The sequence below is a fragment of the Comamonas sp. genome, assembly GCF_036643215.1.
Classification (GTDB): Bacteria; Pseudomonadota; Gammaproteobacteria; order Burkholderiales; family Burkholderiaceae_C; genus Comamonas.
In genome coordinates this window covers 1-57010 of record NZ_JAVXSJ010000006.1, presented here as the reverse complement: position 1 = coordinate 57010, position 57010 = coordinate 1, and the positions used below count along the sequence as shown (strand labels likewise).

Here is a 57010-nt window from a genome sequence, read left to right as displayed (position 1 = left end):
AGTTGCTGCAATCCTTTGTGGAGTTGAAGCTCACTCACCAGGAGGAAAAAGTAGCCATCGCCATGGATGCGCGCAGCGCCCAGGGCTTGCCGCAATTGCCTGAGCAACTGGCACGGCTTGAAAAACAGGGCCTAATCCCTCGCATGATTTTTCTGGATGCCGGCAACAGCACGCTGGTGCGCCGCTTCTCTGAAACACGCAGACGCCACCCCCTATCCCCAGGCTCAGCCGCCACTGAGCGGCAGGCGCTGGAGCAGGACATTGAAAAAGAGCGCGAGCTCTTAGGAACACTGCGCGACCGATCTGTCGTCGTCGATACCAGCGATCTCAAATCATCCCAGCTGCAAAGCTATATCAAGCAAGTCATTGAAGCGCCAGAAGGCCAGATGACGCTGATGTTCCAGTCCTTTGGCTTCAAGCACAACATGCCCGCAGACTCGGACTATGTGTTTGATGTGCGCATGCTACCTAACCCGCACTACGAAAAAGATCTGCGCCCGCTCACAGGGCTTGATCAACCTGTGGCGGACTATCTGCGCGACCTTCCCGAGGTGCAGCAGATGCAGCTGGACATTCAACAATTTCTGGAGCGCTGGCTGCCTCTACTGGCCAAAGATCACCGAAGCTACGTCACCGTGGGCATTGGCTGCACGGGCGGCCAGCATCGCTCGGTCTTTCTGGTGGAGGCACTCGCCAAGCATTTCGAGAAAACCTGGCCTACCGTGCGCCGCCACCGTTCACTGGATTTCCGTGGAAATTTCCTGCAAGTTTCTCAGCAGTTTCTGACCACCGACACACCGCCTGCCTCGCACTGATCAAACCACCCATGTTCAGCACTCAGACTTCGGCCCCACGCGTGCTGCTCCTGGAAGATGACCCCGCCATCGCTCGCACCATCTGCTATGCGCTGGAACGCGAAGGCATTGCCGTCACTCATAGCCTGCTGATTGCCGATGCGCGCCAGCAATGGGCATCTATCGCATTTGATGCCCTGCTCATGGATGTGGGGCTACCCGACGGCAATGGTCTGGACTGGTGCCGAGAGCTGCGCTCTGCAGGTTCTATCGCTCCCGTGCTGGTTCTCAGTGCCAGAGGCGAAGAGATGGACAAAGTGCTGGGGCTTGAGCTGGGGGCCGATGACTATCTGACCAAGCCCTTCAGCCCCCGCGAGCTGCTGGCCCGCACCCGTGCCCTGCTACGGCGCTCAAGGCAATTTCAGCCAGCAGCGCACGCCCCGCCTGCGCTAGCACTTCAAATAGATGAGCAAGGCCAGCGCATTCTGCTTCATTCGCAAACCATGGATTTGACGCGCCGCGAGTATCAACTGCTGCAAAGCCTGATCCAGAGTGCGGGCCGCATCCTCAGCCGCGATGCGCTGCTGGAGCAAATCTGGGGTCTGGGCAGCGAGAGCACAGACCGCACGGTGGACACCCACATCAAGACCCTGCGCGCCAAGCTGCGCGAGCGCTTGCCGGGTCACGAGGTCATCATCACCCACCGCGGGCTGGGCTACAGCCTGAACCAACCCGGATAAGCCCCATGCGCCTGGGCCTGCGTCTGTTCTTTGCCTTCTTCCTCATCAACGGACTGGCCGCATTTTTTGTGCTGCGCGTCTTTATGGTGGAGGTCAAGCCCAGCGTTCGCAAGGTGACTGAAGACACGCTGGTCGAAACCGCCTATGCGCTGGCAGCACTTGCCAGTGCGGACTTGGCCAAAAACCTGTTTCAGCCGGGCCAAAGTGGCCCCTTCGCGACCCAGCTATCGAACTACACACAAAAGCCCATTCAGGCCTGGATCTGGGATACCCGAAAAACCACGCTGGACATGCGCATCACCGTGACCGATGCACAAGGCATTGTGCTGTTTGACTCGCAAGGCAAAGATCAGGGCTCCGACTACTCGCGCTGGCGCGATGTCTATCTGACGCTGCGCGGCGAATACGGTGCGCGCACCACAAGAGCGGTCAAGGAAGACGAGTCCAGCAGCGTGATGTATGTCTCCGCCCCCATCATGGTGAACGGCCAGATTGGCGGCGTGCTTACAGCCTCAAAACCCTCAAGCTCAGTGCAAAAAATCGTGGATAGCGCAGAACAAAAAATTCTGCGCGGCGGACTGCTGTTTGTACTGCTGTCTGCTGGCGTAGGCTGCGCCGTGACCTGGTGGTTTGTGTTGCATGTGCGCCGTCTGCGCAACTATGCGCAGCAGGTTCAGGCACCCACCCTTAATGAATCGACCCACCACCCTGCGCAAATGCCCAAGCCTGTGGCCGTCCCCAATATGCCCGGCGAGCTGGGCGAGCTGGCTCAGGCTATGGACACCATGCGAAAACGCCTTGAGGGCCGCGACTACATTGAAGGCTATGTGCGCGCCCTGACCCATGAGCTGAAAAGCCCGGTCGCAGCTATCCGCGGCGCGGGCGAGCTGCTGCAAGACGACCTGCCCACCCCAGACCGAATCATGTTTGCCAAGCAAGTCGTTGACCAGAGCCTGCGCCTGCAAAACCTGATTGACCAGCTACTGCAACTGAGTCGACTGGAGCAGCGCCAGCAGCTAGATAAAACCCATAGCTGCAGCCTGATGGGATGCGCGCAACAGGCCATGAATGCCCTGCACAGCACCGCCCAGCAGTACGGCATTGCGCTGCAGCTAAAAGGCGCAGACAGCCACGGCCCGTGGGAGGCTGGCCTTGTCACCCTCGCCATCAGCAACCTGTTGCAAAACGCGCTGGATTTTTCGCCTGAAGATCGCGTCATCACGCTTGAGTTGAGCCCGCATCGCATCACCATCAGCGATCAAGGCCCGGGTGTGCCAGATGCCATGCTGACCCGCTTGGGCGAGCGCTTCTTCACCACACCCAGGCCTAATGGCGAGCGCAGTGGCACTGGTCTTGGCCTGTCCATCGTCACCCGCATCATGCATCTGCACGGCGGCAGCATGGCGATACGCAATCTGCACCCGGGGCTTGCTGTGACACTAGACTTCGCTACTGAAAATCAAGCCATTAAGAGCGGCTAACGCAACCCAGCAAACCGCAGGTTTACGGTTGAGACGAGGCGCAAAGCCGTAGGCAGAACAAAAATACGACAAGGCGAAGCAAGGACGCATCAAGGGTTGCGTCAGGGGCTCTAAGGAATGAAGCGCGACTTCACACTCGCTTCACAGACTTCATTTCATCCACACAGTCGCTGAAGACACTGCCTCCTGAAACCTCATATTTCAGGAGCACGCATGAAAAACCGACTGCTATTCAAAACAGTCTCACTGCTGATCGTTCTGGCAATGCTCATGCTGGGCTTGTCCATGATTCAGGACGTGGTCAAGGACCGCATCCGTAACCGTGACTACGCCGTGCAAAGCGTGGTGTCCAGCCTGGCCGGATCACAGACTCTGATCGGCCCGGCGCTGGTGCAGAACTGCACGGAAACCACCAGCACCCCCAACGGCAAAAAAATCGAATACACCACGCGTGAATTTCAGCGTCAGTTGCTGCCCGATAGCGTGAGTCACAACGCCAACGCAGCCATGGAAGAGCGCTCACGCGGCCTGCACCTGATCAACGCCTATGTGCTGCACGACCAGATTCAGGCCAGTTTCACCAACGCCGATCAGTTTGCCCAGCCACCCAGCGCAACCAGTGCCGCCAAAGCCTCCGTCAGCTGCGGCAAGCTCTATCTGAGCTTTGCCCTCAGCGACCCGCGCGGTATTCGCAGCGCGACTGTTGAAGCCAATAACAAGGAGCTGAACGTGGAGTCCGGCACCTCGCTGGAGCACTACAGCAAAGGCATTCAGTCCGAAATCAATCCCGCCACACTCAAAAAAGGCGAGCCACTGAGCATCAGCCTCAAACTACAGTTGCTGGGCACCGAACGTCTCGCCTTCACGCCCATAGGCGCTGAAAACAAGGTGACCCTGACTGCCGACTGGCCACACCCATCGTTTGGCGGCAGCTTTCTTCCCGCACGCCGTGAGGTAACGGACAACGGCTTTACCGCGAACTGGGAAATTTCCTCACTCGCCACCTCGGCCAGCACCGCTTTTACCCGCCAGCAAGGGCTTTGCAGTTCCGGGTATGGCGACAGCGAGCCGGACTACACCGTAACCAGTGCCGCGCGTGCAGCCGCATCGGGCAACGGCCCCTGCCTTGAGACCATGAACACGGAGTTCGTCAACCCCGTCAACGTCTATTCGCTGAGCGACCGCTCTACAAAATACGGCGTGCTGTTTGTGATTCTGACTTTTGTGGCCGTCGGCCTGTTTGAGGTCATGAAAAAGCTGCGCGTTCACCCTGTGCAATACCTGCTGGTGGGCTCTGCGCTGTGCAGTTTCTTCCTGCTGCTGATCAGCCTGTCCGAGCATCTGGGTTTTGCCACGGCCTATGTCATTGCCGCAAGCTCCTGCGTCGCACTGCTGGCCTTCTACGCCAGCCATATTCTGGGCAGCATCAAGCGTGGCCTGCCGTTTGCCGCCGCCATCTCGGCGCTGTATGGCCTGCTCTATGTGCTGCTGCAACTGGAGCAGACCGCTCTGGTCGTCGGCTCCATTGCGCTGTTTGCCGTGCTGGCTCTGGTCATGATCTGCACCCGCCATGTCGACTGGTACGCCTTTGGCCACAGCGATAGCGATGCACCATCCAAGGCAGTGGCAGACAAGGAGCTGGCATGAACACGGCCCTGCATTCGCGTGAGGTTCAAGCCCTGCTGGCCATCTCGTCGCAGCACCTTCTCAATGAAGGCAGCGTGCAGCAATATCAGCAGCTCTGGCTGGCTGCACAAAGCAGTGGCGACCGTGCAGCACAGCAGACTGTTCGCCAGCATGTGGCGGACGCCGGGCGACTGTTGCAAGCGCAGCGCGCCAACCCACAAGCCCGAGCGCTGTGGCTGGCCTTGATGAGCCTGCGTTGCTCCATGCTGATGCCGCGCCTGCGATTCTGAAACTCTCTACCCCCCAATAAAAAAGGTGACATACGTCACCTTTTTTATTGGGGCAGGGCCAAGACTCAGACCAGCTCAGAGTCCAGCAGCTTGCGTATCGGCGCAGGCAAGCCCAGCTCAGCCCATCCTGCGGCATTGACCCAGCAGGATTCATCTGCTTCAGAAACCATAGCTGCATGCGCTTGATCCATATTGACCAGCACCGGGTGAAGGTGCAAATCCTTATGCGTCAGCACATGCAGGAAACCGGGCAGGTCTTGCCAACTGTGCGCAGCACTGTCAAGCCAGGTAGTGCTTGCAAAGCGCTGCAAGGCCTCATAGCTGTCAAAGACTGGCGGGCTGTAAAGCCCCGCCCAGATGCCGACTTGCGGGCGCTTTTGTAGCCATACGCGGCGCTGACTATCCACAGCAACCAACAGCCACCACGCTTCAGATGTTCGTTTGACCTTGCGCGTGCGCACCGGGTAGGCCTCAGGGTTGCCAGCGCGTCCGGCGCGGCATTCATCGTGCAGCGGGCAGAACAGGCAGCTAGGCTTGCGCGGCGTGCAAATGCTGGCGCCCAAGTCCATCATGCCCTGCGTGTAGCGCGGCATGGCTTCGTGCAGGTTCTCTGTGGGGCACAGCTGCTGCGCATGCACCCACAGCTGCTTTTCATTTTTGGACTGTGCCAGATCGCCATCAAAGCCCAATACGCGCGTGAGCACGCGGCGCACATTGGCATCCAGAATCGGCACGCGCTCCGAAAAGCAGAACGAAGAAATTGCGCCAGCGGTCGAGCGGCCAATGCCGGGCAGCGTCGCCAGCTCTTCTGCAGTCTGCGGAAAAGCCCCGCCCCATTGCTCCATGACGGTCTGCGCGCATTTGTGCAAATTGCGGGCGCGGCTGTAATAGCCCAGACCGCTCCACAGCGCCAGCACAGCATCTTGCGGTGCAGCAGCCAGACTGGCTACGTCAGGGAATGCATCCAAAAAACGCTGGTAGTAGCCCAGCACGGTGCTGACCTGAGTCTGCTGCAGCATGACTTCAGACAGCCAGACGCGGTAAGGATCACGGGTTTGCTGCCAGGGCAAATGATTGCGGCCATGGCTGGCCTGCCACTGCACGACAGCAGTGGCAATCGAAGGGAAAATCAAGATTTCAAGCTACCAGGTTGATGTCCAGCGGCGCGGAAGCGGTCTGGGCGCGCTCAGACCATAGAGGCACCAGCAACTGGGCTGATGCGCTGATCAACTGCCTCTGCAACGAGCCCAGATGAGCCTGCGCATTTTCCATGTCGGCAATGCGCTCTTCCAGGTCCGTGGCTGCGCCGCTGATGCGATCGACCGCTTCCAGGCGGCGCGTGTAACTGCGTTTACGTTCGCGCAATTGTGCATCGACAGGCGCAGTCAGTGATTTGCTCCACATTTCCACGTCGTTCGATGCCGCTTCAAACACGGTGCGCAGACGCAGCGCCAGCGCCTTGATCAATCGCTGCGAAAAATCTGCACTCGTGAGCTTGAAGGCACTGCTCAAGCCTAGGTACTGGGTGTAGCTGCCTTCGATGCTGCGCAAATCTTCAGTGAAGTCGGACAGCATCAGCGCTGGCGGCACCTGCAGAGAAAAGCTGAATTCAGCATTGAGCTCTCTGAACGAAGTACTCATCATGATCTGAATTTCTTCGGCCTGCGTCAGCACCTTGACGGCCACAGCATGCAGTCGCTCAAACGTCTGCTCATAGATCTTGCGCACGCCCAGCTTGAGGCCGCGCTGATCCAGTGCCTCTTTGAGTTCGGCCAGTTCTTCTTTCAAAGCCACCGAGCTGAGCAGCTGAAAAATATCCTTGAGCATGCGCATGTGCACCGTGCGCATGGCCTGAATCCTGGTCGAGCTCTGGTCAAACTCTTTGTTCTCACCTTCAATACGCGAGCGCATGCCAGTAATCACACTGGCGTTCTTGCCTCGCAAGCCGCACAGCTCAGCCAGCTGGTCGTCCAGCTCTCTGCGGCGCATATTAATAACTCGGTCCACCTGCCCCTGCAGTTGCTGCACATTGGCATGTACTGCTGCCTGCAGCACCTTCTGGCGCTGACCCATGATGCCGTTGGCCAGCAAGTCCTCAAACGCGGGCAGGCCGCTGGCTTGCAGCAATACATCGTTGCGACTCACCTTCGCAACCAGACCCTTCTGGGCAGAAACAGGTAACACCTTATCGACCGAGACACCGAGCAGATTCGCCGAGTCTTGCTGCTGCCTGCGCAACTGCGCCTGCACCTGCGCGCCAGAGCTGAGGCTGTCCCACAGCGTATCGACCTTATTGAGCACCACCAGACGCGATGCTGCCAGCGCATCGTCGCCACCAGCCTTACCGGCACCAGCGGGCAACACATGGTCACGCCAGATGGCAAGGTCGGACTTGGTGACGCCCGTATCAGCCCCCAGCACAAAGACCACGGCATGGGCCTGGGGGATGAGGTTGACCGTCAGCTCAGGCTCCGCACCCACGGCATTCAAGCCGGGGGTATCCAGAATCACCAGCCCCTGCTTGAGAAGCGGGTGCGGCATGTTGATGAGCGCATGGCGCCACATGGGCACTTCTACCCAGCCATCGGCATCCACCATGGGGTTATCGGCTTCATCGTCGTCATGCCAGAAGCCCAGCGTTCTAGCCTGATCGACGGAGACCTTGCGCACCTCGGCCACCTTGAGCAGCGTGTCTGCAATCTGCTGCGCATTGCCAATATCCAGCGGGTGCTGCACCCATGCATCGCTGCGCACACGCCACTGACCAAGACTCTCGGGCGACTCACGCGTGTCAATGGGCAGAAGGCGCAAGCTGGGCATCAGCTCAGCCTCCCAGCCCAGCTCTGCCGGGCACATGGTGGTGCGGCCTGCGCTCGCAGGCATGAGGCGGCGGCCGTAGTGGGCAAAGAAAATGGCGTTGATCAGCTCTGATTTTCCGCGCGAGAACTCGGCCACAAAAGCGACCATGACCTTGTCGCCGCGCATCTGATCTTCAAGGCGCTGCAAGCGCTCCTGCACGGCGGAGTCCAGTAAATCCTGCGCCATCAGCCATTCGCGCAGTTCCTGCAGCTGCGAGGCGAAACCTCGTCGCCACGCACCATGTTGGCCAAACTGCTCATTGAATGAAGCTGTCACGTCTACCTCTCTTTTTTGTGCAAGTCGCCCAGTCAGCGAACACTGCCAGCCTGATCAAAATATAGCATTGGCCATTTTCAGGGCTGCCATGCACTGCGGCACACCGAGTATCGGCGCAAGTCTGCTAACTCTGTATCAAATACGCGCGCATCTGGCGCCGCGCTGTGTCATATCAGACAATAGTGCTGAATTTTTAGTCAAAATAGCCTCAAGCGCCCATAAGACAAGCGCTAGCAGCTATCAAATTCAAAGAGATTTGGCCTCTTTCTGGCAGCGGGCGCAGTAAAAGGTGCTGCGCTGCCCCTGCTTCATCAGCTTGATGGGCGCGCCGCAATGCGTGCAAGGCAGGCCCTCCCGGCCATAGACCTTGGCCTGCAGCTGAAAGTGCCCTTCCATGCCATTGGCCGCAGAAAAGTCTCGCAGCGTGGTGCCGCCCTTCTCCACCGCCAAGGCCAGCACAGAACGAATCGCCTCATACAAAGTTTTGACCTTGCGTGGCCTCACATCGCGCGCCGGTGTGGCTGGGTGAATACGTGAAAGAAACAACACCTCAGAGGCATAGATATTGCCCACCCCCACCACCACGTTGCCGCTCAGCAGCAATTGCTTGATGGGTGTCCGGCTGGCGGCCAGCCCAGCCTTGAAGGCATCGAACGTGAAACGGCTACTCAGCGGCTCCATACCTAAGTGGTCAAGCAACTTGCGCGCCAGTACATCACCCTCATCAGGCACATAAATCACGGCACCAAAGCGACGCGGGTCATGCAGGCGCAAAAGGCCCTGAGACGTTTTCAGGTCAAAGTGGTCGTGCGGCCCCGCGCTGCCCAGCGGCGCCTCGTCAAGCCCCACAAAGCGCAGACTGCCCGACATACCCAAGTGAATGAGCAGCAGCCCCTCATTCAAATCCACTAGCAAATATTTACCGCGGCGACGCACGCCCAGCACCTCGCGCCCGACTAGCGCCTGCGGCAATAGTCCCAGCGGCCAGCGCAAGGGTTTGCCCAAGGCTGCAGCATCAATGCGCGCACCCGCAATGCGGTCTGCAAAAGAGCGGCGCGTAACCTCGACTTCGGGCAACTCAGGCATGCAATCTCTTCTTCACCAAGTGTTCAACAAGCTTGGATTATTATGGGCCGATGGTTCATCCTCTACGTATTCAGGGACTCGCCGTGGCCACCGCTCTGGCCATGGGATCGGCAATCGCATCCGCCCAACCTGCCGACCCGCCACCCAAAGTGGACAGGACCGAGCAAGCGACTGAGCTTGAGCAAAGCATGGAGCGCGAAGGCAATCAGGCCGCCCTCTCTGCCGAGCTGTTCTATGAAATCCTGGTGGGCGAACTCGCCGCCCAGGAAGGCGCCCTGAACGACGCACAAGCCCTGATGATGGAAGCGGCGCGCAGCAGCAACAACGAAAAGCTCTACCGCCGCGCTACAGAGCTGGCGGTTCAGTCCCGCTCTGGCGATCGCGCTTTGCGCAACGCCCGCGCCTGGCTGGAGGCCTATCCGGAATCACGCGATGCCAACCGCGCCGTGCTGCGCATTCTGGTGGCCATGAATCGCATCGCCGACTCGGCCAGTTACCTGCGCCGCGAGGTAGAGCTGACGCCAGCAACCAACCGCAGCGCCACCTTTTTAGCGATCACCCAGCTCTACAACAATGCCTCAGACAAGTCTCTGGCCGCTGATGTGGTGGAGCAGGCACTGGAAATCGATTTCAAAGACCCCAAGAACGGCCCCATGGCCTTGGCTGCAGTCGGCCACATGCGTCTTGTGGCCGATCAAAAACAGGCTGCACTGCAAGCGCTGCAAAACGGCGCCAAGCTAAGCCCTGATTCGGGCGCTATCGCCCTGCTGGCAATGGAGCTGCTGGAGTCAGGCTCTGCCGAAGTCGAGCCACTGGTTAAACGCTATCTTGAAAAAAATGCATCGCCCCAGCTGCGCCTGACCTATGCCCGCGTGTTGCTGGGCCAAAAGCGCAATGCAGATGCAAAGGCTCAGCTGCAACTCATCACCCGAGAGAGCCCGGAATTCCCAGAAGCCTGGGTCATTCTGGCCAATCTGCAGCTGCAAGATAACGAGCTGGATGCCGCAGATACTTCGCTGGCCCAGTTTGGCGCGCTGCTGCCCAAGCTGCCCGATGGTGTGGGCCGCAATGCCGGCGCAGCCCAGCTCTATCTGCTCAAGGCTGAGCTGGCCGAAAAGCGCAAGCGCTATGACGAGGCCGACGATTATCTGCAGCGTATTCCTGACGCCGCCAATCTGCTGAGCGTACAAGCGCGCCGCGCCGATATGCTGGCTCGTCAAGGTAAGGTACAAGAAGGCCGTGCGCTCATTCAGGCCACACCCGCCACCGGCCCCAATCAAAAGCGCCTCAAGCAAATCGCAGAAGTGCAGTTGCTGCGCGACGCAGGCCTGAATCAGGAAGCCTACACACTGCAGGCCGCTCTGCAGAGCCAGTCCCCCAACGATGTGGAGCTGGCCTATGACACCGCCCTGCTGGCTGAAAAAGCCGGTAAGTTTGATGAGATGGAGCGCCTGCTGCGCGACATCATCAAACGCAAGCCCGACTTCAAGCATGCGTATAACGCTCTGGGCTACTCCTACGCAGACCGCAATATCAAGCTGGAAGAAGCGCAAGCCCTGATCCAGAAGGCGCTGGACATGCAACCCGGCGACCCCTTCATCACCGACAGCCTAGCGTGGGTGCATTTCCGCCGCGGCAATCTGCCTGAAGCAGAAAAGCTGCTGGAGCAAGCCTATGCCACGCGCCAAGATGCAGAAATTGCCGCCCACCTGGGCGAAGTTCTGTGGACGCAAGGCAAGCAAGACCGCGCACTGCTCGTCTGGCGTCAAGGCCTGAAGGAAGACAACAGCAACGACACGCTGCTTGAAACCCTCAAGCGCCTGAACGCCAAGCCATGAAGCCCATTACCCAACTGCGCAAGACCTGGCTGACCCTGCTGATCTGCGGTGCGATTAGCAGCACTTTACTGACAGGCTGCGCCCTGCCAGAGCGCCAGCTGACGCCCGATGCGACCGCGACCAGCCAACACTGGTCAGGCCGCATGGCCTTGCAGGTTCAGGACTCACAGCAGCAATCCTTCAGCGCCGGTTTTGAACTGCAAGGCAGGCCCGAAAGCGGCACGCTGCTGGTTTTCAACCCGCTGGGCTCCATCATTGCCCGACTGCAATGGACGCCTGTCGGTGCCACGCTGCAGCAAGGCGAGCAGATCACAACATCCGACTCTCTGCCCGAACTCATCACCCGCCTGACCGGCAACGACATTCCCGTGGCTGCCCTGTTTGACTGGCTGCAAGGCAAAGACACAGCAGTCACCGGCTGGAAAACCGATCTGTCGCGCATCAGCGAAGGCCGCCTGCGCGCTGACCGCAGCAGCCCGCCACCCGAGGCATCTCTGCGCATCGTGCTCGACCAGGAATCACGCTGATCCGCGACTTCTCGCCTGTTCTGGTGCTATCGTTGCGCCGTTTTTCTCCCACATATATTCGCCATGCACTCGCTTTATGACGTGCCGGCTCCGGCCAAGCTCAATCTGTTTTTGCACATTACAGGCCGCAGGCCGGACGGCTACCACCTGCTGGAATCCGTCTTCATGTTGATTGACTGGCACGATGTACTGCACTTTGAACGCAGCCCCAGCAGCCAGATCAGCCGTGAAGACCTGAACGGCGTGGCCCTCCCCCCAGACGATTTGATTACCCGTGCAGCCCGCGCGCTGCAGCAAGCAACAGGCTGCACCCAAGGCGTGCACATCGGCATTCAGAAAAATTTACCGGCGCAAGCCGGCATGGGCGGCGGCTCATCAGATGCAGCCAGTACGCTGCTTGCGCTCAACCGTCTGTGGAACTTGAAGCTCTCACGCCAGGAACTGCAAAAAATCGGTTTGACGCTGGGTGCCGATGTGCCCTTTTTCCTCTGCGGTCACTCCGCCTGGGTCAGCGGAATTGGCGAAATCATTGAGCCACTGCATGGCAAAAATGCCTTACCAGAGCAGCAGTTCATCGTGATCAAGCCTGAGCAAGGACTGGAAACCGGGCAAATTTTCACCAGCGATCTCCTGAAACGCGACTCAAAGCCTGCTATAGTTGCGGACTTCGCTGCAGAGCACTACGGTTTCGGCCGAAACGACTTGCAGCCAGTCGCTGAAGGCTTGCAGCCTGAAGTGATGAAAGTCAGAAACTGGCTCGAATCATTCAAACTGCATGCTAGAATGACCGGCTCAGGAAGTGCAGTCTTTGCACCAATGACACAGACAATTGATTTAAATAGTGCACCAAACACTTGGAAAATCAAAATCTGTAAAAATCTCGAATCTCATCCACTTTTGAGTTGGGTTTCTGGATAAAAAGTTTTAGGCTTTTTGTCTTCGACAAAAGACCTGTGTAGGGGAGTCGCCAAGTTGGTTAAGGCACTGGATTTTGATTCCAGCATGCGAAGGTTCGAGTCCTTCTTCCCCTGCCAAACATCTTCTTGCGTCATAGCAACCCACAGCACTGGGACGCACAATGCATTCACATCATTCAGATTTCATGGTCTTCACAGGCAATGCCAATCCAGGCATGGCCCAAGAGATCGTTAAGCACCTTGGCACTACCCTCGGTGCTGCTGACGTTGGCTGTTTCTCCGATGGAGAAGTTGCAGTCGAGATCAAGCAAAACGTTCGCGCTCGTGACGTGTTTGTGGTTCAGTCCACATGCGCCCCCACCAACGACAACCTCATGGAGTTGTTGGTCATGGTTGATGCACTCAAGCGTGCATCCGCCGAGCGTATCTGCGCCGTAATCCCGTACTTCGGCTACGCCCGTCAAGACCGCCGCCCCCGCTCCAGCCGCGTGCCAATCACCGCCAAGGTGGTTGCCAACATGCTGCAAGCGGTGGGTGTCGAGCGCGTTCTGACCATGGATCTGCACGCCGACCAAATTCAAGGTTTCTTCGACATTCCCGTAGACAACATCTACGCAACCCCCGTGTTGCTCAATGACCTGCGCCAGAAGAACTACGAAGACCTGATCGTTGTGTCCCCCGACGTTGGCGGTGTGGTGCGTGCTCGCGCCCTGGCCAAGGAACTGGGTTGCGATCTGGCCATCATCGACAAGCGTCGCCCCAAGGCGAACGTGTCTGAAGTCATGCACGTGATCGGCGACATCGACGGCCGCAACTGCGTGATCATGGACGACATGATCGACACCGCAGGTACCCTGGTCAAGGCAGCCGAGGTGCTCAAGCAGCGCGGCGCCAAGAACGTGTACGCTTATTGCTCGCACCCCATCTTCTCTGGCCCAGCCATTGAGCGTATCGGCAACGGCACGGCTCTGGACGAAGTGGTTGTGACCAACACCATTCCGTTGAGCCCCGAAGCTCAGCAGTGCGGCAAGATTCGCCAGCTGTCCGTAGCCGGCCTGTTTGCCGAGTCGATTCACCGGATTTCTACCGGTGATTCGGTGAGCAGCTTGTTTAGCGCTTAAAATCTCTGGTTTTTCGGGCTTGAGCCACACAAACCTCCTGCGGGAGGTTTGACTGTTTCGAGTCCACAGCAAGAATCCAAGACCTTTTCAAGGCACAGGTTCTTTTATCAATAGGGCGAGACTGGTCGCGGTCCGCCCATCAAGGAGTTAGTTATGCAATTCGTCGCAACTGAGCGCGCAAAGCAAGGTACGGGTGCGAGCCGCCGTCTGCGTCTGTCGGGTAAGACTCCCGGCATCGTTTACGGTGCTGGTGAAACCCAACTGATCGAAATCGATCACAACGCCCTGTGGCACGCTGTGCACAAGGAAGCTTTCCACTCCAGCGTTCTGGACATGGAAATCGCCGGTCAAGTGACCAAGGTTGTTCTGCGCGACGTGCAGTTCCACCCCTTCAAGAAGCTGGTGCAACACATCGACTTCCAGCGCGTGGACGCAACTACCAAGCTGCACATGAACGTGCCTCTGCACTTCGAAGGCGCAGAACAGTCTCCCGCCGTTAAGGGTGAAAACTGCACCATCACTCACCTGATGACCGAAGTGCAAGTGATCTGCGAACCCGCAGCTCTGCCCGAGTTCATCAAGGTGGACCTGAGCGCTCTGACTTCCAAGTCCACTCTGGGCGTGCAAGGTCTGAAGCTGCCTAACGGCGTGAAGGCTGTGGTGCGTGGCGCCAACAAGAACCCTCTGCTGATCTCCATCAAGTTGCCCGACGTGGCTCCTGCTGAAGGCGCTGCACCCGCTCCTGCGGCTGCTCCCGCTAAGAAGGGCAAGAAGTAATTCTTGTGACTTCGCTACAGCGCCCGTCGCTGTACTCAAAGAAAAGGCCCACCTCGGTGGGCTTTTTCTTTGGGGTTGAAAGAACTGCTCCTGCCTGCCCGCCTTTGCTAGCAAGAAGATAATCAAGTCATGATCAAACTGTTTGTCGGCCTCGGCAATCCCGGCCCTGAATACGAAGACACACGGCACAACGCCGGCTTCTGGTGGATTGATGCGCTGGCGCGCGAACTCAAGGTCACTCTGGTTCCAGAGCGCAGCTACTGGGGCCTGATGGCTCGCACTACCATCCACGGCCAGCACGTCTGGCTGCTGGAGCCTCAGACCTTCATGAATCTGTCTGGCAAGTCCGTGGGCACCCTGGCCCGCTTCTTTAAAATTCAACCCGAAGAAATTCTGGTCGTGCACGATGAGCTGGACTTTGAGCCCGGCGTGGTCAAACTCAAGCTGGGCGGCAGCCACGGCGGCCACAACGGCCTGCGCGATATTCATGCCCAACTGGGCTCGCCCAACTACTGGCGCTTGCGCGTAGGCATTGGTCACCCCGGCAACAAGGGCGAAGTGGCCAACTGGGTGCTGAAAAAGCCAGCGCCCGATCAGCTGAAACTGATCGAAGATGCCATCACACACTCGCTCAAGGCCTGGCCCGAGATGGTGGCCGGACAAATGGACAAGGCCACACTGGCCATCCACACCAGCAAGACCCCGCGCCCCAAGCCGCCGCGCAAGCCTGCACCCGATGCAGCGCCAGCCTCCACTGACAACGCCTGAAGCAAAAAAAAGCTCCTGAAACAGGAGCTATTTGCGCTTGATTGATAAGGGCTAGAGGCACAAAATCTCTTAAAAAATCTTAATCCAGCTTCTTGGCCTGCATCAGCTGCTCGTACTTTTTGAACAGCACCTCGTGGCTTTCCACATACTCAGGGTTCACGGGAATGCAGGCCACAGGGCAGATCTGCACACACTGGGGCTCATCAAAGTGACCCACACATTCTGTGCATTTATGCGGGTGGATTTCATAGAACTGCTCGCCCATGTAAATGGCGTCGTTCGGGCACTCGGGCTCGCACACATCACAGTTGATGCATTCATCCGTAATCATCAATGCCATGGGCCAGCTCCTCTGCAGTTCTTCGAATAAGTAGCACTCATTATCCCAAGCCCACCAAGACATGGCTGCACTCGGGACAAAGCCAATACGCCTCGAAGATCGCTCATTCACGGCATATCACCGGCACAATGCCGTTATGCTGCGCAGCACGCAAAAGACCTCTGCGTTTTCCTCACGATGAACCTTCGCCCAAAGCCATGAGCATCTTCTTGCTCAAACGCCTGCTCACGCTGATCGCCACCTTGCTGGGTGCATCCATCGTGGTGTTTGCCGTGCTTGAAATTTTGCCCGGTAATGCCGCCCAGATGCTCATGGGGCCCGATGCCGCCCCTGAAGCCGTGCAGGCCATGGCGCAGCAACTCGGCCTTGATCAACCCGCACTCACGCGCTACTGGCAATGGATTAGCGGTCTGCTGCATGGCGACATGGGCACCAGCTACGCCTATGACTCACCAGTGTCTGAGCTGGTGTGGGAGCGCCTTATCGTTACCGTGCCGCTGGCCATCATGGCCATGGGCATTACCGCCGTACTGGCTATTGCGGCTGGCGTGTTTGCCGCAGCAAACCACAAGCGCTGGGGCGATGTGGGGGTGATGGGCCTGGCGCAGATCGGCATTGCCATCCCCAATTTCTGGTTTGCGATTCTTTTGATTCTGCTGTTTTCAGTCAAGCTGCAATGGTTCTCGGCCGGTGGCTTTCCGGGCTGGAGCGAGGAAGACGGCGGTGGCTTCTGGCCCGCGCTGCAGGCACTGCTGCTGCCCGCTGTTTCCCTGGCCGTGGTGCAGGCCGCCATTCTGGCGCGTATCACCCGCTCCGCCGTTTTAGAAGTGCTGCGCGAAGATTTTGTGCGTACCGCCCGCGCCAAGGGTCTGTCGCGCGGTGCAGCGCTCTGGCGCCATGTACTGCGCAACGCCATGATTCCCGTCATCACCGTCATGGGCCTGCAGTTTGCCAACCTTCTGGCGGGCACCATCGTGGTGGAAAACGTGTTCTACCTGCCCGGTCTTGGACGCCTGATCTTTCAGTCGATCTCTAACCGCGATGTGATTGTGGTGCGCAACTGCGTGCTGCTGCTGGCCGCCATGGTGGTGGTGGTGAATTTTGTGGTCGATGTGCTGTATGCCGCCATTGATCCCCGCATCAAGGCCAGCGATATATGAGCGTGCCTGCGCCCGACTACCCCACCCGCGCCTTCACGCGCACGCAGCCGCAAAGCTTTGGCCAGCGCGCGCTGCAGCACCGCAGCTTTTTGCTGGGCTCGGTACTCACAGCTTTACTGATTACTGCCGCCCTGCTGTCTTTTGTCTGGACACCCGGCTCCGCCTACGAAATAGACATGGATGCCGCACTGCAAGCCAGCAGCAACCTGCACTGGCTGGGCACCGATGCCTTTGGGCGCGACATTGCCTCGCAAATTCTCGTCGGTGCACGCGCATCCATCGCCGTGGGCCTGATTGCCGTGGGCATTGGTCTGGCACTGGGCGTAGCTCTGGGGTTGATTGCCGCAGCTCGCCGCGGCTGGGTGGAAGAAATCATCATGCGGCTGGCAGACTTCACCTTCGCCTTCCCCGCCCTGCTCTCGGCCATCATGCTCACCGCCGTGTTTGGTGCGGGCATGGTCAATGCCATCATCGCCATCGGCGTCTTCAACATTCCTACGTTTGCACGCATTACCCGAGCATCGGCCAACGCCATCTGGGCGCGGGACTATGTGCTTGCCGCACGCGCCTGCGGCAAGAGCCGTACCGCCATTACGCTGCAGCATGTGCTGCCCAATATTCTTTCCGTGCTGGTGGTGCAGGCCACTATTCAGTTTGCGCTCGCCATTCTGGCCGAGGCCGCGCTGTCCTATCTGGGCCTTGGCACGCAGCCGCCACAGCCCTCATGGGGCCGCATGCTCAGCGATGCCCAGACCCTCATGTTTCAGGCACCGCTGCTGGCCGTCTGGCCCGGTGCGGCGATTGCCCTTTCGGTGCTGGGCCTGAACCTGCTGGGCGACGGCCTGCGCGACCTGCTTGATCCCCGACTGACACGCGAGCGCTAATGCGTAGGGATACCGACCATGGCTTTGCTTGAAGTCTCCAACCTCACCATCAATCTGCAAACCCATCGTGGCCGGGCTCAGGCCGTGCGTGATGTGAGCTTTACGCTGGAACGCGGTGCCACGCTTGGCCTGATCGGCGAATCGGGCTGCGGCAAATCGCTGACGGCACTGGCCCTGATGGGCCTGCTGCCCGACCATGCGCAGATCGACGGCAGCATTCAGCTGGACGGCAAAGAACTGCTGGACATGAACGAGCGCCAGCTGTGCGCACTGCGCGGCAACCGCATGGCCATGGTGTTTCAGGAACCGATGAGCGCTCTGAACCCCGTGCACAGCATTGGCCGGCAGGTGGCAGAGCCGCTGCGCCTGCACCAAGGCCTGAGCCGCGCGCAGGCCCACGCCCGTGCCACCGAGCTACTGGAGCGCGTAGGTATTGCACAGGCCGCCCAGCGGCTGGACGAGTACCCGCACCAGTTCTCTGGCGGGCAGCGCCAGCGCATCATGATTGCCATGGCGCTGGCCTGTAGCCCCGACCTGCTGGTGGCGGACGAACCGACCACCGCGCTGGATGTGACGGTACAGCAGCGCATTCTGGATTTGCTGCAGGAGCTGGTGGCCGAGCATTCCATGGCGCTGGTACTCATCAGCCACGATCTGGGCGTGATTGCTCAGAATGTGGAACAGCTATTGGTCATGTACGGCGGCACCGTGGTGGAGTCCGGCATGACGGAAACCGTCTTCGCCCAGCGTGCCCACCCCTATACACGCGGCCTCTTCGCAGCGCGCCCCCAGCTGCACGCTGCCAGCAACACTGCCCGCCTGCCCACCATTGCAGGTGCCGTGCCTGAGTTGGTAGACCTGCCCGCAGGTTGCCCGTTTGCAGGCCGCTGCAGCTACACCCAGAGCAACTGCTTTATTGAACGCCCCCAGCCCCGCACGCTGCACCAGCCCAGCGTGGCTGCGCCTGCATCGCTGGCCTCATGGCGCCAACCGCATCGGGTGCGCTGCCTGTATGAGCAAGCCTTGAAAGCAGGAGCGCAGGCATGATGCAAAACGCTCTCAAGCAAGGCGCTCTCAAAACAGAAGCTGCTAGCGCAATACTGCTAAGGGCTAGCAGCCTGAAACGCGCATATTCTCGCCCGCGCACCTCGCTATGGCACAAGCCCGAGCCGCTACAGGCGCTGCGCGGTGTGAGCTTTGAATTGCAGGCTGGGCAAAGTCTGGGCGTGGTGGGTGAATCAGGCTCGGGGAAGTCCACTCTCGCCCGCCTGGTCATGGCACTGGATACACCCAGCGAAGGCACGGTCGAACTGCTGGGCCGCAATCTGCACCAGTTACCTGAAAAAGAGCTGCGAGCGGCAAGGCGTGATTTTCAGATGGTGTTTCAGGACCCCTACGGATCGCTGGACCCGCGCATGACGGTGGAGCGCATCATCAGCGAGCCACTGACCACGCTGGCCAGCAAACCCAGCCCCGCTGCACAGCGCCAGCAGGTGCTGGCCGTGCTCGATCAGGTGGGGCTGCGCGCGCAAGATGCCGACAAGTACCCGCATGAATTTTCGGGCGGCCAGCGCCAGCGCATTGCCATTGCCCGCGCGCTGATTACCCGGCCCAAGCTCATCGTGGCCGATGAACCGGTCAGTGCGCTCGATGTGTCCGTCCAGGCGCAGGTGCTCAACCTCATGCAGGACTTGCAACGCGAGCTAGGCCTGTCATACCTCTTCATCAGCCACGATCTGGCCGTGGTGCAGCATGTCTGCGATCAGGTCATCGTGCTCTATCAGGGTGAAATCGTGGAGCGCGGCACACCGCAAAAGCTGTTCTCGGCACCAGAGCACTCGTACACACAGGCACTGGTCAAGGCCGCTCCCCGCGCGCTCTGACTCAGCAGTACCAACAGTTGCTCACACTCGCGGCCGCGATCTGCAGCACGGCGGCCTTGGCGCCCCCTGCGTGGTGTAAAAATACAGCTGAAACAAGTCCGCACCGCACGCTGTGCGCAATGACTTGCAGCGCTTTTACAGGCCCAGTGCGGCCTGCCCCCATTCGGAGACTTTGTTGATGCTCAATCGCCGCTCCTTGCTGGTCAGCTCGGCTGCCAGCTTACCGTTGTTCACCGCCTGGCCCGCTCTGGCCCAGAACAAAAAAGACAGTGTCACGCTGGCCATGACGCTGGAGCCGCCGGGGCTGGACCCCACGGCCGGCGCGGCCTCGTCGATCGCCGAAGTCGTGCTCTACAACGTGTTCGAGACGCTGACCAAGATCAACTCGGACGGCAGCGTCTCGCCCCTGCTGGCCGAAAGCTGGGAGGTCTCCTCCGACCTCAAGACCTACACCTTTCGCCTGCGCAAGGATGCCAAGTTTCAGAATGGCGAGCCCTTTAACGCCACCGCCGTCAAATTTTCGTTTGACCGCGCAGCCGCTGAGAAAAGCACCAACAAGGACAAGCGCAGCTTCGCCAACCTCAACACCAAGGTCGTGGACCCGTACACCATCGTCATCACCAACAAAGATATCGACCCCGATTTTCTGTTTGTGATGGGTCAGGCCACCTCCGTCATCGTCGAGCCCAAGAGCGCGGCCACCAACGCCACCAAACCCGTAGGCACCGGCCCTTATCAGCTGGCGTCGTGGAGCAAGGGTGCATCCGTCACGCTGGCCGCATGGCCGGGCTATCGTGCAGCGCAGAGCATTCGCATCAAGCGCGCCGTGTTCCGCTTTATTCCAGACCCGGCTGCGCAGGTCGCATCCCTGCTGGCAGGCGATGTAGACGTTTTCCCCCGCGTTACGCCGCGCAGCGTGCCCCAGTTCAAGGCCAACCAGCGCTTTCAGGTGATTGTGAGCAACTCACGCGCCAAGACCATTCTGGCCATCAACAACGCACGCAAGCCTCTGAACGATGTGCGCGTTCGCCGTGCCATTGCCGCCGCCATTGACCGCGATGCCGTCATCGCCGGTGCCGCCGATGGCTATGGCGTGCCCATTGGCAGCTATTACGTGCCCACCGCCTTTGGCTATGTGGATACCACGGGCGTCAACCCCTTTGATCTGGACAAGGCCAAGGCGCTGATGGCTGAAGCCGGCATCAAAACCCCGCTGACGCTGACCATGACCCTGCCGCCCACGCCTTACTCACGCCAGGGCGGCGAGCTGATTGCAGCCCAGCTGGCCAAGATTGGCATCAACCTCAAGCTGCAGAACGTGGAATGGGCACAGTGGCTGTCGGGCACATACACCAACAAGAACTACGACTTGTCCATCATTTCGCATGTGGAGCCATTTGATCTGGGCAACTTTGCCAAGCCGGACTACTACTGGGGCTACCACTCGCAAGAGTTCAATGAGCTGTTCGAGAAAATCAAGCACACCCCCCGCCCTGCCGACCGCGCTCGCCTGCTGGGCGACGCTCAGCGCCTGCTGGCCCGGGATGCGGTGCACGGCTTCATCTACACCCCGCAATGGGTGACCGTGGCCAACAAGAAGCTGCGCGGACTGTGGAAGGACATGCCGGTATTCGTCAACGACCTGTCTTCTCTCTCCTGGGCTTGACTTTGACCTCCCCCTGAGGCGCTTCCGCACCTTCCCCCTCCCTCGCTTCGCGGGAGGGGGACGACAGCCTCGCTGCGGGGCGGCCCTTGCTCGCTGTCTCTCGCTTAGGCCGCGCCAGTTTTCAGCGCTGCACCATTACCAAGCGTAATGCCAGCGCGCCAAACACAGTGGCGGCAATGCGGTTGAGCCAGCGCTGGGCGCGGGCAGATCGCTGCAGAATCTGGCCAAACAGGCCTGAGCCGCAGGCGATGGAGCCAAACACCAGCAGCGTGGCCAGCATGAAGACACAGCCCAGCGCCATGACCTGCAGGCCCACGCTGCCGCGTGCCGGGTCGGCAAACTGGGGCAAAAAGGCCAGAAAGAAGATCAGCACCTTGGGGTTGGTCAGATTCATGACCACACCGCGACCGACCCAGCCCATGGCGGTTTTCAGCGTCAGCACATCACGCTCGGCAAGTGCCTGCGCACCTTCAGTCACGCTGACCGGTGCACGCCATGCACCCCATGCCAGATACGCCAGATACGCCGCGCCGCAGAGCTTGAGCGCCGTAAACAGCATGGGCGATGCAGCAACCACTGCCGCCAGCCCCAAGGCCACCGCTACGGTGTGGCCCACAATGCCAAGGCTTAGCCCCAGCACCACGCACAAGCCCACACGCCAGCCGCGCTGGGCAGACTGCACGAGGACAAACAGATTGTCCGGCCCGGGGCTCAGGCCCAGCAGCACGGCCACGCCAAAGAATGCAATCAAAACGTCCCAGGTCGGCATGGTCAATTCTTTATAAAAACAATAGCTGCTTACGCTTTATTGGAAAGCGCTACAGGCCTTTTTGATGCATAAAGCTGCATCAACCCAGTCCCAGCGCCGTCACGCCCAGCGCAATCATGATGGCGCCTGCAATACGCAGACCCCGGTCGCCCTCACCCAGCAGCTTGCCACCGATCAGCGCGGCAAACAGCATGGACACCTCTCGTGCCGGGGCGACATGCGAGATGGGTGCGCTTTGCACCGCATACAGCACCAGCACATAGGCAATAGGGCTGAAGAAGGCAACGATGGCCGCATAGCGCCACTGCAGACGCCACAGGCGCTTGGTCTCGGGCCAGTCCTGCACAGCCAGCGGCGCCAGAATTGCCAGCCGGATCAGATTGCCCACGTAGTCCACCAGAATGGGCGACATCAGCAGCACCTTGACTGCATAGCTATCCACCACTGTATAGCTGGCGATGAACATGCCCGTCAGCAAGCCGTAATAGAGGCCGGACAGCACGCGCTGGCGTGCCTCGTCGTCCTTCCCCTCCCGGATAGCAATGATCATGCGCGGGCCACCCGCAATCAAAAACACGCCAACCACCACGCCCGCAATACCCGCTGCGCCCAGCGTGGAGATGCTCTCACCCAGAAACAGCACCGCCACCAGTGATGACATCAGCGGCCCACTGCCGCGTGCCAGCGGATAGACCACCGTCAGATCCGCCACCCGGTAGCCGCGCAGCAGCACTACGAAATAAGCCACATGCAGCAACGCGCTGGCCGTGACAAAAGCCCATTCCATCCAGCCCCAGCCCGGAACCACATCCTTGCCCAGCCACCAGCCCAGCGGCAGCCAGATGACGGCGTTCCAGACCGAGGTGTAGAGAGAGAAGCGGGCATCACCGCCCGCCTTCTTGGCCACGATATTCCAGCCCGAGTGAATCAGGCCGGCCAGAATGATGAGAGCGAAGGCTTGCAGAGACATGAGAGACAGAAACGCCAGAAATGCAAAAGGCCGCGCAACGCGCAGCCTTTAAAAAAGTCCGAAATCAGGTTTCAGAGAAGCTCTGTATGACCCGTGATGCGGGCCACTGCCCTGTACCCAACCAGAGACACCGAGCAAGAGCCGCCTCGCGGCGAAGTTGTCGTCCCCCTTGAGGGAATGCGCTCAGCGACTCTAGGGCAGGCATTTATTTCCGGGCAGCGATAAGCGACAAGAATTCGCGGCGCAGCTCGGAGTTGGTGAGGAAGGCCCCACGCATGACGGAGTTGAGCATCTTGGAGTCCATCTCGCGCACACCGCGCCAGGACATGCAGAAGTGCGAGGCTTCCATCACCACGGCCAGACCGTCAGGGCGGGTCTTGTTCATGATCAGGTCAGCCAGCTGAATGATGGCTTCTTCCTGAATCTGCGGGCGACCCATGATCCAGTCCACCAGACGGGCGTACTTGGACAGGCCAATGACGTTGGTGTTCTTGTTGGGCAGCACGCCAATCCAGATCTTGCCCATGACGGGACACAGGTGGTGGCTGCAGGCACTGCGCACGGTGATCGGGCCGACGATCATCAGCTCGTTCAGGTGCTCGGCGTTGGGGAATTCGGTAATCGCTGGCTGGTGCACATAACGGCCGCGGAAGACCTCGTTCACATACATCTTGGCCACACGGCGAGCCGTGGCGCGGGTGTTGTGATCGTTGGTGGTGTCGATGACCATGGAGTCGAGCACCGTCTGCATCTTCTCCTGGACCTCGTCCAGCATCAGCTCCAGCTCGCCGGGCTCAATAAAATCGGCGATGTTGTCGTTGGCGTGAAAACGCTTGTTCGCCGCCTGCAGGCGCTCGCGGATCTTGACCGAAACGGGCGTGCCCTCTTCAGTCTGTTTGTCTTTATTCATATCGGCGAGTTCTCTGAACATTCAAGAATGGTACCAGCGAATCAACTTCCCAAAGCCTCAAAGGCTTTGCCATTCAAACGCAGGTTTACACAGCGCCCGAAGCTATGGTTTCAGTAGCATCAGAGCCTGAATTCCGCAATCAGCGGCAAATGGTCGGACATACGCCACCAAATCCGCCCCTTTGGCACTTGCAGCCCCAGCGGCGTCAGCCCACGCACATAGATATGGTCAAGCTGCGCAATCGGCAGGCGTGCAGGGTAGGTGGCGATGCCTCGGGTTTCATCAAACTCGAACAGACCAAAGCCCGCCAGCATGCGCTTGATCTGGTTGCCCCAGTCGTTGAAATCACCCGCCACGACCAGCGGCGCATTGGGCGGCACCTCGCGCTCGATAAAGCGCTGCAGCAGAGCAATCTGGCGAATGCGGCTGCCGGGAATCAAGCCCAGATGAACAACGATGGAGTGCACGCGCTTGCCGTTGATGTCCAGCTCCACATGCAGCAGACCGCGCTGCTCGAAGCGGTGGTCTGAGATGTCTTCGTGCTGGTAGCCAATCACCGGCCAGCGGCTGAGCAGCGCATTACCGTGCTCGCCATCTTTGGTATAAGCATTGGTCAGGTAGACGGACTCATAACCCTCAGGAGCCAGATATTCGGCCTGCGGCACATTGGGCCAGTGGTCGAAGTACTGCTCCTCCTTGCGGTTCATCTTGCGCACTTCCTGCAGGCAGACGATGTCTGCATCAAGCTGCTCCACCGCAAGACCAAGGTTATGAATCTCCAGCCGCCGCGCCGGGCCCAGGCCCTGCACGCCTTTGTGAATGTTGTAGGTGGCCACGCGCAGGATCTGCGGCTCTGGCGGCGTAAATAACTGAACTTCAGACATAGGCACTGTTTTTCTCAAAGCGGTTACGGCTTCTGCTGGCTTTGAGCCAACGCCGGTTCAAAGCGCGGCAGCAACAAAATAGCTTCTGCGTTGGAAGAGGAAAAGCAGCGCTGGGCTGCGTCGCGCCAATCATGCCAATCATGTGCGGTGTGCTCTCTCGGATTCAAGTGCACAGCCATGTAGGACGGCACACGAAGCCCGAACACGTGTTCCTGGTTGTGCCACACGCCCGGCGCGTAACGGTGCTGCCATTCGGGGTAGATGGCATAGACGTTCTCAAGCTCCCAGTCGATGAGCTGGCAGCCGGGCGCGAGTGCATCAATGCCGGTTTCTTCCAGCACCTCGCGGGCAGCGGTTTCGCGCCAATCCTCATCCTCGCTGTCTTTGCTGCCCGTCACCGATTGCCAGAACGGCTCGCCGCCCGGCGCAGCAATGGTGCGGCGCAGCAGCAGAACCTGACCGTCCTCACGGTAGATGACAACCAGCACGGACTGCGGAATCTTGTAAGGCTTGATGTCCATCAGTCCATATTAGCGCGCTGGCAATGGCCGCAATGGGAGTTGGCGCTGCGCTTGATGGCTATCAATATTCATAGCTGCTAGCACCCTCCAGTCATCAAAATAGATAAAAAACCTTGCCAGATTCATCTACTGACAGGCGCAAGCAGCTCTTAAAGCCGTAGCAATAAAAAAGCGCCAGCCGCTTTCGCAGACTGGCGCTTGATGCAGACTGCGACAAACGCAGTCTGTAAAAGGCTTGGAGATCAGGCCTCGGTGGTCGTCACCACGGTGTTGCGCAGCTTGATGTGCAGCTCGCGCAGTTGCTTCTCGTCCACAGGCGACGGGGCTTGCGTCAGCAAATCCTGAGCGCGCTGGGTCTTGGGGAAGGCAATCACGTCGCGGATGGACTCGGAGCCGGTCATCAGCGTGATCAGACGGTCCAGACCAAAGGCCAGACCACCGTGAGGAGGCGCGCCGTACTGCAGCGCATCCAGCAGGTAGCCGAACTTGGCGCGCTGGTCTTCAGGGGTGATGTTCAGGGCGGCAAACACCTTGGCCTGCACGTCTGCACGGTGGATACGCACCGAGCCACCGCCCAGCTCCCAGCCGTTCAGCACCATGTCGTAGGCCTTGGCAATGCACTTGCCTGGGTCGGTGACCATCAGCTCTTCATGGCCATCCTTGGGCGATGTGAAGGGATGGTGCACAGCCGCCCAGCGGTTGTTTTCTTCGTCATGTTCGAACATGGGGAAGTCCACCACCCACAGGGGGGCCCACTTGTTTTCGAACAGACCGCTCTTCTTGCCGAACTCGCTGTGGCCGACCTTCAGACGCAGGGCGCCGATGGAATCGTTGACGATCTTTTCCTTGTCAGCGCCGAAGAACAGCAGGTCGCCGTCTTGAGCGCCGGTGCGCTTGAGGATTTCGGCAATTGCTGCATCGTGCAGGTTCTTGACGATGGGCGACTGCAAACCTTCACGGCCCTTAGCCACTTCATTGACCTTGATCCAGGCCAGGCCCTTGGCGCCGTAGATCTTGACGAACTCGGTGTAGCCGTCGATTTCGCCACGCGAGATCGCAGCGCCGCCGGGCACGCGCAGAGCAACTACACGACCACCCTTGGTCGTCGCAGGAACGGAGAAGACCTTGAAGTCCACATCGCCCATGCAGTCGGTCAGCTCTGTGAATTCGAGCTTGACGCGCAGGTCAGGCTTGTCCGAACCAAAGCGGTGCGCCGCATCGTGGTAGGTCATGATGGGGAATTCGCCCAGTTCCACGTTCAGCTGGGTCTGGAACACTTCCGTAATCATCTGCTGGAAGATGGCACGAATTTCTTCTTCGTTCAGGAACGAAGTTTCGCAGTCGATCTGCGTGAATTCTGGCTGGCGGTCAGCGCGCAGGTCTTCGTCGCGGAAGCACTTGGTGATCTGGTAGTAGCGGTCGTAGCCGGCCACCATCAGCATCTGCTTGTACAGCTGGGGCGACTGGGGCAGTGCGAAGAATTCGCCGTCATGCACGCGCGAGGGCACGAGGTAATCGCGTGCGCCTTCGGGGGTGGACTTGCCCAGCATGGGGGTTTCGATGTCGATGAAGCCCAGCTTGTCCAGGAAGTTGCGCACCTGAATCGCGGTCTTGTAGCGCAGCATCATGTTGCGCTGCATCACGGGGCGGCGCAGATCCATCACGCGGTTGGTCAGGCGCACGGTTTCCGACAGGTTCTCGTCGTCCAGCTGGAACGGAGGTGTGACGGAAGCGTTCAGCACGTTCAGCTCGTGGCACAGCACTTCGATCTGGCCGCTTTTCAGCTTGTCGTTGGTGGTGCCTGCGGGGCGAGCACGCACGATGCCCTTGACCTGCACGCAGAACTCATTGCGCACGTCTTCAGCCACCTTGAACATTTCAGCGCGGTCAGGGTCACAGACCACCTGCACGTAGCCTTCGCGGTCACGCAGGTCGATAAAGATCACACCACCGTGGTCACGGCGGCGATTCACCCAGCCGCACAGGGTCACGGTTTCGCCCATTTGGGCTTCGGTCACCAGACCGCAGTATTGAGTACGCATTGCCATGAAAGTCTTCCTGCACCCTTAGGGGTGCGACAAGGTTGTTTGTTTGGATTCTTCGATCGCGGTGAGGTCTGGCGGAGCCACTACACCCATCGAAACAATATATTTGAGTGCGGCATCCACACTCATTTCCAGCTCAATGCACTCGCTCTTGCGCACCAGCACAAAGTAACCGCCCGTGGGGTTCGGTGTGGTGGGCACGAACACGCTGACATAGTCATCGCGCAGCAAGGCTGCTACTTCGCCATTGGGCTGGCCCGTGACAAAGGCCACGGTCCAGACGCCTTCACGCGGCCATTGCACCATGACCGCAGTGCGAAAGGCATTACCGCTGTCAGAGAAAACGGTATCAGAGACCTGCTTGACGCTGGAATAGATGGAGCGCACCACAGGAATGCGGCGCACCAGTGCATCACCCCAGCCGACCAGCTTGCGTCCGATGAAGTTGCTGGCAATACCACCGACGATCAGCAGAATCAGCAACGTCAAAATGACGCCAAAACCCGGAATGTGCACGCCCAGCAGTTTGTCGGGCTGCCATGCCTCAGGAAGAATGGCCAGCGTCTGGTCCAGCGTCCCGATGATCCAGTTAAGCACACCGAGGGTGATCACCAGAGGAACGATGACCAGCAAACCTGCAATCAGCCACTTGCGCAATGCAAACATAGTCTCGAAGAGCCTCAGGAGTTGGCAGTGGCAGGAGCCGCTGCAGGAGTTGGTGCGGGTTCCGCTGCAGGTGCAGCAGCGCTCTCACTGGAGGAAGAAGTGCTTGCAGTCGGCTTGCTGCCGCTGTTCTTGAAGTCCGTGGCATACCAGCCAGAACCCTTGAGCTGAAAGCCCGGAGCGGTAAGCTGCTTGGAAAAGGCCTCGGCCCCGCAAGCTGGGCACACGGTCAGCGGCGCGTCCGAGATTTTCTGCAGCACATCCTTGGCATGACCACAGGAGCCACACTTGTATGCATAGATAGGCATAGCGCTAAAACGAGGGAAGTGCAAAAACCCTCAATTATAGGCGCCGCCCCTCGTTTTGCTGCGCTGCACAGGCAAGCCCCGGCATCGCTTATTTGCACTTTCAGGCCTTGGCCTCGGTAAAGCTCTCGATTTCCCGGTGATGGTTGCTGACCCACTGGGGCAGCAGAGACCCTGCCAGCATGCCAACAACCGCCGCCAAAAGACCAGCCAGCTGCTGCGGGAAAGCCTGATGGAGCGCCGGTGTCACCATAAAGATCAGCCAGACGCCAATACCCAGAGTCACAGCGCTGATGGCGCCTTGTGTGGTGGCGCGCTTCCAGTACAGACCAAAAACCAGCGGCACAAAAGCCCCCACCAGCGGCACCTGATAAGCACTGGCCACCAGTTCATAAATAGGCGTGCCTTGCATGGCGATGGAATAAGCCAGCACGCAGGCCGCAAACACCAGCACGCTGATGCGCATGGTCTTGAGGTTGTCCTTGTCCGTCGTAAACGGGCGGAACTGACGCCAGATGTTTTCGGTAAACGTGACACTGGGCGCCAGCAGGGTCGCTGATGCGCAGGATTTGATAGCCGATAGCAGCGCGCCAAAGAACAGCACCTGCATGGCGAAGGGCATCTTGTCCATCACCAGGGTCGGCAGCACCTTTTGCGGATCTTCAGCCAGCAGGGCAGTCGCCTCGGTCGGCATGATGATGAGCGCACTGGCCACGAGGAACATGGGCACAAAGGCAAAAATCACATAGCAGGCACCACCGATGATGGTACCGCGCACAGCAGATTTCTCGGTGTCGGCAGACATCACGCGCTGGAAAATGTCCTGCTGCGGAATCGAGCCCAGCATCATGGTCACAGCGGCGCCAATGAAGAACACGATTTCATGGAACGATGGCTCAGGCAAGAACTTGAACAGATCGCGGCTGGTAGCCAGATCGACCACCTTGCCAGCACCACCCGCCATATCGCCGGCGAAGAAGGCCAGCGCCAGCAGGCCCACAACCAGAATGATCATCTGCACAAAATCGGTCACTGCCACAGACCACATGCCGCCAAACAGCGTGTAGATGAGCACGGAAAGAATGCCAATCGTCATACCCATGGGTATGCTGACCGAACCGCCCGAGAGCAGGTTGAACACCAGCCCCAATGCCGTGACCTGAGCCGAGACCCAGCCCAGATAGCTGAGCATGATGATGAGCGAGCAGATCACCTCGATCGAGCGTCCATAGCGAGCACGGTAGTAGTCGCTGATGGTCAGCAAGTTCATGCGATAGAGCTTGGCCGCAAAGAAGGCACCGACCAGAATCAGGCACATGCCTGCGCCAAACGGGTCTTCCACCAGCGCCTGCAGACCGCCTTCGATGAACTTGGCAGGTACACCCAGCACCAGCTCGGACCCGAACCAAGTCGCGAAGGTGGTGGTGATGATCATGTACAGCGGCAGATGCCGCCCAGCAATAGCGAAGTCCGCCGTGTTTTTCACGCGTTTTGCCGCCCACAAACCAATGCCAATGGTTATCAATAGGTAGACGATTACCAATGAGAGCAGCAAGCTCGCACTCCTCAGACTAAATAAAAAAGGAAGCTCAGAAGCGGATGCGCAGCAGAATCTGCAGCACTACCAGCCCGATAACGAAACCAATGCCTGCGCTGAGGATGGCCTGCAGCAAGCGGTTGGTTGTCTTTTGCTGCTGGAGCAGCTCTTTCAGCAAGGCGTCGTTGTGATTGCCAGCGCCTTGCTTGGCCAGATACTGATGCAGCACGCGCGGAATATCGGGCAGGATCTTGGCGTAGCGCGGGGCTTGCGCCTGAATCTCGTTCCACAGACGCTGCGGGCCCATCTGGTCCAGCATCCACTTTTCCAGAAACGGCTTGGCCGTACTCCAGAGGTCCAGATTGGGGTCCAGCTGACGCCCCAGACCTTCGATATTGAGTAGCGTCTTTTGCAGCAGCACCAGTTGCGGCTGAATTTCGACCTGAAAACGACGCGAGGTCTGGAACAGGCGCATCAGCACCATGCCCAGAGAAATCTCGGCCAGCGGGCGGTCAAAGTAAGGCTCGCAGACGGCTCGAATCGCGGCTTCCAGCTCTTCGACCCGCGTGGTGGCAGGCACCCAGCCACTTTCCACGTGCAAAGCGGCAACGCGCTTGTAGTCACGGCGGAAGAAAGCCAGAAAATTCTGCGCCAGATATTCTTTGTCGAACTCGGTCAGCGTGCCGACGATGCCAAAGTCCAGCGAGATATAGCGCCCAAAGGTATCGGGCTCCAGGCTGACCATGATGTTGCCCGGGTGCATGTCCGCATGGAAGAAGCCATCACGAAACACCTGGGTGAAGAAAATGGTCACGCCATCACGGGCCAGCTTGGGAATGTCCACACCGGCTTCACGCAGACGCTCCACCTGACTGATGGGCACGCCCTTCATGCGCTCCATCACCATCACATCGGTGTGGCAGTAATCCCAGTGAATCTCGGGGATCAGCACCAGATCCAGCCCTTCCATATTGCGGCGCAGTTGCGCCGCATTGGAGGCTTCACGGATCAGATCAAGCTCGTCATGCAGGTAGTTATCAAACTCGCCAACCACTTCCTTGGGCTTGAGGCGCTTGCCGTCTTTGGACAGCCGCTCCATCCAGCCAGCCATCATGTGCATGAGCGCCAGATCCTTGTCGATCACGGTCTTCATGCCCGGACGCAGCACCTTGACGGCCACCTCATGCTCAACACCAGCCTTGTCGCGAATCACCGCAAAGTGAACCTGTGCAATCGATGCACTGGCCACGGGCTGACGATCAAAGCTCACAAAAATCTGATCGAGCGGCTTGCGAAACGAACGCTCAATGGTGTCCACCGCGATTTGCGAATCGAACGGGGGCACACGGTCCTGCAGCTTGGCCAGTTCTTCCGCAACATCAGGCGGCATCAGGTCGCTGCGCGTAGACAGCACCTGACCGAACTTCACAAAGATGGGGCCCAGTTCCTCAAGCGCTTCACGCAGGCGCACGCCACGTGGCTTGTCCAGTTTGCGTCCGAATGTGAGCACGCTGCGCAGACTGCGCAGGCGCGGATGAGGAATGCCGGAGAGCACCAGCTCGTCCAGACCATAACGAAACACCACCCAGAGGATGGCCCAGCCTCGCAGGAAACGGCTCATGGCTGTGTGTAATCGGCACCGGGCATAGATGCCACAGGTGCGGTACTTGCCGGGCTGACGACATCTGCATCAGCCGCTTTTTTGCCACCCATGCGTGCGCCAACGAACTGGCGCAGGCCTTGGGCTGCTGTGCGGGCGACCTTGGCAATGGTGTGGGCTGGCACATCGCCAACCAAGCGGGCCAGGTCTTCTTCCACATCCCACTTGACGTTGTCGACCAGCCAGTTGATCTCGGCGGCAAACTGCACATCGCCTTCAATGCGGATGCTGGGCTTGTCACCGCGCAATGCGGTCTGAGCCAGCGACAGAGGCGAAGTCTCAGTGACTTCCAGCATCAGGTCGGGGGCAGCGTCTTCAGGTGCCACATCGAACAGACCAGCGGGCGTGACCAGCAGGGCTACCGAGTACTGACGCCATTGCACGCGGGCAATGCGACCTCTTTGACGCAGGAGGCGATCCATGGCCTCTTTTTCCTGCATCAGCACATGGTTGATGAAAAGCACCAGACGCTGGTGCATTTCACTCACCAGCCATTCGGGAGCTTGAGGTCCAGCCATCACGCGTTCGACGAGACCGCTCAGAAAAGAAAAAGGGGACTGTGTTGCCATAGTCCCCGATTATTCATGAAATCAATCCCCCTGAGTCGCTACGCGCCTTCCCCTAGGGAACAACGCCTTCGCTGTGGGGGAGACCTGTCTTATTGCAGCGCTTGCACGCCAGCCACCAACCAGCCGCTGGAGCCGCTCTTGGGCTTAGTCATGTTCCAGACTTCGCGGAAAGGGCTTGGACCTGCAGAGGCGTCTTCACGAATCATGCCGGAGAACTCGACACTGGCCATATAGCCATTGCCCAGGTCTTCGATGCCCAGCAGCTGTGCATCAATCATCAGCACTTCCGTGTGATTGGGTTCACCAGGGCGCTGCGACTCGCGCTCAGCCAGTTGACCGCGAATTTCCGACAGCATCTCGTCCGTCATCATCGAGCGCAGCGAAGTAATGTCAGAGCGATCCCAGGCGGATTGCAGCGTCACGAAATTACGCTTGGCAGCTGTCAGGAAGCCGTCTTGATCAAAGCCTTCTGGCACGCCCCAGTTCTGCGAACCCGACAAAGCCGAGCCAATCATGGAGCCACCGGCTGCGGCAGCAGGCTGATAGTCCTGTTCCCAGGGGCGCGCAGACGCATCATTACCCACTTTTTCTGGGTTGTACTGACGTGCCTGAGGAGCATCAACATTGCCACCCAGATTGCCTGCACCCTGAAAAGCGAAGGGGCTGCTGTTGGCCTGAGCAGCAGGCGCAGCCTTGCGGCGACGCATGATCATGCCGATGACCGCCATGACAACCATGGCCAGCAAAGCCATCATCAGGAAGTTGCCAAAGGCTTCACCAAAGCCCAGTGAGTTGGCCAGCCAGGCCAGACCCAGACCCGCAGCCAGGCCGCCAAGCATGGCGCCCCAGGGCTTCTTGGGCGCTGCAGCAGGCGTTGCTGGCGCGCCAGCACGGTTTTGCTGAGCCGCATTTTGCTGCGGAGCCTGCTGAGTGTTCTGTGTGGGAGCACGAGAAGCTTCGCGTTGCGTGACGTTGCCAGACTGTTTGCCAAACGAAGAGCCTCCGCCCATGCGTTTCGCGTCAGCCTCACCGTGTGCCACAACCAGCATTGCCACCAAGGCGATTGACCAAAGTTTTTTCATCTCATCTCCCTTCTTATAGAAAGTCGCTATAAATCTGCGCACAAGGCGCACTTAACACTTGATCCCGACATGCAAGGCACAGATGCCACCTGTCATGTTGTGATAGTCCACATGGCCAAAGCCGCATTGCTGCATCAAGGCCTTGAGTTCCTTCTGGCCGGGGTGCATGCGGATGGATTCAGCCAGATAACGGTAGCTTTCCGCATCACCGGCAATCATCTGCCCCATGGCCGGCAAAATCTTGAACGAATAAAAGTCATAGGCTTTCTCCAGGGGCTTGGCCACCTTGGAGAACTCCAGCACCAGCAGCTTGCCACCGGGGCGCAGAACGCGGTTCATTTCCTTGAGCGCTGCATCCTTGTGCGTCATATTGCGCAGGCCAAAGGCCACGCTGACCAAGTCGAAATGGCCATCAGGGAAAGGCAGTTTTTCCGCATCGCAGACCAAGGTGGGCAACAACACGCCCTTGTCGGTCAGGCGGTCACGCCCCACACGCAGCATGGCTTCGTTGATATCGGTGTGAACCACTTGGCCCGATGCGCCGACCTTCTTGGAAAACGCCAGAGCCAGATCGCCCGTGCCGCCTGCAATATCCAGCGCCTTGTCGCCTTCCTTCAGGTTGGCCACCATCAGGGTGTAGGCCTTCCAGGCGCGATGCAGACCGCCGGACATGACGTCATTCATGACGTCGTACTTGGAGGCCACGGAGTCGAACACACCGCGTACACGCGATGCCTTTTCGCTTTCGTCAACAGTCTGGAATCCGAAGTGTGTGGAGCTCATAACAAAGAATGCTAAGCAAGCAGTGCTTGTGCGTACAGCGACAACCCCGTATGACTACAGGCTTTGAAGCACTATGGTTTTTAGAAGAAATTGGCTTTAAGCGCTTATTTCACCTGCGCTACAAGCTATCGGAAATATAGCACCAGCATCAATAACCTTGCGCTTGGCGCATGGCCTGTGTGGCGCCAGAGGGACGTTTGCACAGGCTTTCAGCCGGCAGACAAGCCCCCTCGAAGTCAAATCTCAATGCACGCTGCAACCGTGGCCGCCAGCACCCTTTTCGGGCATCAGCGTGTCGCGGTTCAGGCCTGCATCTTCAAGGCGCTGCAGATACTGCTTCCACAGCTCATCTTGCTGGCTACCCAGCTGATAGAGGTATTCCCAGGTGTAGAGACCGCTTTCGTGCCCATCGCTGAAGAAAGGCTTGATCGCATAGTTGCCGACCGGCTCGATGGTGTTGATCCCCACATCGCGCTTGCCGGTCTGCAGGACCTCCTGGCCCGGGCCATGTCCCTGCACTTCGGCCGATGGCGAATACACACGCATCAGCTCAAAGGGGATGCGAAAGGTTTTGCCATCCGTGTAAGACACCTCCAGCACGCGCGATGCGCCATGCACGGTCAGTGCCTGAGGGGTGGGAGTGTTGGCTTGCAATCCGGCCATGGTTCTCTCCTGTTCAATGCATAAAAGGGCAGCCAGGAGCTGCCCTTTGTCTCTCTGTACTCAATCTCCAGAGCGGAGATACGAACATCAGGCGGCCCAGAGGGTCAGCGCCTTTTGCAGCGCAGCATCTACCGCTGGCAGTTGCTGGGCCACCGCCGCTTCACGTGCTTCATCGCGCTCGCGCAGGGCGGGCGCCCAGACCGATGCGGGGAAGTGGCTGTCCCAGTCATAACGCGCAATAACATGCCAGTGCATATGAGCCACCATATTACCCAGCGCCGCCAGGTTGATCTTGGTGGGCGAGAGCTGCTCGCGCAGCACGCGCTCCACCACAGCCACTGCGTCCATGCACAAGGCACGGTCTGCAGCGCTCAAGTCCGAAAACTCGGCGGCATGACCGGCCCAGACTACGCGATAGAAAGCTGGAAAGCCCTCTTCCGCAGCACGAATCACACGCAGCTTGTCACCACGCCAGATCAGCGCACCACCGTCGGTGGTGCACAGAGGGCAGTTGTCTTGATGCGTCATATCCACCTCAGACCAGGACGCGCTCGATGCCACCCGCGTTGGCGCGCTTGACGTATTCAGGCATCCAGTTCTCACCAAGAATGTCACGCGCCATCTCGACCACGATGTAGTCGGCTTCCAGTAGGCCGTTGTTCATGTCATTGCCGTAGCGCGACAGACCTTGCAGGCAGCTTGGGCAGCTGGTCAGAATCTTGACGTTTTCCTTGGGCGCCAGAGCACCGCTCTCGCGCAGCTCGGCTTCGCTCTTGCGCAGCTCTTCCGTCTTGCGGAAGCGAATCTGCGTAGAGATATCAGGACGCGTCACGCCCAGCGTGCCGGACTCACCACAGCAACGCTCGCTCTTGGTGACCTGGTCACCCATCAAGGCCTTGACGGTCTTCATGGGGTCCTGCTGCTTCATGGGCGTGTGGCAAGGGTCGTGGTACAGGTACGTGCCCTTGTTCTGCAGCGTGATGCCCTTTTCGAGCAGATATTCGTGGATGTCGATGATGCGGCAGCCGGGGAAAATCTTGTCGAACTGGTAGCCCTGCAACTGGTCATAGCAGGTACCGCAGCTCACCACCACGGTCTTGATGTCCAGATAGTTGAGCGTGGTGGCAACACGGTGGAAGAGCACACGGTTGTCCGTGATCATCTTCTCAGCCTTGTCGAACTGCCCCGATCCGCGCTGGGGATAGCCGCAGCACAGGTAGCCGGGCGGCAGCACGGTTTGCACACCGGCGTGCCACAGCATGGCCTGCGTGGCCAGGCCCACCTGACTAAACAGACGCTCCGAGCCGCAGCCGGGGAAATAGAACACCGCCTCGGTATCCGACTTGGTGGCCTTCGGATCCCGGATGATGGGCACGTAATCCTTGTCTTCAATATCCAGCAAGGCGCGTGCCGTCTTGGTGGGCAGGCCACCGGGCAGCTTCTTGTTGATGAAGTGAATCACCTGCTCCTTGATAGGAGCCGTACCGACCGATGCCGGCGGGTGCGCCGTCTGCTTCTTGGCAAAGCTTTGCAACACATCAGCAGCCAGACGCTGAGCCTTGAAGCCCACACCGACCATGGCCGAGCGCATGAACTTGATGGTGTCAGGGTTCGTGGCGTTCAGCATGGTCATGGCCAGCTTGTTGCCCGGACGGAAGCTCTTCTTGTCCATCTTGCGCAGCAGATTGCGCATATTCATGGTCACATCGCCAAAGTCGATCTTGACCGGGCAGGGGTTGAAGCACTTGTGGCAGACCGTGCAGTGGTCGGCCACGTCTTCAAACTCCTGCCAGTGCTTGAGCGAGACACCACGGCGGGTCTGCTCTTCGTAGAGGAAGGCCTCCACCAGCAGCGAAGTCGCCAGAATCTTGTTGCGGGGCGAGTACAGCAGGTTGGCACGCGGCACGTGCGTTGCACACACCGGCTTGCACTTGCCACAGCGCAGGCAGTCTTTGACGGAGTTGGCAATAGCGCCAATATCCGACTGCTGCATGATGATGGACTCGTAGCCCATCAGGCCGAAAGACGGCGTGTAAGCGTTGGTCAGATCGGCAAACATCAGCGATTCACGTGGCGAACGGCCATCGTGGCTCTGGTGCGCCGATGCGTCCCACTCTTCATTGCGAATCAGCTTGCCCTTGTTGAAGCGACCTTCAGGGTCCACGCGCTTCTTGTAGGCGGCAAATGGTGCCAGTTCCTCATCGCTGAGGAATTCCAGCTTGGTAATGCCAATGCCGTGCTCACCCGAGATCACGCCATCCAGACTGCGCGCCAGATCCATGATGCGAGCCACGGCGCCGTGCGCGGTCTGCAGCATTTCATAGTCGTCAGAGTTGACGGGCAGATTGGTGTGCACATTGCCGTCACCGGCATGCATGTGCAGCGCCACCCAGACACGGCCCTTGAGCACCTTCTGGTGAATCTCGTTGACGGATTCACGCAGCGGCTGGAAAGCCGCACCTGCAAAAATCTTGGACAGCGGTTCTTTGAGCTGCGTCTTCCAGCTGGCGCGCAGCGTGTGATCTTGCAGCTGGGGGAACAGCGTGGCAACGCCATCCAGCCAGCCTTGCCAAAGGCCACGCACCTCGGCGACCAGCGCCAGCGCCTGCTGCACGCGGTCTTCCAGCAACTCGGCGCTGGGAATCTCGCCTGCATCGTCGCTCTTGCCCAGGGGCAGATCGGAATGTTTGAAGAAGCCGCTCAGCTCATCGCAGAGCTTGAGCTTGTTGCGCAGGCTCAATTCAATATTGATGCGCTCAATGCCATCGGTGTACTCGGCCATGCGGGGCAGAGGGATCACCACGTCTTCATTGATCTTGAAGGCATTGGTGTGGCGCGAAATAGCAGCTGTGCGCTTGCGGTCCAGCCAGAACTTCTTGCGGGCTTCGGCGCTGATGGCGATAAAGCCCTCGCCATTGCGCGAATTGGCAATGCGCACCACTTCGCTGGTCACGCGAGCCACTTCATCGGCGTTGTCACCGGCGATGTCGCCCAGCAACACCATCTTGGGCAGGCCGCCATTGCCTTTTTTGGACTTGGTGGCGTAACCCACGGCCTTGAGGTAGCGATCGTCCAGATGCTCCAGACCCGCCAGCAGCACGCCTGAGCGCTTTTGCTCGGCAAACATATAGTCTTTGATCTCAACGATCGAAGGCACTGCATCCTTGGCGTTGCCGAAGAACTCCATGCACACCGTGCGGGTGTGAGCCGGCATGCGGTGCACGACCCAGCGGGCGCTGGTGATCAGACCGTCCGTGCCTTCCTTCTGAATGCCGGGCAGGCCAGAGAGGAACTTGTCGGTCACGTCCTTGCCCAGGCCTTCCTTGCGGAAAGTCTTGCCGGGAATGTCCAGACGTTCAGTACGAATAGGGGTCTTGCCATCAGCCTCGAAGTACTTCAGCTCGAAGCAGGCCATCTCGGCATCGTGAATCTTGCCCAGGTTGTGATCCAGACGCGTGACTTCCAGCCACTGCGCATCAGGCGTCACCATGCGCCAGGACACGAGGTTGTCCAGCGCCGTCCCCCAGAGCACGGCCTTCTTGCCGCCCGCATTCATGGCCACGTTGCCGCCAATGCAGGAGGCCTCGATGGAGGTTGGGTCCACCGCAAACACAAAACCGCCGCGTTCGGCCGCATCGGCCACGCGCTGTGTCACCACACCGGCTTCGGAGTAAATAGTGGGCACTTCATGATCCACACCAGGGATCATGCGCATCTCAACTTCGGTCAGCGCTTCCAGCTTTTCGGTGTTGATAACCACCGAGCGCCATGTCAAAGGAATAGCACCACCCGTATATCCCGTGCCGCCTCCACGCGGAATAATGGTCAGACCCAGCTCGATACAGCCCTTGACCAGACCAGCCATTTCAGCTTCGGTGTCAGGTGTCAGAACGACGAACGGATATTCCACGCGCCAGTCCGTGGCGTCAGTCACGTGGGCCACACGCGAGAGTCCGTCGAACTTGATGTTGTCCTTGGCCGTGTAGGGGCGCAGCGTCTTCTGCACGCGGCGGCGCAGTTGCTCGGCTTCCACAAAAGTGGCATTGAACTCATGCACGGCACGGTGGGCTGCATCCACCAATTGCCCCACCAGCTGATCACGCACCGAGTCTTCATGAGGCTCGCGGCGCTTGTCGATCTCGGAGAGTCGATGCGCCAGCGCCTCGACCAGCGACTTGCGGCGATCAGGGTTGTGAATCAGATCGTCCTGCAGATAGGGGTTACGCTGCACGACCCAGATATCACCCAGCACCTCGTAAAGCATGCGGGCGGATCGGCCAGTGCGGCGTTCCTGACGCAGCTGGTTGAGCACATCCCACATGGATGAGCCCAGCAGACGAATCACGATCTCACGGTCAGAGAACGATGTGTAGTTATAGGGAATCTCGCGCAGTCGTGCGGGTTCAGCAGCCTGCGCCTGCAAGGCGGCAGCCAACGCAATCGGTACATTCATGGGTAGACCGTGTTGGGCGCCCGGTGGCGCCCCGAAGCCAGTGGGATGCTGATTTTAAGCGACCCGCGCTCGGTCTTGCTTTGCTATGGGTTCTGAGTCACCAGCCCAGCTATCGCAAAAGCAGCAAAGTCGCCTGTTTTCAAACTGAATCAGCCCATGCAAAAACAGCATGAAGCTCATCCAAAGTGCACCAACGCACGACAGTATTCAATCGCCTGCAGGCAAAAACCAGACTCCTGCTCTGGAGACAGCGCATTACTCAGATTTCTTGCCTATGCGATTTCCACAAAAACCATACATTTCCGAATCAAAAACAACGCAATACGAAAGACTACCAACAACAAACGAAATAGCCTTGACCTAGAATGGCGCAGCTTCGCGCACCATTACTTGTCGCACATTCGTCATAAGACGACCAGTGACTGCGGGTTCTGCCCATGGTGGAGTGCCTAGCCCATGCAAACAATGACATCCATATGTCATACGAATGACTTAGTGTGCACCAGCACATATTTCGTCAACGATCGTTAGGAGCCTCATGCAATTCAAACAACTAGCCATGGCTGCAGCCGTCGCTGCAACCGCCTTCTCGGCACAAGCCACCACCGATATTCAATGGTGGCACTCGATGACTGCCGTGAACAACGAATGGGTCAATGACCTAGCCAAGCAGTTCAACGAAAGCCAGAAGGACTACCGCATCGTCCCCACCTTCAAGGGTGTGTATGACGAATCCATGACAGCCGCCATTGCAGCCTTCCGCTCGGGCAATGCGCCTGACATCCTGCAAGTGTTTGAAGTGGGCACCGCCACCATGATGGCTTCCAAGGGCGCAACCGTGCCCGTGGGCAAGGTGATGAGCGACGCCGGCGTGGCTTTTGACCCCAAGGCCTACATCCCTGCCGTGGCCGGTTACTACACCGCCCCCAACGGCCAGATGCTGAGCTTCCCCTTCAACAGCTCGACCACCATCTTCTATTACAACAAGGACGCCTTCAAGAAGGCCGGCCTGAACCCTGACGTGGCCCCCAAGACTTGGCCCGAAGTGTTTGACGCTGCCAAGAAGCTCAAGGCCAGCGGCCACAGCTGCCCCATGACCCTGGCATGGCAGGGCTGGACTCAGCTGGAGTCCTTCTCCACATGGCACAACGTCGAGTTCGCTACGGAACAAAACGGTCTGAGCGCCAACGGCTACAAGGCCCGTCTGAAGATCAACTCGCCCCTGCACGTCAAGCACATCGACAACCTGGCCGCAGCTGCCAAGGCTGGCGAGTTTGTCTACAAGGGCCGTGCTTCCACCGCCCAGGCATCGTTCACCGCGGGTGAATGCGCCATGATCCAGACTTCGTCCGGTTTCTACGGCGACGTGGCCAAGAACGCCAAGTTCAACTACGCACTGGCTCCCCTGCCCTACTACCCCGATGTGAAGGGCGCGCCCCAGAACACCGTGATCGGTGGCGCATCGCTGTGGGTGATGGCTGGCAAGTCGGCTGAACGCTACAAGGGCGTGGCCAAGTTCTTCGAATTCCTGTCGCAGACCAAGGTTCAGGCCGCTTCGCACCAGCGCACCGGCTACCTGCCTGTGACCATGGCTGCCTACGAGCTGACCGACAAGTCCGGCTTCTACGCCAAGCACCCTGGCACTGATACTGCTGTGACGCAGATGATCCGCAAGGTCACCAACAACTCGCGCGGTATCCGTCTGGGTAACTATGTGCAGATCCGCACCATCGAGGACGAAGAACTCGAACAAGTGTGGGCTGGCAAGAAGACTGGCCAGCAAGCGCTGGACTCTATCGTGAGCCGCGGCAATGAGCTGCTGGCACGTTTCGAAAAGTCGTACAAGAAGTAAACCCTCCAGCACCCGCAAGGGTGCTGACAGGCCTGCTGTGCCTTCAAACAAGGCACAGCACCCTTAAATGCCCCGTTGACTGAACCCAGGCTCCGGCGGTTTTTTTATTTGTGACTCCTCATGGAAAAACGCGTACTTTTCCGATCTAGATGGCTTCCCTGGGCGCTGATTGCGCCTCAGCTGCTCATCATCGGTATCTTCTTTTTCTGGCCAGCTGGTCAGGCTGTGCTTCAGTCATTCCAGATGGAAGACGCGTTCGGCATGAGCACCGAATGGGTTGGTCTGGACAACTTCCGTCAGTTGTTCAGTGACCCCACCTACCTGAACTCCTTCAAGCGCACCGCCCTGTTCTCCGTACTGGTGGCTGGTGTCGGCATTGCAGCATCCCTGGGTCTGGCCATTTTTGCCGACCGCATCGTGCGCTTTGCCATGCTCTACAAAACCTTGTTGATCGTGCCTTACGCCGTGGCCCCCGTGATTGCGGGCGTGCTCTGGGTCTTCATGTTCTCGCCCTCGATTGGCGTGATCACGCATTACCTGGGCAAGCTGGGCTACGAGTGGAACCACCTGATGAACGAAAACCAGGCCATGACTCTGATCGTCATCACCTCGGTGTGGAAACAAATTTCCTACAACTTCCTGTTCTTCCTTGCGGGTCTGCAATCCATCCCCAAGGCATTGATCGAAGCTGCTTCGATTGATGGTGCCGGCCCATGGCGCCGCTTCTGGAACATCCAGCTGCCCCTGCTGTCGCCCACCACCTTCTTCCTGCTGGTGATCAACATCGTCTACGCCTTCTTTGACACCTTCGGCATCATCGACGCAGCCACCCAAGGTGGCCCAGGCCAGTCGACCTCGATTCTGGTCTACAAGGTTTATCAGGACGGCTTCAAGGCGCTGGACCTGGGCGGCTCGGCTGCACAGTCTGTGATCCTGATGCTGATCGTTGTCGTGCTGACCGTGATCCAGTTCCGCTATGTTGAAAAGAAAGTGCAGTACTGATCATGGTTGATCGCAATCCCTGGCTCACCTTCATCTCCCATGCCGTACTAATCCTCGGCGTGGCCATTGTTGCCTTCCCGCTGTATCTGGCCTTTATCGCCTCGACGCACACGGCCGATGTCATCGTGCAGTCCCCCATGCCGCTGCTGCCCGGCGCCCATATGTGGGAAAACTACAAGGAAGCCCTGCTGGGCTCCGGCAAGCTGGGCTCCAACACCAACGTCGTGCAAATGATGTGGGTCAGCTTCTGCGTGGCCATGATCATCACCGTGGGCAAGATCGCCATTTCGCTGCTGTCGGCCTTTGCCATCGTCTACTTCCGCTTCCCCTTCAAGATGCTGTGCTTCTGGGCCATCTTCTTGACGCTGATGCTGCCCGTAGAAGTGCGCATTCTGCCCACCTACAAGGTCGTGGCAGAACTGGGCATGCTCAACAGCTACGCGGGTCTGACATTGCCGCTGATCGCCTCGGCCACCGCCACCTTCCTGTTTCGCCAGTTCTTCCTGAGCGTGCCAGATGAGCTGGTCGAAGCTGCCCGCATTGATGGCGCCAGCGCCATGCGCTTTTTCAAGGACATTCTGGTGCCCTTGTCCAAGACCTCCATCGCAGCCCTGTTCGTGATTCAGTTCATCTACGGCTGGAACCAGTACCTGTGGCCTCTGCTCATGACCACCTCGGAAGACATGTACCCCGTGGTCATCGGTATCAAGCGCATGCTGGCCGGTGGCGAAGCCTCTGTGGACTGGAACATTGTGATGGCGACCGCCATTCTGGCCATGCTGCCCCCTACGGCCGTGGTAATGCTGATGCAAAAGTGGTTTGTCAAAGGCCTGGTGGATACCGAGAAGTAATCCTCTCCACCACTGCCCCAACCACCTTCTTTTGACCCATTGAACGAATACCTGGAATACCTCTCATGGCATCCATCTCTCTGAAGAACATCGTCAAGCGCTACGGCACCGGCAAGGCCGCCGTACCCGTCATTCACGGCGTAAGCGCCGAAATCAAGGACGGCGAATTCGTCGTGCTGGTCGGCCCCTCGGGCTGCGGCAAGTCCACCCTGCTGCGCATGATTGCCGGCCTGGAAGAAATCACCGGCGGTGACCTGATGATTGGCGACAAGGTCGTCAACAACCTGGAACCCGCCAAGCGCGACATCGCCATGGTGTTCCAGAACTACGCGCTCTACCCTCACATGAGCAACTACGAGAACATGGCCTATGGCCTGAAGATCGCCAAGGTGCCTGAGGACGAAATCAAGCGTCGCGTGGACAAAGCCGCCAAGATTCTGGAACTGACCAATCTGCTTGACCGCAAGCCCCGCCAGCTTTCCGGCGGCCAGCGCCAGCGCGTGGCCATGGGCCGCGCCATCGTGCGCCAGCCCAAGGTCTTCCTGTTTGACGAGCCCCTGTCCAATCTGGATGCCAAGCTGCGCGGCCAGACCCGCCTTGAAATCCAGAAGCTGCACGCCGAGCTGGGCATTACCAGCCTGTTCGTGACCCACGACCAAGTCGAAGCCATGACGCTGGCCCAGCGCATGATCGTCATGAACGGCGGCTATGTGGAGCAGTTCGGCACCCCCGAAGAGGTCTACCACACCCCCGCCTCGGTGTTTGTGGCTGGCTTCATCGGCTCGCCCCCCATGAACCTGCTGAAGAACTCGCCCAACGGCAAGCCCGGCATGATTCTGGGCATTCGCCCCGAACACATCGACCTGGTGGAAACGGGTGGCGTGGAATTCAAGGTGCAAACCGTTGAACTACTGGGCGCTGAACGCCTGCTGTACGGCAAGGTCGGCGACGAAGATGTCACCGTGCGCATTGAAGAAGGCAAGCCCTTCCCCAAGCCCGGCGAAACCACCCAGATCGCAGCGCGCGATGACCGCCTGCACTGGTTCAACGCAGAAACCGGCAAACGCGCATAACCCCCTCCAAGGGCCGACGTCTCAGGCGATCGGCCCTTTTACTTGCAGCACAGTACATTGAGGCGCATGCCTTCATTGATCCACTCCACGGTTCCAGTCCTTCCCTCTCTGAATCTTGCAGAGAGCGAAGCGTTTTACGTCCAGCGACTGGGCTTTGCCGTGCTGCTGCGCATGGACGAGTACCTGATCGTGGCGCGCGAGGGGTGCGAGCTGCACTTCTGGCCCTGCAACAACCCGGAGCTGCCCCGCAACAGCTCCTGCTATGTACGCGCAGACACCCGCGCACTGCATACCGAATTCACCCAGAACGGCTTGCCCCTGCCCCCACCCCAAGCACGTGAGTGGGGCATGCGCGAGCTGTATGTGATTGACCCACACGGCAACCTGCTGAAATTTGGAGAACCTGTCGAATGACCTCCCTGGCAAATTGGCCCTATCCCCGATGGGTCGCCCATCGTGGAGCCGGCAAGCTGGCACCGGAAAACACCATGAGCGCCTTCCGCCTGGGCGCGCAGCACGGCTATCGCTTCTTTGAATGCGATGCCAAGCTCAGCAAAGATGGCGTGCTGTTCTTGATGCATGACGCCACGCTGGAGCGCACCACCAACGGCCACGGCATGGGCAGCCAGCTCAGCATGGGTGAAATCGCCCAGCTCGACGCTGGCAGCTGGCACTCCCGTGCCTTCGCGGGTGAAAACCTGCCCACGCTGGAAGCCCTGGCCCGCTGGTGCCTGGCCAACCAGTTGCACCTGAATGTGGAGATCAAGCCCACGCCCGGCCAAGAGCTGGAGACCGGCCGCGCCTGCGGTGAGCTGATGAACCGCATCTGGCCCCAGGATGTGGTTCAGCCGCTGTTCACCTCGTTCAAAACAGAATCACTCAAAGGCGCACGGGAAGTGGCTCCGCATATCCCTCGCGGCCTGCTGGTAGACAAGTTTGCCGACGGCACGGGCGATGCCGACCTGCAGATTGCCAAAGACCTGGACTGCGTGGTGCTGGTGCTCAACCACGCGCTGTGGAACCCCGCACTGGTCGCCAAGGCACATGGCACAGGCCTGCGCTGCAGCAGCTATACCGTTGACGACGAATGGGCCGCACAGCGCCTGATCGACCTAGGCACGGACGGCATCATCACCGACCGCGTGGACTTGTTCAGCCCCGCACAGACCGGCGCGCACATCTAAATCAATAGCTGCTAGCGCCTGAAATTAATGGCTTTCAAATCATTAATAACCTGAAACCCATTGAAATCAAGCGCAAGCAGCTTCTGTACTGATAGCAAACAAAAAGCCCGGCCACTGCAAAGTTACCGGGCTTTTTTGTATTCAAGGCTTCATGACCTTAAGTCACAACCTCTAAAACTGCCGCCACTCCAGCCGAAGGCGCGCAGCGCCACAGGAGGTTAATCCAGCTTCGTTCCGGAAGCCTTCACCGCAGCCGCCCAGCGAGGTGTTTCGCTGGCCAGGAATTTCGCAAAGGCTTCAGAACCCATGAAGGCCGGGTCAGCTCCCTGCTCCACCATGCGGCTCTTCACTTCGGGCAAGTTCATCACTTGCTGGAAGGCATTGCTCAGCTTGGCCGTCACTTCCTTGGACAGACCGGCAGGTGCCAGGAAGCCGTAGAAGCCCACCACTTCAAAGCCTTTGAGGCCGGACTCAATCGCGGTCGGCACTTCAGGCAGCGCAGGGTTGCGTTCCTTGCTGGTCACCGCCAGTGCGCGGACCTTGCCTTGCTTGTGATAAGCGGCAGCCTGAGGAATGCTCTCCGCCATGAACTGCACCTGACCACCAATCAGGTCGGTAAACGCTGGGGCGCTGCCCTTGTAGGGGATGTGCACCAGATCCGCTCCGGTCGCGTTCTTGTACATCTCAGGCACCAAGTGGCTGATACCGCCGTTACCGGCCGAGCCGAAGTTGATGCGGCCGGGGTTGGCCTTGGCGTAGGTTGTGAACTCGCCCAGCGTCTTGGCAGGCACCTTGTTATTCACCAGCAGCGCCAGCGGCTGCATGGCGGTACGGGCGATGGGCGTGAAGTCTTTGAGCGTGTTGTAGGGCAGCTTGCTGTAGAGCGCAGGGTTAATCACCATCACGCCGGTATTGGCCAGCATCAGCGTGTAGCCATCCGCAGGCGCACGCATGACATCCTGCGCACCCACAGAACCACCTGCACCGGGCTTGTAGTCCACCACCAATGGCTGGCCAAGTACGCTTTGCAGCTTATCCGTCAGCAGTCTGGCATGCTGATCCAGCGGGCCACCTGCGGGGAAGCCCAGCACGATGCGAATGGGCTTGGTGGGGAAGGCATCGTTGGCCTGCACACCCACAGACATCAGCAAACCTGCACCAGCCATCAGGCCAGCCAGAACGGTACGGACGGATTTCTTCATTATTTGTCTTCCTTTGGTTTTTAAAACGACTCTCCGGCGCGAACTGTAGCGGCATTTGGCCGCGACAGACACCCTCATTCGGAGCAGAAGACATGAAAAAAACGCTTCTCTAAAGAAGCGTTTTTGAGGCAAGACAAACTGACTAAGCAGCCACTGTCAGATCAACCCAATCAGCGCTTGGGCTGCCAGGTCAGCGCCTTGTTCTGTGCCTCAGCCACTTGGGCAATCGTCAGCTTGTTGGCCGACTCATCGCGGCGCTTGGCGGCATCGCCACCCAGCTCCATCGCGGCCAGGTTGTACCAGAAGTAGGCCTTACCATAGTCACGCGGCACGCCCTGACCCTGCGCATACACCATGCCCAGGTTGTACTGGGCAGCGGCATCACCCTGCTCTGCGGCACGCTGGTACCACTGCACAGCCTTGCCGTAGTCGCGGGCCGTGCCCTGACCTTCCGCGTACATCACACCAAGACGGTTTTGCGCGCCAGAGTGGCCTTGCTCAGCCGCTGCGGTGTACCACTTCAAAGCCATGGCGGGGCTGGCTGTGCCGCCTTGGCCATCTGCATGCAGACGCGCCAGATTGAACTGAGCCGATGCATCGCCCTTATCGGCTGCGCGGCGGAACCACTGCATGGCGTTGGCATAGCTTTGCGGTACGCCACGGCCTTCGGCGTACAGCGTACCCACGTTGTTGATGGCTGCAGCATGACCTTGCTCGGCGGCCTTCTGGTACCAGACCAGCGCGGTGCCGTAGTTCTGAGGCGTACCCAGACCTTCGGCATACACGGTACCCAGGTTGTACTGAGCGTCGGCATGGTTCTGGTCGGCCGCGCGCTGGAACCATTGGGCGGCATAGGCCGGGCTTTGCTCCACACCCAGACCATAGAGGTACAGACGCCCCAGATTGTTCTGGCCATCGGCATTCCACTGCTCAGCACTCTTCTGGAACCAAGAGGCAGCCAGCTTGTAATCACGCTGCACACCCACGCCATCCATATACATGCGGCCCAGGCTGTTTTGCGCACGGGCATCGCCTTGCTCGGCAGCGCGTTGCAGCCACTGAGCGGCCTGCACCGGGTCCAGCTTCACGCCCACGCCGTCAGACAGCATGGAACCCAGCTGGTTCTGCGCCTCGGCATGGCCTTGATCGGCCGCTTTCTTGAACCATTCGGCAGCCGTCATGTAATTCACGGCCACGCCATTGCCCTTGAGGAAGCGCTGACCCAGTTCAAACTGAGCCGTCACATGCCCTTGAGCGGCAGACTTTTCCAGCCACTGCGCCGCAGTGCTGAAGCTCTGGGGCACGCCCAAGCCATCTTGATAGAGGTGCGACAGGTTGTACTGCGCGACCGCATTGCCCTGCTGGGCTGCGCGACCGTACCACTGTGCGGCCTCGCGGTAATTTTGTGGCACGCCCTGGCCGTTGGCATACAGGGCACCCAGGCTGTTTTGCGCACCAGCATGGTTTTGGGCAGCGGCCTTGCGGAACCACTGAGCAGCCATGGCGGCGTTCTGCGGCACGCCCTGGCCGTGGACATACATCTCGCCCAGCTGGTTCTGCGCCTTGGCATCACCGCGCTCGGCCGCTTGCAGCGGGCCGACTGTGGACGAAACACGCGAGCCCGCGATAGGCAGCGGGCCATATTGCAGGCGGCTGAACTCAAACTGCGGGCCAGACGTGGCGGCTCGGGAATCGCGCAGAAAATTCATGCGACCTTCCGCACCGGTTTGCGCTGATGCGCTCTGGGCAAAGACAGCCAGACTCGACATGACCAGCGCTGCGATGGGAGAGAACTTCATTCCGGTACGATTCCTAGATGCGTGTTGTTACATCAGATATACGATGACACTAACCAGCGAGCGTAACTGATTCTGATAGCAGCTTTGCTAAGGAATTCCTGAATCGCGGCATCCTCGCCACAGTTTTATGACATTTAAAGCGCCCATAAAAAAGCCCGGCGATACCGAGCTTTGGGTAAGTCATTGGATGTCAGCGCACGCTCACTCGTTGCTTTTGCAAGCCTGTTTCCCATCGGAATGTCTCAAAACAAACGCTGGCGCGGATACAACAGCCACCTTGAGTCAGATCAAGCTTTCAAGCAAAACAGCTTCACCAAAAGCGGCAATTCGGCTCAAAACTCAGCGCCAGGCCCTTGAAAGAACCCACTGACAGAAGGCACTTATGCCCACCAGAGCGGCATAGGTGAGCATCTTCCCATCGCGTGAAAACAGCCAGAGACCGGCCCATAAAACCCCAGAGCCCAATATAAAATTGATAGCTGCTTGCGCAATAAATGATTGGGCTCCAGCCTTGTTTAATTGAAACATTCGGGCGCAGATCGCCAAACCCAGCGCCAGGAAAAAAGCGGGGGCGACGAAGTTGAGTAAATGATTTACGCTCGCAACAAAATCCATGACAGCAATCGTTTCCAAGGCTTTGGATGCGGGGGATGCCCGATCCGGTACTAAATTTTATAATCGCAGGTTATGGCAGTCTGGGCTTTAGGCATCAATCACCACACAGCTCCGCTCGATTTGCGGGGTCGTTTTGCGTTCGCACTCGATCAGATCGAGCCGACACTGCAAGGTTTGCGCGCGTCCCTGACAAGTGCAGGCAAAGCCCACAATGCTGTGGAAACCGCCATTCTTTCCACCTGCAACCGCACCGAGATTTACTGCGCGGCCGATGCCCCTGCCATGGATCACACCATGCACTGGCTGGCCAACAGCGGCGGCGTAGCGCCTGAGCTGCTGCGCCAGCACTCCTACGTGCTGCAAGACGGTCTGGTCGCACGACACGCCTTCCGCGTGGCTTCAGGCCTTGATTCCATGGTGCTGGGCGAGGCGCAAATCCTCGGCCAGATGAAGAACGCCGTGCGCGCCGCTGAAACCGCGGGAGCACTGGGCACCACGCTCAACCAGTTATTCCAGCGCAGCTTTGCCGTTGCCAAGGAAGTGCGCTCTTCCACCGAGATCGGTGCGCACAGCATTTCCATGGCTGCCGCCGCGGTGCGCCTTGCCGGTCAGTTGTTTGAAGACCTGACCAAGATTCGGGTGCTGTTTGTCGGCGCGGGCGAGATGATCGAGCTGGTCTCCACCCACTTTGCCGCGCGCAATCCCAAGCAGATCACCATCGCCAACCGCACCATGGAGCGCGGCGAGAAGCTGGCATCCCAGTTTGGCGCCAACACCATGCGCCTGGCCGATCTGCCCGAGCATCTGCACGAGTACGACGCCATCATCAGTTGCACCGCATCCACCCTGCCCATCATCGGCCTGGGCGCTGTGGAGTCTGCTCTCAAAAAGCGCAAGCGCCGCCCCATCTTCATGGTCGATCTAGCCGTTCCGCGCGATATTGAAGCCGAGGTCAAACACCTCAACGACGTGTACCTCTACACCGTGGACGATCTGGCCACCGTGGTTCGCACCGGTCAGGCCCAGCGCCAGGCCGCCGTGCAGCAGGCAGAAGTCATCATCGACACCGGCGTGCAGAACTTTATGCAGTGGATGGACCAGCGCAACCCCGTAGGCGGCGCAGTCTCGCTGATTCAGCAGGTCAACGCACAGGCCGACGAATGGCGCGCGCTTGAAATTGCCCGCGCCAAGAAACTGATCGCCAAGGGCGAAGATATCGACACCGTGCTGGAAGCGCTCTCGCGCGGTATCACACAAAAAATGCTGCACGGCACCATGGCCGCGCTGCACAAGGGCGACGCCGACGAGCGCGCCCAGACGGCAGACACCGTCAGCCGCCTGTTCCTGCGCTCCAGCCGCAACAACTCCAACAAGCTTTAGCGGCGCTCGCCCGCTTTCGCGCTGCGCCTGCCCGCAGCGCATAGGCCCGACTGCGGCCAGCCCAGACCTCTCTTTTCCCCTGATTCAACGAAGGCGTCCTGCGCGTCGTCCTTCTCAAGCCCACGGTACACACCATGCAAGACTTTTTGCGCAACCAGCTCGAACGCTATGCCCAACGCCTGCAGGAGCTGGACTTTCTGCTCTCGCGCGAAGACATCATGGGCGACATGAAGCAGTACCGCAGCATCTCGCGCGAGCATGCTGACGTGACCGCCATTGCCAGCCGCTACACCCGCTACCAGCAGGCCTCCGCCGACATCGCTGCCGCCCGCGAAATGCTGGACGACCCAGACATGGCCGAGATGGCACAGGAAGAAATCACCAGCGGCGAGGCCGAGCTCATCAAGCTTGAAGATGAGCTGCAGCGGCTGCTGCTGCCCAAAGACCCCGATGACGCCCGCCCGGCCTTCATGGAAATTCGCGCCGGCACTGGCGGCGATGAATCAGCCCTGTTTGCCGGTGATCTGGCCCGCATGTACACCCGCTATGCCAGCAACGTGGGCTGGAAGGTCGAGGTCATGAGTTCCAACGAAGCCGAGATTGGCGGCTACAAGGAAGTGGTGCTGCGCATCGAAGGCGACAACGCCTATGGCGCGCTGCGCTTTGAATCAGGCGGCCACCGCGTGCAGCGTGTGCCCGCGACCGAGACACAGGGCCGCATTCACACCAGCGCCTGCACCGTGGCCGTGATGCCCGAGCCCGACGAGGCCGAAGCCATTACCCTCAACCCCGCCGACCTGCGTATTGACACCTTCCGCGCCAGTGGCGCTGGTGGTCAGCACATCAACAAGACCGACTCCGCCGTGCGCGTGGTGCACTTACCCACCGGCATCGTGGCCGAATGTCAGGACGGCCGCAGCCAGCACAGCAACAAGGCCAAGGCCCTGCAAGTGCTGCAAGCGCGCATTCAAGAAAAAGAGCGCAGCGAACGCGCCGCCAAGGAAGCCGCCATGCGCAAGGGCCTGATTGGCTCGGGCGATCGCAGCGACCGCATTCGCACCTACAACTTTCCCCAAGGCCGCCTGACCGACCACCGCATCAACCTCACGCTGTACAAGCTGCTCGCCATCATGGAAGGCGACCTCGGCGATGTGATCCAGGCCCTGCAGCATGCCCGCGAGGCCGAACTGCTGGCCGAACTTCAGGGCGACTAAGCCCTGACTGCCACTTTGAAGAGCATGACAGAGTCCACCCCCTCCAGCCCTCTCAGCGTCGCCCAGGCGCTGACACTGGCCGCCCAGCTGGGCCTGCCGCGCGTGGATGCGCAAATGCTGTTGCTACATTTAATGCAGCAGCCAGCGCACGCCCGTGCTTGGCTTATCACTCATGACACCGATATTCTGAGCGCCGAGCAGCAAGCGCGCTGGAACGATCTGTGCACCCAGCGCCAGCAAGGTGCACCTGTGGCCTACCTCACCGGCCACAAAGAGTTTTACGGGCTTGAACTGGCCATAGATGCCCGCGTACTGGACCCCCGCCCCGATACCGAAACACTGGTGGACTGGGCGCTGGAACTGCTGCCAGAGGGCGCAGCCCACCGCGTGGTGGACCTGGGCACCGGCAGCGGCGCGATTGCGCTGGCCCTGCAAAGCCAGCGCCCCGCAGCGCAGGTTGTAGCCGTTGATGCCAGCGCCGACGCACTGGCTGTGGCGCAAGCCAATGCCAAGCATCTGAACCTGCCCGTGCAGTTTGCCCACGGCAGCTGGCTGGAACCTTTGGCCGGCCAGCCGCCTGCCGACCTAATCGTCAGTAACCCGCCCTATATTCGCGCCGATGATCCGCATCTGGCAGCGCTGACCCACGAGCCGCTGTCGGCACTGGCCAGCGGTGCCGATGGTCTGGAAGATATCTGCAGCATCATCGCCCAAGCCCCCGCACAGCTGAAGGCAGGCGGCTGGCTGCTTTTCGAGCATGGCTGGGATCAGGCCCACGATGTAGCGCAGCTGATGCAGGCAGCAGGATTCGAGCAGGTGCAGCACCGCAACGACCTGGCAGGCATTGCCCGCTGCACCGGCGGCTGCTGGCCGGGCTTGATTTAGTCACGACCGCCCCAAAATATCTGTGTGCTGAAGTACAACAAGATTTCCTCACTGCACCGCATTCATTGCGGTCGGTGAAATAATTGCAGACATCGCGGCTGTGGCCGCCACCCCTAGAATCCGGAGCCCACTATGAGCAACACTCAACAACGCATCGACGACCTGGTCAAGAACAACGACATCCTGCTGTTCATGAAGGGCAACGCCAGCTTCCCTCAGTGCGGCTTCTCTGGCCGTGCCATCCAGATCCTGAAGGCCTGCGGTGTGGACGCCAAGTCCATCGCCACCGTGAACGTGCTGGAAGATCAGGAAATCCGTCAGGGCATCAAGGAATACAGCCAGTGGCCTACCATCCCTCAGCTCTACATCAAGGGCGAATTCGTGGGCGGCTCGGACATCATGATGGAGATGTACGAATCGGGTGAGCTCAAGCAAATGCTGGCCGCCGAATAAGCCACACCACACCCCAAGCCACCGTTGCCCGGTGGCTTTTTTCATGCCCCCTCCAAAACCTGCCCCCGCCCACCATTGCTGCATTCATATTGATGGCAGCTCTTTACCCAACCCCGGCCCCATGAGTCTGGGCGCTGTGCTGCGCCTGCCTGATGGCACGCAGCACAACCTCTCAAAAGCCTTGCACCAAAGCGGCTGCAACAACGAGGCCGAGCTACTGGCCTTGATGGCAGCCCTGACGCTGGCCCATGAACTGGGTGCCCGCTGCCTGACCATTCGCACCGACTCCCATGTGCTGCTGGAGCAGCTTGGCCCGCCCATGGCCAAGCCCGCCCGCCCCATCGCCAGACTCAACCATCTGTTTGAGGAGGCCCGCCAGCAGATGCAGGGGTTTGATGAACTGCTGCTGCAGTGGATACCCAGACACCGCAATACCGAGGCCGATGCATTGGCCAGAGCCGCACACACCCAGGCCTGAGCAAGCCCATAGAGCCGTCCCTTTCCCTGTGCCATGCTTTATGTGGTCGAATGGGAAGTCTTCGATTACAGGCTGCGGGCCCCTTAAAAATCCGCAGCCGCCCTGCCTATGAGTGTGTTCCAAAGCCTTCTGGTGATAGCCCTGCTGATTTTGCTCAGCGCCTTCTTTTCCATGGCAGAGATTTCTCTGGCCGCATCACGCCGACTGCGGCTGCGCCAGCTGGCCGACGATGGAGATGAACGCGCAGAGCGCGCCTTGCGTGTGCAAGAGCAGCCGGGCGAGTACTTCACCGTGGTGCAAGTGGGACAAAATGCGGTCGCCATACTCGGCGGTATCGTCGGCGAAGGTGCTTTCAGCCCCTCGGCAACACAGCTTTTTTCGCTCTGGTTTCCCCCTGAGCTGGCGTCCACCCTGGGCTTTCTGCTCTCATTCCTGATAATCACATCGGCCTTCATCCTGCTGGCTGACCTGCTGCCGCGCCGCATCAGCATGAACGAGCCCGAGCGCTACATCGTGCGCGTGCTGGCGCCCATGCGCTGGTTTGTGCTGATCTTCAAGCCCATCATCTGGTTTTACAACCTCGTCACCGACACCCTGTTTCGCCTGCTAGGCCTGCCCGCCACGCGCGATGAGCGCATCACCCCCGAAGACATCCTCGCCATGACCGAAGCGGGTACCAAGGCTGGCGTGCTGGAGGCCCGCGAACAGCAGGTGATTGCCAATGTGTTCGAGCTGGATTCTCGCGCCGTGGCCTCGGCCATGACACTGCGCGAACGGGTTGCCTTTTTCTACAAGGACGATGACAACAGCGTCATCCGCGCCCGCATTGCCGAAGAGCCTTTTTCCACCTACCCAGTGTGCGACGGCGATATTGACCGTGTGATTGGCTACGTGGATGCCAAAGACCTGTTTCAGCGCGCGCTCAACAACCAGCCACTGTCGCTGATGGATGAAACGCTGATTCACAAGGTCCTCATCGTGCCTGACCGCCTGAGTCTGGCCGAGGTGCTGGAGCAGTTCCGCCAGGTCCATGAAGACTTTGCCGTCATCGTCAACGAGTACAGCCGCGTCGTCGGCGTCGTCACCCTCAACGATGTGATGAGCACGGTCATGGGCGATCTGGTCAGCCCCTCTGAAGAGGAAGAGCAAATCATCCGCCGCGATGAGCATTCCTGGCTGATCGACGGCGTTGCGCCCATCGAAGATGTGATGCGTGTGCTGCAGCTCGACGAAATGCCCCATGACGACGAGTACGAGACGCTGGCTGGCTTCCTCATGGTCATGCTGCGCCGCGTGCCCCGACGCACCGATGTCGTGACCTGGGGTGGCTACAAGTTTGAAGTGCTGGACGTGGACAGCTACCGCATTGACCAAGTCATGGTCACGCAGCTGCCGGTCCATACGCCAGAGTCTGCAGCCCCATCAGCCACCGCGGCTGCCAAAGTGCAAAGCAGCGCTGCACAGGCAGCGAAGAGCAATCACTCCTGAATCAGGAGCTGCTAACGCATGTCTTTCAACGATAGAGATATTGTTTACGGCTGAAACAAATAAAAAGAGAGCGGTAAACGCTCTCTTTTTCATAGTGCCATCTGAACCTGATCAGACCGACTTGGGCTCATCTACGAGCCAGCGCCGCTGCGCGCCAAAGACGGCGTTCGGGTATTGGGGCTGGCCACGGCTGCCGTTGTAGCGGCCCAGCGCCATATAGGCATCGCCTTTTTCACGGTCCATGTAGTGGCGCAAGATCACGCAGCCAAAACGCAGATTGGTCTGCATGTGGAACAGCTTGCCAATGTCGCCATCACCGATCAGTCGCATCCAGAACGGCATGATCTGCATATAGCCACGCGCGCCAACGCTGGAGATAGCGAACTTGCGGTAGCCGCTCTCCACCTGAATCAGGCCCATGACCATGGACACATCCAGACCAGCGCGCTTGGACTCGTACCAGACGGTCTGCAAAAATTCACGCCGCACCTGCGGGTCCGCCTTGCGCTTGGCCAGCTTGTCGCTGCAAGCCACCAGCCAGCGCAGATAGCTCATGCGCGCCTCAGTCGAGGTGAACTCCAGCTCGGGCGGTGCGCCCGAGCCAGCCACCGCCGAACTCAAGGCCGTGCGCACTGAATCTGCCAGGGGCTCTTCCAGTTGCCCACCCGCCCATGCGGTTTGCGGCAGCAGCCAGCCTGCCGATGGAACGGCAAGCGAGGCTGCGGCAGACAGGCAGGAGCGGCGGCTGAGAAGGCTTTCTGGCATTGATACAGCAGCTTACAAGCCCAGACGGCTCTTGAGGTGGTTCAGCACCTCATTCGTCGCCAGCTTTGTAGCTTCTGTGTCACGGCGCTGCTGGTACTCAACCACGCCTTCCTTCAGGCCACGGTCGCCCAGCACCACGCGGTGGGGCACGCCAATCAGTTCCCAGTCGGCCAGCATGGCACCGGGGCGCTCGTCGCGGTCGTCCAGAATCACGTCCACACCCAGAGCCAGCAGGGCGTCGTACAGCTTGAAGGCTTCTTCCTTCACCGCTTCGCTGCGGCCCATGCCGATGGGGCAGATCACCACGGTGAACGGCGCAATCGCGTCGGGCCAGATGATGCCTCGCTCGTCGTGGTTTTGCTCAATGGCCGCGGCAGGCAGACGGGTCACGCCAATACCGTAGCAACCCATTTCGAAGTGCTGTGGCTTGCCGTTGTCACCCAGGAAGGTGGCATTCATGGCCTGCGAGTACTTGGTACCCAGGTAGAACACATGGCCAATTTCAATGCCGCGCTCAATCGCCAGCTCGCCAGCGCCGTCTGGGGACTTGTCGCCAGCCACCACGTTGCGCAGATCGGCAATCACGGCAGGCTCGGGCAGATCACGGCCAAAGTTCACGCCGGTAATGTGGAAGTCTTCTTCGTTGGCGCCGCAAACCCAGTCGGCCATCACAGCCACATCGCGGTCCACCACGATATTCACGGGCTTCTTCAAGCCAATGGGACCCAGATAACCGGGCTTGCTGCCGAAGTGGCCTTCGATCTCGGGCACAGATGCAAAGCGGAAGCCGGTCAGGCCCTCAACCTTGCCGACCTTGATCTCGTTCATCTCGTGATCGCCGCGCAGCAGCAGCAGCCAGACTTGCGTCTTGACGATCAGGCCCTTGTCGTCCAGCTCGTCGGTGGCCAGCACCAGCGACTTGACGGTCTGACTCAATAGCAGACCCAGCTGAGCCGCCACGGCTTCGCAAGTGCTGTTGCCAGGGGTAGCGACCTTTTGCATCGCCTTGGCGGCTGCAGGACGGGCCTGCGTGGGAGCCAGAGACTCAGCCTTTTCGATATTGGCCGCGTAGTCGCTTTGTGGGCAGTAGACGATGGCGTCTTCACCCGTCGAAGCAATCACCTGGAATTCTTCGCTCAGATCGCCACCAATGGCGCCAGAATCCGCACGCACAGCGCGGTACTGCAGGCCGAAGCGATCAAAGATGCGCTTGTAGGCTTCGCGCATGGTCTGGTAGCTGATCTGGGCGGTGTCACGGTCCTTGTCGAAGGAGTAAGCGTCCTTCATGATGAATTCGCGGCCACGCATCAGGCCAAAGCGGGGGCGGCGCTCGTCGCGGAACTTGGTCTGAATCTGGTACAGGTTCTTGGGCAGCTGCTTGTAGCTCTTGAACTCCTGGCGAGCGATATCGGTCACCACTTCTTCAGAAGTGGGCTGCACGATGAAGTCGCGGCCATGGCGGTCTTGAATGCGCAGCAGCTCGGGGCCCATCTTCTCGAAGCGACCGGTCTCCTGCCACAGCTCAGCAGGCTGAATCACTGGCATGGTCACTTCGATACCGCCGGCACGGTTCATTTCTTCGCGCACGATGGCCTCGACCTTGCGAATCACGCGCAAGCCCATGGGCATGTAGTTGTAGATGCCGGCACCCAGCTTTTTGATCATGCCAGCCCGTGTCATGAGCTTATGGCTGACCACTTCAGCGTCGGCCGGAGCTTCTTTGAGGGTGGAGATGAGAAATTGGGAGGCTTTCATGGAACTGGCAATTCAGTGGAAATAGGCATGGCCCGCTTGTCGATCACAAGGGGCCATGCATAATGAACACAATTCAAAAATTTGGGGTTTGATTATGCTTGACCGGGACGGTTTTCGCCCGAACGTCGGCATCATCCTGCTCAACCAAAGAAACCAGGTGTTCTGGG

53 protein-coding genes, 1 tRNA gene and 1 pseudogene (1 of these 55 cut by a window edge) are annotated in these 57010 nt (G+C 59.3%); 30 read left to right on the top strand and 25 right to left on the bottom strand.

Features of this window, described 5'->3' with window-relative positions; translation table 11 throughout:
* The 5 genes from rapZ to RSF91_RS06270 form a co-directional block, all read left to right on the top strand.
* Positions 1 to 815 carry the 3' portion of an RNase adapter RapZ gene (rapZ, locus tag RSF91_RS06290; protein ID WP_332567607.1) on the top strand. 109 nt of this gene lie to the left of the window's left edge, so 815 of the gene's 924 nt are visible here — the last part of the coding sequence; the start codon falls outside the window, past its left edge; it ends in the stop codon at positions 813 to 815.
* A gap of 11 nt (positions 816 to 826) precedes the next feature.
* On the top strand, positions 827 to 1534 hold the full coding sequence (locus RSF91_RS06285; RefSeq protein WP_332567606.1) for a winged helix-turn-helix domain-containing protein: 708 nt from the start codon (positions 827 to 829) through the stop codon (positions 1532 to 1534).
* A gap of 5 nt (positions 1535 to 1539) precedes the next feature.
* Positions 1540 to 3015 (top strand): two-component system sensor histidine kinase CreC, encoded by a 1476-nt coding sequence (creC, locus tag RSF91_RS06280; protein ID WP_332567605.1) that lies wholly within the window; start codon positions 1540 to 1542, stop codon positions 3013 to 3015.
* 213 nt (positions 3016 to 3228) lie between these two features.
* Entirely contained in the window at positions 3229 to 4662 is a 1434-nt protein-coding gene (gene creD / locus RSF91_RS06275) for a cell envelope integrity protein CreD (protein ID WP_332567604.1), read from the top strand.
* The gene (locus tag RSF91_RS06270) at positions 4659 to 4931 is read left to right on the top strand and encodes a hypothetical protein (RefSeq protein ID WP_332567603.1); all 273 of its coding nucleotides are present in this window, start codon (positions 4659 to 4661) and stop codon (positions 4929 to 4931) included. The genes creD and RSF91_RS06270 overlap by 4 nt, the downstream gene beginning before the upstream one ends.
* 65 nt (positions 4932 to 4996) lie before the next feature.
* Here RSF91_RS06270 and mutY read toward each other — a convergent pair whose 3' ends face one another.
* From mutY to mutM, 3 genes are all read right to left on the bottom strand, one after another.
* Positions 4997 to 6064 (bottom strand): A/G-specific adenine glycosylase, encoded by a 1068-nt coding sequence (mutY, locus tag RSF91_RS06265; protein ID WP_332567602.1) that lies wholly within the window; start codon positions 6062 to 6064, stop codon positions 4997 to 4999.
* 4 nt (positions 6065 to 6068) lie between these two features.
* Positions 6069 to 8066 carry a dynamin family protein gene (locus RSF91_RS06260; protein WP_332567601.1) on the bottom strand — a complete coding sequence of 666 codons (1998 nt, stop codon included), beginning with the start codon at positions 8064 to 8066 and terminating at the stop codon, positions 6069 to 6071.
* A gap of 246 nt (positions 8067 to 8312) precedes the next feature.
* Positions 8313 to 9152, bottom strand: coding sequence for a bifunctional DNA-formamidopyrimidine glycosylase/DNA-(apurinic or apyrimidinic site) lyase (gene mutM / locus RSF91_RS06255; protein WP_332567600.1), 840 nt, complete (start codon positions 9150 to 9152; stop codon positions 8313 to 8315).
* 50 nt (positions 9153 to 9202) lie between these two features.
* On the opposite strand from mutM, the gene RSF91_RS06250 reads away from it, so the two are divergent.
* The 7 genes from RSF91_RS06250 to pth all read left to right on the top strand — a co-directional run bounded on the left by RSF91_RS06250 (position 9203) and on the right by pth (position 15100).
* Positions 9203 to 10990, top strand: coding sequence for a tetratricopeptide repeat protein (locus RSF91_RS06250; protein WP_332567599.1), 1788 nt, complete (start codon positions 9203 to 9205; stop codon positions 10988 to 10990).
* Positions 10987 to 11517, top strand: a complete 531-nt coding sequence (locus RSF91_RS06245; protein ID WP_332567598.1) for a lipoprotein insertase outer membrane protein LolB — start codon at positions 10987 to 10989, stop codon at positions 11515 to 11517. Before RSF91_RS06250 ends, RSF91_RS06245 begins: the two co-directional genes overlap by 4 nt.
* A 63-nt stretch (positions 11518 to 11580) precedes the next feature.
* Positions 11581 to 12435: a 4-(cytidine 5'-diphospho)-2-C-methyl-D-erythritol kinase gene (gene ispE, locus RSF91_RS06240; protein ID WP_332567597.1), complete on the top strand. Its 855-nt coding sequence runs from the start codon at positions 11581 to 11583 to the stop codon at positions 12433 to 12435.
* Between the two features lie 39 nt (positions 12436 to 12474).
* Positions 12475 to 12551 (top strand) — tRNA-Gln (locus RSF91_RS06235).
* Between the two features lie 44 nt (positions 12552 to 12595).
* A complete protein-coding gene (locus RSF91_RS06230) occupies positions 12596 to 13555 on the top strand; it encodes a ribose-phosphate pyrophosphokinase (protein WP_332567596.1) in 960 nt (319 codons plus the stop codon).
* 153 nt (positions 13556 to 13708) lie between these two features.
* Positions 13709 to 14332 carry a 50S ribosomal protein L25/general stress protein Ctc gene (locus RSF91_RS06225; RefSeq protein WP_332567595.1) on the top strand — a complete coding sequence of 208 codons (624 nt, stop codon included), beginning with the start codon at positions 13709 to 13711 and terminating at the stop codon, positions 14330 to 14332.
* Between the two features lie 129 nt (positions 14333 to 14461).
* Entirely contained in the window at positions 14462 to 15100 is a 639-nt protein-coding gene (gene pth / locus RSF91_RS06220) for an aminoacyl-tRNA hydrolase (RefSeq protein ID WP_332567594.1), read from the top strand.
* Between the two features lie 79 nt (positions 15101 to 15179).
* Here the strand turns inward: pth and RSF91_RS06215 are convergent, their stop codons facing one another.
* On the bottom strand, positions 15180 to 15440 hold the full coding sequence (locus RSF91_RS06215; RefSeq protein ID WP_332567593.1) for a YfhL family 4Fe-4S dicluster ferredoxin: 261 nt from the start codon (positions 15438 to 15440) through the stop codon (positions 15180 to 15182).
* Positions 15441 to 15637: 197 nt separating this feature from the next.
* Between RSF91_RS06215 and RSF91_RS06210 the strand changes: the two genes are divergently transcribed.
* The 5 genes from RSF91_RS06210 to RSF91_RS06190 all read left to right on the top strand — a co-directional run bounded on the left by RSF91_RS06210 (position 15638) and on the right by RSF91_RS06190 (position 21033).
* On the top strand, positions 15638 to 16600 hold the full coding sequence (locus tag RSF91_RS06210; protein WP_332567592.1) for an ABC transporter permease: 963 nt from the start codon (positions 15638 to 15640) through the stop codon (positions 16598 to 16600).
* Entirely contained in the window at positions 16597 to 17484 is an 888-nt protein-coding gene (locus RSF91_RS06205) for an ABC transporter permease (protein ID WP_332567591.1), read from the top strand. The genes RSF91_RS06210 and RSF91_RS06205 overlap by 4 nt, the downstream gene beginning before the upstream one ends.
* Positions 17485 to 17502: 18 nt before the next feature.
* Positions 17503 to 18531 carry an ABC transporter ATP-binding protein gene (locus RSF91_RS06200; RefSeq protein ID WP_332567590.1) on the top strand — a complete coding sequence of 343 codons (1029 nt, stop codon included), beginning with the start codon at positions 17503 to 17505 and terminating at the stop codon, positions 18529 to 18531.
* Positions 18528 to 19367, top strand: a complete 840-nt coding sequence (locus RSF91_RS06195; RefSeq protein WP_332567589.1) for an ATP-binding cassette domain-containing protein — start codon at positions 18528 to 18530, stop codon at positions 19365 to 19367. The genes RSF91_RS06200 and RSF91_RS06195 overlap by 4 nt, the downstream gene beginning before the upstream one ends.
* Positions 19368 to 19545: 178 nt before the next feature.
* Positions 19546 to 21033, top strand: a complete 1488-nt coding sequence (locus RSF91_RS06190) for an ABC transporter substrate-binding protein (protein WP_332567588.1) — start codon at positions 19546 to 19548, stop codon at positions 21031 to 21033.
* Between the two features lie 121 nt (positions 21034 to 21154).
* Here RSF91_RS06190 and RSF91_RS06185 read toward each other — a convergent pair whose 3' ends face one another.
* The 16 genes from RSF91_RS06185 to RSF91_RS06110 form a co-directional block, all read right to left on the bottom strand.
* Complete coding sequence (locus RSF91_RS06185; RefSeq protein WP_332567587.1) at positions 21155 to 21802, bottom strand: LysE family translocator; 648 nt, start codon at positions 21800 to 21802, stop codon at positions 21155 to 21157.
* 79 nt (positions 21803 to 21881) lie between these two features.
* Complete coding sequence (locus RSF91_RS06180; RefSeq protein ID WP_332567586.1) at positions 21882 to 22772, bottom strand: DMT family transporter; 891 nt, start codon at positions 22770 to 22772, stop codon at positions 21882 to 21884.
* A 205-nt stretch (positions 22773 to 22977) separates the two neighbouring features.
* Positions 22978 to 23703, bottom strand: coding sequence for a GTP cyclohydrolase I (gene folE / locus RSF91_RS06175; protein WP_198461148.1), 726 nt, complete (start codon positions 23701 to 23703; stop codon positions 22978 to 22980).
* Between the two features lie 98 nt (positions 23704 to 23801).
* Entirely contained in the window at positions 23802 to 24566 is a 765-nt protein-coding gene (locus tag RSF91_RS06170; RefSeq protein WP_099738547.1) for an endonuclease/exonuclease/phosphatase family protein, read from the bottom strand.
* Between the two features lie 23 nt (positions 24567 to 24589).
* Complete coding sequence (gene nudB, locus RSF91_RS06165; protein ID WP_332567585.1) at positions 24590 to 25087, bottom strand: dihydroneopterin triphosphate diphosphatase; 498 nt, start codon at positions 25085 to 25087, stop codon at positions 24590 to 24592.
* A gap of 242 nt (positions 25088 to 25329) precedes the next feature.
* Positions 25330 to 27135, bottom strand: coding sequence for an aspartate--tRNA ligase (gene aspS / locus RSF91_RS06160; RefSeq protein ID WP_332567584.1), 1806 nt, complete (start codon positions 27133 to 27135; stop codon positions 25330 to 25332).
* Positions 27136 to 27153: 18 nt separating this feature from the next.
* Entirely contained in the window at positions 27154 to 27798 is a 645-nt protein-coding gene (locus tag RSF91_RS06155; protein ID WP_332567583.1) for a DUF502 domain-containing protein, read from the bottom strand.
* Between the two features lie 14 nt (positions 27799 to 27812).
* Positions 27813 to 28103 (bottom strand): FmdB family zinc ribbon protein, encoded by a 291-nt coding sequence (locus tag RSF91_RS06150; RefSeq protein ID WP_332567582.1) that lies wholly within the window; start codon positions 28101 to 28103, stop codon positions 27813 to 27815.
* A 100-nt stretch (positions 28104 to 28203) separates the two neighbouring features.
* The gene (locus tag RSF91_RS06145; protein WP_332567581.1) at positions 28204 to 29655 is read right to left on the bottom strand and encodes a sodium:solute symporter family protein; all 1452 of its coding nucleotides are present in this window, start codon (positions 29653 to 29655) and stop codon (positions 28204 to 28206) included.
* A 34-nt stretch (positions 29656 to 29689) separates the two neighbouring features.
* Positions 29690 to 31258 carry a ubiquinone biosynthesis regulatory protein kinase UbiB gene (ubiB, locus tag RSF91_RS06140; protein ID WP_332567580.1) on the bottom strand — a complete coding sequence of 523 codons (1569 nt, stop codon included), beginning with the start codon at positions 31256 to 31258 and terminating at the stop codon, positions 29690 to 29692.
* Positions 31255 to 31866, bottom strand: a complete 612-nt coding sequence (locus tag RSF91_RS06135) for a hypothetical protein (RefSeq protein WP_332567579.1) — start codon at positions 31864 to 31866, stop codon at positions 31255 to 31257. The genes ubiB and RSF91_RS06135 overlap by 4 nt, the downstream gene beginning before the upstream one ends.
* Positions 31867 to 31955: 89 nt before the next feature.
* The gene (locus RSF91_RS06130; protein ID WP_332567578.1) at positions 31956 to 32948 is read right to left on the bottom strand and encodes a Tim44 domain-containing protein; all 993 of its coding nucleotides are present in this window, start codon (positions 32946 to 32948) and stop codon (positions 31956 to 31958) included.
* A 51-nt stretch (positions 32949 to 32999) separates the two neighbouring features.
* Positions 33000 to 33731 carry a bifunctional demethylmenaquinone methyltransferase/2-methoxy-6-polyprenyl-1,4-benzoquinol methylase UbiE gene (gene ubiE / locus RSF91_RS06125; RefSeq protein WP_099738563.1) on the bottom strand — a complete coding sequence of 244 codons (732 nt, stop codon included), beginning with the start codon at positions 33729 to 33731 and terminating at the stop codon, positions 33000 to 33002.
* A 243-nt stretch (positions 33732 to 33974) separates the two neighbouring features.
* Positions 33975 to 34394, bottom strand: coding sequence for a gamma-butyrobetaine hydroxylase-like domain-containing protein (locus tag RSF91_RS06120; RefSeq protein ID WP_099738565.1), 420 nt, complete (start codon positions 34392 to 34394; stop codon positions 33975 to 33977).
* Between the two features lie 87 nt (positions 34395 to 34481).
* Positions 34482 to 34922, bottom strand: coding sequence for an HIT family protein (locus RSF91_RS06115; RefSeq protein ID WP_332567577.1), 441 nt, complete (start codon positions 34920 to 34922; stop codon positions 34482 to 34484).
* Positions 34923 to 34929: 7 nt separating this feature from the next.
* On the bottom strand, positions 34930 to 38847 hold the full coding sequence (locus RSF91_RS06110; RefSeq protein ID WP_332567576.1) for an FAD/FMN-binding oxidoreductase: 3918 nt from the start codon (positions 38845 to 38847) through the stop codon (positions 34930 to 34932).
* Between the two features lie 538 nt (positions 38848 to 39385).
* On the opposite strand from RSF91_RS06110, the gene ugpB reads away from it, so the two are divergent.
* From ugpB to ugpQ, 6 genes are all read left to right on the top strand, one after another.
* Positions 39386 to 40699, top strand: a complete 1314-nt coding sequence (gene ugpB / locus RSF91_RS06105; protein ID WP_332567575.1) for a sn-glycerol-3-phosphate ABC transporter substrate-binding protein UgpB — start codon at positions 39386 to 39388, stop codon at positions 40697 to 40699.
* Positions 40700 to 40819: 120 nt separating this feature from the next.
* Entirely contained in the window at positions 40820 to 41701 is an 882-nt protein-coding gene (gene ugpA, locus RSF91_RS06100) for a sn-glycerol-3-phosphate ABC transporter permease UgpA (RefSeq protein ID WP_332567574.1), read from the top strand.
* Positions 41702 to 41703: 2 nt separating this feature from the next.
* Positions 41704 to 42552, top strand: coding sequence for a sn-glycerol-3-phosphate ABC transporter permease UgpE (gene ugpE, locus RSF91_RS06095; protein ID WP_198461160.1), 849 nt, complete (start codon positions 41704 to 41706; stop codon positions 42550 to 42552).
* A 65-nt stretch (positions 42553 to 42617) separates the two neighbouring features.
* Positions 42618 to 43625: a sn-glycerol-3-phosphate import ATP-binding protein UgpC gene (locus RSF91_RS06090; protein ID WP_332567573.1), complete on the top strand. Its 1008-nt coding sequence runs from the start codon at positions 42618 to 42620 to the stop codon at positions 43623 to 43625.
* Between the two features lie 66 nt (positions 43626 to 43691).
* Positions 43692 to 44039, top strand: a complete 348-nt coding sequence (locus tag RSF91_RS06085) for a bleomycin resistance protein (RefSeq protein ID WP_332567572.1) — start codon at positions 43692 to 43694, stop codon at positions 44037 to 44039.
* Positions 44036 to 44809: a glycerophosphodiester phosphodiesterase gene (gene ugpQ, locus RSF91_RS06080; protein WP_332567571.1), complete on the top strand. Its 774-nt coding sequence runs from the start codon at positions 44036 to 44038 to the stop codon at positions 44807 to 44809. Before RSF91_RS06085 ends, ugpQ begins: the two co-directional genes overlap by 4 nt.
* A 218-nt stretch (positions 44810 to 45027) precedes the next feature.
* Here ugpQ and RSF91_RS06075 read toward each other — a convergent pair whose 3' ends face one another.
* The 3 genes from RSF91_RS06075 to RSF91_RS06065 form a co-directional block, all read right to left on the bottom strand.
* Positions 45028 to 45975: a Bug family tripartite tricarboxylate transporter substrate binding protein gene (locus RSF91_RS06075; protein ID WP_332567682.1), complete on the bottom strand. Its 948-nt coding sequence runs from the start codon at positions 45973 to 45975 to the stop codon at positions 45028 to 45030.
* 206 nt (positions 45976 to 46181) lie between these two features.
* Positions 46182 to 47810 carry an SEL1-like repeat protein gene (locus RSF91_RS06070; protein WP_332567570.1) on the bottom strand — a complete coding sequence of 543 codons (1629 nt, stop codon included), beginning with the start codon at positions 47808 to 47810 and terminating at the stop codon, positions 46182 to 46184.
* A 339-nt stretch (positions 47811 to 48149) separates the two neighbouring features.
* On the bottom strand, positions 48150 to 48425 hold the full coding sequence (locus RSF91_RS06065) for a hypothetical protein (RefSeq protein ID WP_332567681.1): 276 nt from the start codon (positions 48423 to 48425) through the stop codon (positions 48150 to 48152).
* Between the two features lie 72 nt (positions 48426 to 48497).
* Here RSF91_RS06065 and hemA point away from each other — a divergent pair, with 72 nt between their 5' ends.
* The 6 genes from hemA (at position 48498) to RSF91_RS06035 (ending at position 54323) form a co-directional block, all read left to right on the top strand.
* A complete protein-coding gene (gene hemA / locus RSF91_RS06060; protein WP_332567569.1) occupies positions 48498 to 49805 on the top strand; it encodes a glutamyl-tRNA reductase in 1308 nt (435 codons plus the stop codon).
* Positions 49806 to 49939: 134 nt separating this feature from the next.
* Positions 49940 to 51019 carry a peptide chain release factor 1 gene (prfA, locus tag RSF91_RS06055; RefSeq protein ID WP_332567568.1) on the top strand — a complete coding sequence of 360 codons (1080 nt, stop codon included), beginning with the start codon at positions 49940 to 49942 and terminating at the stop codon, positions 51017 to 51019.
* 24 nt (positions 51020 to 51043) lie between these two features.
* Positions 51044 to 51904, top strand: coding sequence for a peptide chain release factor N(5)-glutamine methyltransferase (gene prmC, locus RSF91_RS06050; protein WP_332567567.1), 861 nt, complete (start codon positions 51044 to 51046; stop codon positions 51902 to 51904).
* 132 nt (positions 51905 to 52036) lie between these two features.
* Positions 52037 to 52357: a Grx4 family monothiol glutaredoxin gene (gene grxD / locus RSF91_RS06045; protein WP_198461174.1), complete on the top strand. Its 321-nt coding sequence runs from the start codon at positions 52037 to 52039 to the stop codon at positions 52355 to 52357.
* A gap of 43 nt (positions 52358 to 52400) precedes the next feature.
* On the top strand, positions 52401 to 52835 hold the full coding sequence (locus RSF91_RS06040) for a ribonuclease HI family protein (protein WP_442878807.1): 435 nt from the start codon (positions 52401 to 52403) through the stop codon (positions 52833 to 52835).
* Between the two features lie 108 nt (positions 52836 to 52943).
* Positions 52944 to 54323 (top strand): hemolysin family protein, encoded by a 1380-nt coding sequence (locus tag RSF91_RS06035; protein ID WP_332567565.1) that lies wholly within the window; start codon positions 52944 to 52946, stop codon positions 54321 to 54323.
* A 111-nt stretch (positions 54324 to 54434) separates the two neighbouring features.
* Here RSF91_RS06035 and RSF91_RS06030 read toward each other — a convergent pair whose 3' ends face one another.
* Both RSF91_RS06030 and RSF91_RS06025 read right to left on the bottom strand, forming a co-directional pair.
* A complete protein-coding gene (locus tag RSF91_RS06030; RefSeq protein ID WP_332567564.1) occupies positions 54435 to 55088 on the bottom strand; it encodes a lytic transglycosylase domain-containing protein in 654 nt (217 codons plus the stop codon).
* 12 nt (positions 55089 to 55100) lie between these two features.
* Positions 55101 to 56843, bottom strand: coding sequence for a proline--tRNA ligase (locus RSF91_RS06025; protein ID WP_332567563.1), 1743 nt, complete (start codon positions 56841 to 56843; stop codon positions 55101 to 55103).
* Between the two features lie 55 nt (positions 56844 to 56898).
* Here RSF91_RS06025 and RSF91_RS06020 point away from each other — a divergent pair.
* Positions 56899 to 57010: pseudogene (locus RSF91_RS06020) on the top strand (RNA pyrophosphohydrolase); the annotation flags it as partial.

Excerpts from the sequence above, each read along its gene's own strand:
- hemA (WP_332567569.1), top strand. The coding sequence starts at position 48,498 with ATGGCAGTCTGGGCTTTAGGCATCAATCACCACACAGCTCCGCTCGAT.
- RSF91_RS06155 (WP_332567583.1), bottom strand. The coding sequence starts at position 27,798 with ATGTTTGCATTGCGCAAGTGGCTGATTGCAGGTTTGCTGGTCATCGTT.
- pth (WP_332567594.1), top strand. The coding sequence starts at position 14,462 with ATGATCAAACTGTTTGTCGGCCTCGGCAATCCCGGCCCTGAATACGAA.
- RSF91_RS06090 (WP_332567573.1), top strand. The coding sequence starts at position 42,618 with ATGGCATCCATCTCTCTGAAGAACATCGTCAAGCGCTACGGCACCGGC.
- RSF91_RS06070 (WP_332567570.1), bottom strand. The coding sequence starts at position 47,810 with ATGAAGTTCTCTCCCATCGCAGCGCTGGTCATGTCGAGTCTGGCTGTC.
- ugpB (WP_332567575.1), top strand. The coding sequence starts at position 39,386 with ATGCAATTCAAACAACTAGCCATGGCTGCAGCCGTCGCTGCAACCGCC.
- folE (WP_198461148.1), bottom strand. The coding sequence starts at position 23,703 with ATGTTCAGAGAACTCGCCGATATGAATAAAGACAAACAGACTGAAGAG.
- RSF91_RS06065 (WP_332567681.1), bottom strand. The coding sequence starts at position 48,425 with ATGGATTTTGTTGCGAGCGTAAATCATTTACTCAACTTCGTCGCCCCC.
- RSF91_RS06185 (WP_332567587.1), bottom strand. The coding sequence starts at position 21,802 with ATGCCGACCTGGGACGTTTTGATTGCATTCTTTGGCGTGGCCGTGCTG.
- prfA (WP_332567568.1), top strand. The coding sequence starts at position 49,940 with ATGCAAGACTTTTTGCGCAACCAGCTCGAACGCTATGCCCAACGCCTG.
- RSF91_RS06225 (WP_332567595.1), top strand. The coding sequence starts at position 13,709 with ATGCAATTCGTCGCAACTGAGCGCGCAAAGCAAGGTACGGGTGCGAGC.
- creC (WP_332567605.1), top strand. The coding sequence starts at position 1,540 with ATGCGCCTGGGCCTGCGTCTGTTCTTTGCCTTCTTCCTCATCAACGGA.
- RSF91_RS06150 (WP_332567582.1), bottom strand. The coding sequence starts at position 28,103 with ATGCCTATCTATGCATACAAGTGTGGCTCCTGTGGTCATGCCAAGGAT.
- RSF91_RS06085 (WP_332567572.1), top strand. The coding sequence starts at position 43,692 with ATGCCTTCATTGATCCACTCCACGGTTCCAGTCCTTCCCTCTCTGAAT.
- RSF91_RS06200 (WP_332567590.1), top strand. The coding sequence starts at position 17,503 with ATGGCTTTGCTTGAAGTCTCCAACCTCACCATCAATCTGCAAACCCAT.
- RSF91_RS06250 (WP_332567599.1), top strand. The coding sequence starts at position 9,203 with ATGGTTCATCCTCTACGTATTCAGGGACTCGCCGTGGCCACCGCTCTG.
- RSF91_RS06190 (WP_332567588.1), top strand. The coding sequence starts at position 19,546 with ATGCTCAATCGCCGCTCCTTGCTGGTCAGCTCGGCTGCCAGCTTACCG.
- nudB (WP_332567585.1), bottom strand. The coding sequence starts at position 25,087 with ATGGACATCAAGCCTTACAAGATTCCGCAGTCCGTGCTGGTTGTCATC.
- RSF91_RS06215 (WP_332567593.1), bottom strand. The coding sequence starts at position 15,440 with ATGGCATTGATGATTACGGATGAATGCATCAACTGTGATGTGTGCGAG.
- RSF91_RS06180 (WP_332567586.1), bottom strand. The coding sequence starts at position 22,772 with ATGTCTCTGCAAGCCTTCGCTCTCATCATTCTGGCCGGCCTGATTCAC.
- grxD (WP_198461174.1), top strand. The coding sequence starts at position 52,037 with ATGAGCAACACTCAACAACGCATCGACGACCTGGTCAAGAACAACGAC.
- RSF91_RS06195 (WP_332567589.1), top strand. The coding sequence starts at position 18,528 with ATGATGCAAAACGCTCTCAAGCAAGGCGCTCTCAAAACAGAAGCTGCT.
- RSF91_RS06130 (WP_332567578.1), bottom strand. The coding sequence starts at position 32,948 with ATGAAAAAACTTTGGTCAATCGCCTTGGTGGCAATGCTGGTTGTGGCA.
- creD (WP_332567604.1), top strand. The coding sequence starts at position 3,229 with ATGAAAAACCGACTGCTATTCAAAACAGTCTCACTGCTGATCGTTCTG.
- RSF91_RS06030 (WP_332567564.1), bottom strand. The coding sequence starts at position 55,088 with ATGCCAGAAAGCCTTCTCAGCCGCCGCTCCTGCCTGTCTGCCGCAGCC.
- RSF91_RS06110 (WP_332567576.1), bottom strand. The coding sequence starts at position 38,847 with ATGAATGTACCGATTGCGTTGGCTGCCGCCTTGCAGGCGCAGGCTGCT.
- aspS (WP_332567584.1), bottom strand. The coding sequence starts at position 27,135 with ATGGCAATGCGTACTCAATACTGCGGTCTGGTGACCGAAGCCCAAATG.
- prmC (WP_332567567.1), top strand. The coding sequence starts at position 51,044 with ATGACAGAGTCCACCCCCTCCAGCCCTCTCAGCGTCGCCCAGGCGCTG.
- RSF91_RS06245 (WP_332567598.1), top strand. The coding sequence starts at position 10,987 with ATGAAGCCCATTACCCAACTGCGCAAGACCTGGCTGACCCTGCTGATC.
- RSF91_RS06170 (WP_099738547.1), bottom strand. The coding sequence starts at position 24,566 with ATGTCTGAAGTTCAGTTATTTACGCCGCCAGAGCCGCAGATCCTGCGC.
- ubiE (WP_099738563.1), bottom strand. The coding sequence starts at position 33,731 with ATGAGCTCCACACACTTCGGATTCCAGACTGTTGACGAAAGCGAAAAG.
- RSF91_RS06120 (WP_099738565.1), bottom strand. The coding sequence starts at position 34,394 with ATGGCCGGATTGCAAGCCAACACTCCCACCCCTCAGGCACTGACCGTG.
- ubiB (WP_332567580.1), bottom strand. The coding sequence starts at position 31,258 with ATGAGCCGTTTCCTGCGAGGCTGGGCCATCCTCTGGGTGGTGTTTCGT.
- RSF91_RS06270 (WP_332567603.1), top strand. The coding sequence starts at position 4,659 with ATGAACACGGCCCTGCATTCGCGTGAGGTTCAAGCCCTGCTGGCCATC.
- RSF91_RS06205 (WP_332567591.1), top strand. The coding sequence starts at position 16,597 with ATGAGCGTGCCTGCGCCCGACTACCCCACCCGCGCCTTCACGCGCACG.
- mutM (WP_332567600.1), bottom strand. The coding sequence starts at position 9,152 with ATGCCTGAGTTGCCCGAAGTCGAGGTTACGCGCCGCTCTTTTGCAGAC.
- RSF91_RS06285 (WP_332567606.1), top strand. The coding sequence starts at position 827 with ATGTTCAGCACTCAGACTTCGGCCCCACGCGTGCTGCTCCTGGAAGAT.
- RSF91_RS06210 (WP_332567592.1), top strand. The coding sequence starts at position 15,638 with ATGAGCATCTTCTTGCTCAAACGCCTGCTCACGCTGATCGCCACCTTG.
- ugpQ (WP_332567571.1), top strand. The coding sequence starts at position 44,036 with ATGACCTCCCTGGCAAATTGGCCCTATCCCCGATGGGTCGCCCATCGT.
- ugpE (WP_198461160.1), top strand. The coding sequence starts at position 41,704 with ATGGTTGATCGCAATCCCTGGCTCACCTTCATCTCCCATGCCGTACTA.
- RSF91_RS06135 (WP_332567579.1), bottom strand. The coding sequence starts at position 31,866 with ATGGCAACACAGTCCCCTTTTTCTTTTCTGAGCGGTCTCGTCGAACGC.
- RSF91_RS06075 (WP_332567682.1), bottom strand. The coding sequence starts at position 45,975 with ATGGCTGGTGCAGGTTTGCTGATGTCTGTGGGTGTGCAGGCCAACGAT.
- RSF91_RS06025 (WP_332567563.1), bottom strand. The coding sequence starts at position 56,843 with ATGAAAGCCTCCCAATTTCTCATCTCCACCCTCAAAGAAGCTCCGGCC.
- RSF91_RS06035 (WP_332567565.1), top strand. The coding sequence starts at position 52,944 with ATGAGTGTGTTCCAAAGCCTTCTGGTGATAGCCCTGCTGATTTTGCTC.
- ugpA (WP_332567574.1), top strand. The coding sequence starts at position 40,820 with ATGGAAAAACGCGTACTTTTCCGATCTAGATGGCTTCCCTGGGCGCTG.
- RSF91_RS06115 (WP_332567577.1), bottom strand. The coding sequence starts at position 34,922 with ATGACGCATCAAGACAACTGCCCTCTGTGCACCACCGACGGTGGTGCG.
- RSF91_RS06230 (WP_332567596.1), top strand. The coding sequence starts at position 12,596 with ATGCATTCACATCATTCAGATTTCATGGTCTTCACAGGCAATGCCAAT.
- RSF91_RS06040 (WP_442878807.1), top strand. The coding sequence starts at position 52,401 with ATGCCCCCTCCAAAACCTGCCCCCGCCCACCATTGCTGCATTCATATT.
- ispE (WP_332567597.1), top strand. The coding sequence starts at position 11,581 with ATGCACTCGCTTTATGACGTGCCGGCTCCGGCCAAGCTCAATCTGTTT.